The sequence below is a fragment of the Paenarthrobacter sp. TE4293 genome, assembly GCF_050435325.1.
Classification (GTDB): Bacteria; Actinomycetota; Actinomycetes; order Actinomycetales; family Micrococcaceae; genus Arthrobacter; species Arthrobacter nitroguajacolicus_C.
The window spans coordinates 115344-171608 of the sequence record NZ_JBNJRY010000009.1 but is presented as its reverse complement, the minus strand read 5'-3'; the positions used below and the strand labels follow the sequence as shown (position 1 = coordinate 171608).

General features: G+C 63.3%; 54 protein-coding genes and 3 tRNA genes (2 of these 57 running past the window's edge). 32 read left to right on the top strand and 25 right to left on the bottom strand.

Going from position 1 to position 56265, the window contains the following annotated elements:
- The 7 genes from QF015_RS18190 to QF015_RS18160 all read left to right on the top strand — a co-directional run.
- Nucleotides 1–524, top strand: the 3' portion of a protein-coding gene (locus QF015_RS18190) for a GNAT family N-acetyltransferase (protein ID WP_310201392.1). 439 nt of this gene lie to the left of the window's left edge; only the last 524 of its 963 coding nucleotides appear in the window; the start codon falls outside the window, past its left edge; its stop codon occupies nt 522–524.
- 188 nt (nt 525–712) lie between these two features.
- The gene (locus QF015_RS18185; RefSeq protein ID WP_429390353.1) at nt 713–2236 is read left to right on the top strand and encodes a YibE/F family protein; all 1524 of its coding nucleotides are present in this window, start codon (nt 713–715) and stop codon (nt 2234–2236) included.
- Nucleotides 2237–2348: 112 nt separating this feature from the next.
- Nucleotides 2349–3530: a tRNA dihydrouridine synthase DusB gene (gene dusB, locus QF015_RS18180; RefSeq protein ID WP_310201388.1), complete on the top strand. Its 1182-nt coding sequence runs from the start codon at nt 2349–2351 to the stop codon at nt 3528–3530.
- Between the two features lie 64 nt (nt 3531–3594).
- On the top strand, nt 3595–4911 hold the full coding sequence (locus QF015_RS18175) for a deoxyguanosinetriphosphate triphosphohydrolase (protein WP_310201386.1): 1317 nt from the start codon (nt 3595–3597) through the stop codon (nt 4909–4911).
- Nucleotides 4912–4961: 50 nt separating this feature from the next.
- Nucleotides 4962–6854: a DNA primase gene (gene dnaG, locus QF015_RS18170; protein WP_310201383.1), complete on the top strand. Its 1893-nt coding sequence runs from the start codon at nt 4962–4964 to the stop codon at nt 6852–6854.
- Nucleotides 6855–6907: 53 nt separating this feature from the next.
- Nucleotides 6908–6980, top strand: a tRNA-Asn gene (locus tag QF015_RS18165).
- Between the two features lie 115 nt (nt 6981–7095).
- Nucleotides 7096–7168 (top strand) — tRNA-Asn (locus QF015_RS18160).
- Between the two features lie 46 nt (nt 7169–7214).
- On the opposite strand, the gene QF015_RS18155 is transcribed toward QF015_RS18160, so the two are convergent.
- The 5 genes from QF015_RS18155 to QF015_RS18135 form a co-directional block, all read right to left on the bottom strand.
- The gene (locus QF015_RS18155; protein ID WP_310201381.1) at nt 7215–7622 is read right to left on the bottom strand and encodes a hypothetical protein; all 408 of its coding nucleotides are present in this window, start codon (nt 7620–7622) and stop codon (nt 7215–7217) included.
- A 44-nt stretch (nt 7623–7666) separates the two neighbouring features.
- Nucleotides 7667–8950 (bottom strand): alpha/beta hydrolase, encoded by a 1284-nt coding sequence (locus QF015_RS18150; RefSeq protein WP_429390352.1) that lies wholly within the window; start codon nt 8948–8950, stop codon nt 7667–7669.
- A 22-nt stretch (nt 8951–8972) separates the two neighbouring features.
- The gene (locus QF015_RS18145) at nt 8973–11471 is read right to left on the bottom strand and encodes a phosphatidylglycerol lysyltransferase domain-containing protein (RefSeq protein ID WP_429390351.1); all 2499 of its coding nucleotides are present in this window, start codon (nt 11469–11471) and stop codon (nt 8973–8975) included.
- A gap of 121 nt (nt 11472–11592) precedes the next feature.
- Entirely contained in the window at nt 11593–11772 is a 180-nt protein-coding gene (locus QF015_RS18140; protein ID WP_310201375.1) for a glycine zipper domain-containing protein, read from the bottom strand.
- A gap of 23 nt (nt 11773–11795) precedes the next feature.
- Nucleotides 11796–13025 carry a multidrug effflux MFS transporter gene (locus QF015_RS18135; RefSeq protein ID WP_310201373.1) on the bottom strand — a complete coding sequence of 410 codons (1230 nt, stop codon included), beginning with the start codon at nt 13023–13025 and terminating at the stop codon, nt 11796–11798.
- 173 nt (nt 13026–13198) lie between these two features.
- On the opposite strand from QF015_RS18135, the gene QF015_RS18130 reads away from it, so the two are divergent.
- From QF015_RS18130 to QF015_RS18105, 6 genes are all read left to right on the top strand, one after another.
- A complete protein-coding gene (locus QF015_RS18130; protein WP_429390350.1) occupies nt 13199–14047 on the top strand; it encodes a phage holin family protein in 849 nt (282 codons plus the stop codon).
- 48 nt (nt 14048–14095) lie between these two features.
- Complete coding sequence (locus QF015_RS18125; RefSeq protein WP_429390349.1) at nt 14096–14719, top strand: CDP-alcohol phosphatidyltransferase family protein; 624 nt, start codon at nt 14096–14098, stop codon at nt 14717–14719.
- Complete coding sequence (locus tag QF015_RS18120; RefSeq protein ID WP_310201367.1) at nt 14719–15624, top strand: DMT family transporter; 906 nt, start codon at nt 14719–14721, stop codon at nt 15622–15624. Before QF015_RS18125 ends, QF015_RS18120 begins: the two co-directional genes overlap by 1 nt.
- A 110-nt stretch (nt 15625–15734) precedes the next feature.
- Nucleotides 15735–16931: a glycosyltransferase gene (locus tag QF015_RS18115; protein ID WP_429390348.1), complete on the top strand. Its 1197-nt coding sequence runs from the start codon at nt 15735–15737 to the stop codon at nt 16929–16931.
- 83 nt (nt 16932–17014) lie between these two features.
- A tRNA-Ile gene (locus QF015_RS18110) sits at nt 17015–17088 on the top strand.
- 134 nt (nt 17089–17222) lie between these two features.
- The gene (locus QF015_RS18105; protein ID WP_429390347.1) at nt 17223–18413 is read left to right on the top strand and encodes an acyl-CoA dehydrogenase family protein; all 1191 of its coding nucleotides are present in this window, start codon (nt 17223–17225) and stop codon (nt 18411–18413) included.
- A gap of 27 nt (nt 18414–18440) precedes the next feature.
- On the opposite strand, the gene QF015_RS18100 is transcribed toward QF015_RS18105, so the two are convergent.
- Nucleotides 18441–18932, bottom strand: coding sequence for a M23 family metallopeptidase (locus tag QF015_RS18100; RefSeq protein WP_429390369.1), 492 nt, complete (start codon nt 18930–18932; stop codon nt 18441–18443).
- A 437-nt stretch (nt 18933–19369) separates the two neighbouring features.
- On the opposite strand from QF015_RS18100, the gene rpsB reads away from it, so the two are divergent.
- The 6 genes from rpsB to QF015_RS18070 all read left to right on the top strand — a co-directional run bounded on the left by rpsB (nt 19370) and on the right by QF015_RS18070 (nt 24270).
- Nucleotides 19370–20254, top strand: a complete 885-nt coding sequence (rpsB, locus tag QF015_RS18095; protein ID WP_231342144.1) for a 30S ribosomal protein S2 — start codon at nt 19370–19372, stop codon at nt 20252–20254.
- Nucleotides 20255–20375: 121 nt separating this feature from the next.
- Entirely contained in the window at nt 20376–21212 is an 837-nt protein-coding gene (gene tsf, locus QF015_RS18090; protein ID WP_011774217.1) for a translation elongation factor Ts, read from the top strand.
- Between the two features lie 120 nt (nt 21213–21332).
- Complete coding sequence (gene pyrH, locus QF015_RS18085; protein WP_310201355.1) at nt 21333–22070, top strand: UMP kinase; 738 nt, start codon at nt 21333–21335, stop codon at nt 22068–22070.
- Nucleotides 22071–22172: 102 nt separating this feature from the next.
- A complete protein-coding gene (gene frr, locus QF015_RS18080) occupies nt 22173–22730 on the top strand; it encodes a ribosome recycling factor (protein WP_310201353.1) in 558 nt (185 codons plus the stop codon).
- Complete coding sequence (locus QF015_RS18075) at nt 22730–23665, top strand: phosphatidate cytidylyltransferase (RefSeq protein WP_310201351.1); 936 nt, start codon at nt 22730–22732, stop codon at nt 23663–23665. The genes frr and QF015_RS18075 overlap by 1 nt, the downstream gene beginning before the upstream one ends.
- 20 nt (nt 23666–23685) lie before the next feature.
- Complete coding sequence (locus tag QF015_RS18070; protein WP_310201349.1) at nt 23686–24270, top strand: DivIVA domain-containing protein; 585 nt, start codon at nt 23686–23688, stop codon at nt 24268–24270.
- Nucleotides 24271–24282: 12 nt separating this feature from the next.
- On the opposite strand, the gene QF015_RS18065 is transcribed toward QF015_RS18070, so the two are convergent.
- From QF015_RS18065 to QF015_RS18045, 5 genes are read right to left on the bottom strand one after another with little or no spacing between them, the layout of a single operon-like run.
- The gene (locus tag QF015_RS18065) at nt 24283–24975 is read right to left on the bottom strand and encodes a hypothetical protein (RefSeq protein WP_429390346.1); all 693 of its coding nucleotides are present in this window, start codon (nt 24973–24975) and stop codon (nt 24283–24285) included.
- A 45-nt stretch (nt 24976–25020) separates the two neighbouring features.
- Nucleotides 25021–26493 carry a cation acetate symporter gene (locus tag QF015_RS18060; protein ID WP_310201345.1) on the bottom strand — a complete coding sequence of 491 codons (1473 nt, stop codon included), beginning with the start codon at nt 26491–26493 and terminating at the stop codon, nt 25021–25023.
- Nucleotides 26490–26852, bottom strand: coding sequence for a hypothetical protein (locus tag QF015_RS18055; RefSeq protein WP_310201343.1), 363 nt, complete (start codon nt 26850–26852; stop codon nt 26490–26492). Before QF015_RS18055 ends, QF015_RS18060 begins: the two co-directional genes overlap by 4 nt.
- Complete coding sequence (locus QF015_RS18050) at nt 26849–27568, bottom strand: LytR/AlgR family response regulator transcription factor (RefSeq protein ID WP_310201341.1); 720 nt, start codon at nt 27566–27568, stop codon at nt 26849–26851. Before QF015_RS18050 ends, QF015_RS18055 begins: the two co-directional genes overlap by 4 nt.
- A 21-nt stretch (nt 27569–27589) precedes the next feature.
- Nucleotides 27590–28792 (bottom strand): sensor histidine kinase, encoded by a 1203-nt coding sequence (locus QF015_RS18045; RefSeq protein ID WP_429390368.1) that lies wholly within the window; start codon nt 28790–28792, stop codon nt 27590–27592.
- Nucleotides 28793–28963: 171 nt separating this feature from the next.
- On the opposite strand from QF015_RS18045, the gene QF015_RS18040 reads away from it, so the two are divergent.
- Together QF015_RS18040 and QF015_RS18035 are read left to right on the top strand one after the other, a co-directional pair.
- Nucleotides 28964–29344: a DUF485 domain-containing protein gene (locus tag QF015_RS18040; protein ID WP_310201339.1), complete on the top strand. Its 381-nt coding sequence runs from the start codon at nt 28964–28966 to the stop codon at nt 29342–29344.
- A complete protein-coding gene (locus QF015_RS18035; RefSeq protein WP_429390345.1) occupies nt 29341–30957 on the top strand; it encodes a solute symporter family protein in 1617 nt (538 codons plus the stop codon). Before QF015_RS18040 ends, QF015_RS18035 begins: the two co-directional genes overlap by 4 nt.
- A gap of 61 nt (nt 30958–31018) precedes the next feature.
- Here the strand turns inward: QF015_RS18035 and QF015_RS18030 are convergent, their stop codons facing one another.
- From QF015_RS18030 to QF015_RS18010, 5 genes are all read right to left on the bottom strand, one after another.
- Nucleotides 31019–32038 (bottom strand): PHP domain-containing protein, encoded by a 1020-nt coding sequence (locus tag QF015_RS18030; protein WP_310201335.1) that lies wholly within the window; start codon nt 32036–32038, stop codon nt 31019–31021.
- A gap of 76 nt (nt 32039–32114) precedes the next feature.
- A complete protein-coding gene (locus QF015_RS18025) occupies nt 32115–32720 on the bottom strand; it encodes a hypothetical protein (RefSeq protein WP_310201333.1) in 606 nt (201 codons plus the stop codon).
- Between the two features lie 45 nt (nt 32721–32765).
- Nucleotides 32766–33173, bottom strand: a complete 408-nt coding sequence (locus QF015_RS18020; RefSeq protein WP_310201331.1) for a DUF4383 domain-containing protein — start codon at nt 33171–33173, stop codon at nt 32766–32768.
- Nucleotides 33174–33302: 129 nt separating this feature from the next.
- Nucleotides 33303–34031 (bottom strand): hypothetical protein, encoded by a 729-nt coding sequence (locus QF015_RS18015; RefSeq protein ID WP_429390344.1) that lies wholly within the window; start codon nt 34029–34031, stop codon nt 33303–33305.
- A 148-nt stretch (nt 34032–34179) separates the two neighbouring features.
- On the bottom strand, nt 34180–34650 hold the full coding sequence (locus QF015_RS18010) for an Lrp/AsnC family transcriptional regulator (protein ID WP_310202448.1): 471 nt from the start codon (nt 34648–34650) through the stop codon (nt 34180–34182).
- Between the two features lie 195 nt (nt 34651–34845).
- Here QF015_RS18010 and pdhA point away from each other — a divergent pair, with 195 nt between their 5' ends.
- From pdhA to QF015_RS17995, 3 genes are read left to right on the top strand one after another with little or no spacing between them, the layout of a single operon-like run.
- Nucleotides 34846–36015 (top strand): pyruvate dehydrogenase (acetyl-transferring) E1 component subunit alpha, encoded by a 1170-nt coding sequence (gene pdhA, locus QF015_RS18005; protein ID WP_429390343.1) that lies wholly within the window; start codon nt 34846–34848, stop codon nt 36013–36015.
- Nucleotides 36015–37025 carry an alpha-ketoacid dehydrogenase subunit beta gene (locus QF015_RS18000; RefSeq protein WP_429390342.1) on the top strand — a complete coding sequence of 337 codons (1011 nt, stop codon included), beginning with the start codon at nt 36015–36017 and terminating at the stop codon, nt 37023–37025. The genes pdhA and QF015_RS18000 overlap by 1 nt, the downstream gene beginning before the upstream one ends.
- Nucleotides 37022–38419 (top strand): dihydrolipoamide acetyltransferase family protein, encoded by a 1398-nt coding sequence (locus QF015_RS17995; protein ID WP_310201324.1) that lies wholly within the window; start codon nt 37022–37024, stop codon nt 38417–38419. Before QF015_RS18000 ends, QF015_RS17995 begins: the two co-directional genes overlap by 4 nt.
- 94 nt (nt 38420–38513) lie before the next feature.
- Here QF015_RS17995 and QF015_RS17990 read toward each other — a convergent pair whose 3' ends face one another.
- Nucleotides 38514–39386 (bottom strand): NAD-dependent epimerase/dehydratase family protein, encoded by an 873-nt coding sequence (locus QF015_RS17990; RefSeq protein WP_310201322.1) that lies wholly within the window; start codon nt 39384–39386, stop codon nt 38514–38516.
- Between the two features lie 194 nt (nt 39387–39580).
- On the bottom strand, nt 39581–40213 hold the full coding sequence (locus tag QF015_RS17985) for an SACE_7040 family transcriptional regulator (protein ID WP_429390341.1): 633 nt from the start codon (nt 40211–40213) through the stop codon (nt 39581–39583).
- 145 nt (nt 40214–40358) lie between these two features.
- On the opposite strand from QF015_RS17985, the gene QF015_RS17980 reads away from it, so the two are divergent.
- From QF015_RS17980 to QF015_RS17950, 7 genes are read left to right on the top strand one after another with little or no spacing between them, the layout of a single operon-like run.
- Nucleotides 40359–41969, top strand: a complete 1611-nt coding sequence (locus QF015_RS17980; protein ID WP_429390340.1) for a carboxyl transferase domain-containing protein — start codon at nt 40359–40361, stop codon at nt 41967–41969.
- A 2-nt stretch (nt 41970–41971) separates the two neighbouring features.
- The gene (locus QF015_RS17975; protein ID WP_429390339.1) at nt 41972–44179 is read left to right on the top strand and encodes an acetyl/propionyl/methylcrotonyl-CoA carboxylase subunit alpha; all 2208 of its coding nucleotides are present in this window, start codon (nt 41972–41974) and stop codon (nt 44177–44179) included.
- Nucleotides 44176–45339, top strand: coding sequence for an acyl-CoA dehydrogenase family protein (locus QF015_RS17970; protein WP_310201315.1), 1164 nt, complete (start codon nt 44176–44178; stop codon nt 45337–45339). The genes QF015_RS17975 and QF015_RS17970 overlap by 4 nt, the downstream gene beginning before the upstream one ends.
- Before the next feature lie 20 nt (nt 45340–45359).
- Complete coding sequence (locus tag QF015_RS17965; RefSeq protein WP_310201313.1) at nt 45360–46154, top strand: CoA transferase subunit A; 795 nt, start codon at nt 45360–45362, stop codon at nt 46152–46154.
- Between the two features lie 2 nt (nt 46155–46156).
- Nucleotides 46157–46909 (top strand): CoA transferase subunit B, encoded by a 753-nt coding sequence (locus tag QF015_RS17960; RefSeq protein ID WP_429390338.1) that lies wholly within the window; start codon nt 46157–46159, stop codon nt 46907–46909.
- Nucleotides 46906–47391, top strand: a complete 486-nt coding sequence (locus tag QF015_RS17955) for a MaoC family dehydratase (protein WP_429390337.1) — start codon at nt 46906–46908, stop codon at nt 47389–47391. The genes QF015_RS17960 and QF015_RS17955 overlap by 4 nt, the downstream gene beginning before the upstream one ends.
- Before the next feature lie 39 nt (nt 47392–47430).
- Nucleotides 47431–48297 carry an HpcH/HpaI aldolase/citrate lyase family protein gene (locus tag QF015_RS17950; RefSeq protein ID WP_429390336.1) on the top strand — a complete coding sequence of 289 codons (867 nt, stop codon included), beginning with the start codon at nt 47431–47433 and terminating at the stop codon, nt 48295–48297.
- A 72-nt stretch (nt 48298–48369) separates the two neighbouring features.
- On the opposite strand, the gene QF015_RS17945 is transcribed toward QF015_RS17950, so the two are convergent.
- From QF015_RS17945 to QF015_RS17915, 7 genes are read right to left on the bottom strand one after another with little or no spacing between them, the layout of a single operon-like run.
- Nucleotides 48370–49491: a Gfo/Idh/MocA family protein gene (locus QF015_RS17945; RefSeq protein ID WP_310201306.1), complete on the bottom strand. Its 1122-nt coding sequence runs from the start codon at nt 49489–49491 to the stop codon at nt 48370–48372.
- Nucleotides 49476–50177 (bottom strand): ThuA domain-containing protein, encoded by a 702-nt coding sequence (locus QF015_RS17940; RefSeq protein WP_429390335.1) that lies wholly within the window; start codon nt 50175–50177, stop codon nt 49476–49478. Before QF015_RS17940 ends, QF015_RS17945 begins: the two co-directional genes overlap by 16 nt.
- A 48-nt stretch (nt 50178–50225) precedes the next feature.
- Nucleotides 50226–51230 carry a sugar phosphate isomerase/epimerase family protein gene (locus QF015_RS17935; RefSeq protein WP_429390334.1) on the bottom strand — a complete coding sequence of 335 codons (1005 nt, stop codon included), beginning with the start codon at nt 51228–51230 and terminating at the stop codon, nt 50226–50228.
- A 10-nt stretch (nt 51231–51240) separates the two neighbouring features.
- Nucleotides 51241–52482, bottom strand: a complete 1242-nt coding sequence (locus QF015_RS17930; RefSeq protein ID WP_429390333.1) for a Gfo/Idh/MocA family protein — start codon at nt 52480–52482, stop codon at nt 51241–51243.
- A gap of 29 nt (nt 52483–52511) precedes the next feature.
- Complete coding sequence (locus QF015_RS17925) at nt 52512–53408, bottom strand: carbohydrate ABC transporter permease (RefSeq protein ID WP_429390332.1); 897 nt, start codon at nt 53406–53408, stop codon at nt 52512–52514.
- Complete coding sequence (locus tag QF015_RS17920; protein ID WP_310201298.1) at nt 53408–54346, bottom strand: carbohydrate ABC transporter permease; 939 nt, start codon at nt 54344–54346, stop codon at nt 53408–53410. Before QF015_RS17920 ends, QF015_RS17925 begins: the two co-directional genes overlap by 1 nt.
- A 4-nt stretch (nt 54347–54350) precedes the next feature.
- Nucleotides 54351–55670: an ABC transporter substrate-binding protein gene (locus tag QF015_RS17915; RefSeq protein WP_429390331.1), complete on the bottom strand. Its 1320-nt coding sequence runs from the start codon at nt 55668–55670 to the stop codon at nt 54351–54353.
- A 310-nt stretch (nt 55671–55980) separates the two neighbouring features.
- Here QF015_RS17915 and QF015_RS17910 point away from each other — a divergent pair, with 310 nt between their 5' ends.
- Nucleotides 55981–56265, top strand: the 5' portion of a protein-coding gene (locus QF015_RS17910) for a LacI family DNA-binding transcriptional regulator (RefSeq protein WP_397336502.1). Its footprint extends 735 nt past the window's final position; only the first 285 of its 1020 coding nucleotides appear in the window; it begins with the start codon at nt 55981–55983; its stop codon lies off the right edge, out of view.

Below are 56265 nucleotides of genomic sequence, written 5' to 3'. Positions count from 1 at the left end.
TGAAGCTGCCGCGGTTCGGCGATGGTTCCGAAGAAGCTGCAGCGGAGCGCGTGGAGGACTTGGCCACGGGTTCCGTTGAGTTGAGCGAGGTCGTGGGTAAGTACTACTCCCACGTCCACCACTGGGACAGCCCGGGGGAGCTCAGCATTGCCACGGTCCAACGGTTGTTCCTGCATGACCTGGCCGGTGCGCACGGCGCCATCGTCCTTCGCGCCCCCAAGGCCAGCGCATTCGGGCAAGGTGTTCCTGCCAGCCGCAAGGGCAAGATCCAGGCCTTCGCCATCAGCTACGCCCAAGGCAACTCCGACGAACCCTCTGATGTCTTCCTAGGGCACGACCCTGAGCTGTCCGATGAGGACGCAGCGGCGGCTGTGCGTGACCTTTTGGCGCTCATCGCTTACCAGCACCCTGTGATGCTCGAAGTGGACGAATCCATGACCGCCCTCGGCACGGTCCTCGGGCCGCTGTTGGAAGCCGGCAAGGCACACGTGCGCGGAGCGGATACGTTGATCGTCAGCGACTGACCGCTGTTTCCGCACGTCAGGATCCCGTGCTGCCCGTTTCCCGCGGGCGGCACGGGATCCTGCGTTAAGGCAGCGTCGCCGGCGCACGTCTCCACCGCCGGCATGAGTGTCCGTCACCGACATAACGTGCGCCGAGTCATGGGGTGTCCGGTCCCGCGTAGGGTTAAGCCCATGAGGTTTTGCTGCTGATGGGCCACGGTCACTCCCACGGTCATTCTGAAAGTTCCGAGCCAACGCCCCAGGCCCTTGCCTCGCGGAAGCGTGCCAACTGGATTCTGGCGGCCATCCTGGTTCCACTGGGTGTCCTGACCCTGGTGGCGATGATGGTCATGTGGCCCTCCGGCAGCCGGGAGGGAATCACGTTCTCCAGCCCCTATCAGGCTGCCCCGGGTGTCACGTTCGACACCGGCCGGATCCAAAGCGTGGTGGTGGAAAGCTGCACGCAGACGGGCCAGGCGGACGCCGGCCAAAATAACACCGGCCAGAACAACACCGGCCAGACGGACCCCAACCAGGGCGGCCAGGCCGGTGGATCGCAATGCACCTTCGCCTTCACTGAGCCGGATAAGGGCGGGGACGTGGTCAAGGTGGTCATCAACCCTGACGTTGCCATGTCCCACGGCGTGGACGTGGGGGATTCCATCCGGTACTTGAATCTCTCCGCAGTCCAGGGCGCCAATGCCGGCAGTGGGGCTCCTGCCTACGTGTTTGTGGATTTTGTCCGCAGCATCCCGATTGCCATGCTGGCCGTCCTGTATGCAGCGGTGGTCATCGCAGTTGCCCGGTGGCGTGGCTTCCGGGCGCTCCTCGGGTTGGTGGGTGCCTACTTTGTCCTGGTGAGCTTTATCCTGCCGGGTTTGGTGGAGGGCCAGCCGCCGCTGCTGCTGGCCTTGGTCGGGTCCACGGTGATCATGATCGGGGTCTTGTACTTCGCGCACGGTTTCTCGGCGCGAACGTCCACGGCGTTGTTGGGCACCATTTTTGGCCTGGGCATCACCGCCTTGTTGGCGGCCTGGGCCACCGACGCGGCCAACCTGGCCGGTGTGGGAAACCATGACGCTTCAACGTTGGTGAACATGTCGCCCCAGATCTCGATCTCCGGGATCATCCTGTGCGGCCTCATCATTTCCGGCTTGGGCGTGTTGAACGACGTCACCATTACACAGTCCTCCGCGGTGTGGGAACTCTACGAACTGGCGCCCAACACCAGCGCCCGGAAACTCTTCACCTCTGCCATGCGGATCGGCCGGGACCACATCGCGTCCACGGTGTACACCATCGCGTTCGCCTACGCCGGTGCTGCGCTTCCGATCCTCATCATCGTGATGCTGTACGACCGCCCCCTCGATGAAGCGCTGACCAGCGCCGAATTGTCCGAGGAAGTCATCCGGACCTTGGTGGGATCCATTGGGCTTGTCCTTGCTATTCCGGTGACCACCCTGATCGCGGTCCTGGTCGTCAAGGCGACCGGCATGAAGCGGCTCGCCGCAGCGGGTGGACCCTCGGTCAGGGCCGCCGACCTCAACGACACCGGCGCGCTGGCAGCAGCGGCCGCCGTCGTGGGTTCCGGTCCGCAGGACACGCAACGGACAGAGGACACGCACGACGGCGGAGCCCGCCTCGTTGCTCCCGGCAAGCCGGCACGCCCGGGGAGCCGCCGCGCCCAGCGGGAAGCGGAGCGCCGGGGCGGCACCACCGACGAGGGCGCCTGACCGCGGTGGCGCCGGTGGTTGCTCGACCCGCTGAACGGCGCCGGGCTGCATGGTCAAGGCCGGGTTTCGGCGCGCTGTCCGCCGATTTGCCCGGATTTGCAACAATGGATGGGTGACTGTTGTAGCAACGCCCCCCGCACCAAAGCTTGAGCTCCCGCCGTTGAAGCTCGGTGGAATCACTGTGGACACCCCGGTGATCCTCGCCCCGATGGCCGGAATCACCAACTCAGCCTTCCGCAGGCTCTGCCGTGAATACGGCGGCGGCATGTACGTGGCCGAGATGGTGACCTCGCGTGCCTTGGTGGAGCGGACTCCTGAATCCCTCCGCATCATCTCCCACGATGAGGACGAGAAAGTCCGCTCGGTGCAGCTCTATGGCGTGGACCCGGTAACGGTCGGCGCCGCAGTGCGCATGCTGGTGGACGAGGACCGGGCCGATCACATCGACCTCAACTTCGGCTGCCCCGTGCCCAAGGTCACCCGCCGCGGTGGCGGTTCAGCGCTTCCCTGGAAGATCGACCTCTTCACCTCAATCGTCAACACAGCGGTCAAGGAAGCCTCCAAGGGAGGGATCCCGCTGACCATCAAGATGCGCAAGGGCATTGACGAGGACCACCTGACGTACCTCGACGCCGGCCGCATCGCCCGTGACGCGGGCGTGGCCGCCGTCGCCCTCCACGGACGCACGGCAGCGCAGTTCTATTCGGGCCAGGCTGACTGGTCGGCCATTGCAAGGCTTCGCGAAGCGCTCCCGGACATCCCGGTGCTGGGCAACGGCGACATCTGGTCCGCTGAGGATGCGGTCCGCATGGTGCGGGAAACCGGCGTGGACGGCGTCGTCGTTGGCCGTGGCTGCCAGGGCCGTCCGTGGCTGTTCGGCGATCTGCAGGCCGCCTTCGAAGGCAGCGACCAGCGGCACCGGCCAGGACTCCGCGAGGTTGCTGAGGGTGTCTACCGGCACGCCGAGCTCATGGTCGAGACGTTCGGCAACGACGAATACAAGGCGCTCCGCGAGATCCGCAAGCATATGGCCTGGTACTTCAAGGGCTACGTGGTGGGCGGCGAGCTCCGCGCCAAGTTGGCCACCGTCCCCACCCTTGAGGTGCTGCGCGAATACCTCGATGAACTGGACATGGACTCGCCCTATCCCGGAGTGGATTCCGAGGGTCCGCGTGGTCGGGCCGGTTCGCCCAAGAAGCCGGCCTTGCCCAAGGACTGGCTGCTGAGCCGTCAGCTGAACGCTGAACAGAGCGCGGATATCTCGGCGGCGGAGCTGGACGTTTCGGGCGGCTAGCCTCACACGTGTAAGACTGACTCAAGAAGCTCCACACCCCGGCGCTTGAAGGAGGCAGATACCCATGGGAACCGAAGCGATGCTTGGCCACAACGACAGCACCCACGACTATGTACTGGCCATCCCCGGCTACGCCGAGGCAGATTCCGCGCGGTGGGTCGAGGAGCCGCGCAAGAGCAACTATCGCTCCGACTTTGAGCGGGACCGTGCCAGGGTCCTGCATTCCTCGGCGTTGCGCCGGCTCGGCGCAAAAACGCAGGTGGTCGCCCCGGACACGGATGACTTTGTCCGCACCAGGCTGACCCACAGCCTGGAGGTGGCGCAGGTGGGCCGTGAGCTGGGCCGTTCCCTCGGCTGTGACCCGGACGTGGTGGACACCGCGTGCCTGAGCCACGATCTCGGTCATCCGCCCTTCGGCCACAACGGTGAGTCCGCCCTGAACGAAGTAGCGCACACCATCGGCGGCTTCGAAGGCAATGCCCAGACCCTGCGCCTGCTGACCCGGCTGGAACCCAAAGTGCTCGCCGAGGATGGCAGGCCGGCTGGACTCAACCTGACCCGCGCCAGCCTGGACGCCGCGTCCAAGTACCCATGGTCCGCCGTCGATGCTCCTGTCATCCACGGCCACCGCACCAGCAAGTTCGGGGCCTACGAAGACGACCTTCCGGTCTTTGAATGGCTGCGCGAGGGTGCGCCCGGCAACCGCTCGTGCATCGAGGCCCAGGTAATGGATCTGGCAGATGACATTTCGTATTCGGTCCACGACGTTGAGGACGCGATCGTCGCCGGCCATTTCCAACTGAAATGGATGGAGAACCCGGACCACCGGGCGCGCGTGGTGGGCTACACCAAGCAGTGGTACCTGCCGCACAATGATCCCGCGGAAATCGATGCCGCCCTGTCCCGGCTCGAGGCCACCAAGGTGTGGGTCCGTGAGGCGGACGGCAGCCGGAAGTCCATGGCTGCCCTGAAGGACATGACCAGCCAGCTGATCGGCCGGTTCTGCCAAAGCGCCATGGAAACCACACGTGCCCACTTTGGGCCTGCCAACCTGACCCGCTACGACGCCGAGTTGATGGTGCCCGAGGACACGGTCACCGAAATCGCGGTCCTCAAGGGTTTGGCCACCACCTTCGTCATCTCCACCGACCACCGGCAGCCCGTGTACGAACGCCAGCGCGAAGTGCTGCACGCGCTCGTGGGTGTGTTGAATGCCACAGGGGACCGTCACCTGGAGCCGATGTTCGCCGCGGACTGGCGCGACGCCGTCGACGATGGTGCCCGGCTGCGCGTGGTGATCGACCAAGTTGCGTCGCTGACCGACGTCTCTGCGCTGGCGGTGTACGAGCGCCTGGTGGGCAGCCTCCCGTCCCTGTGGTAGCCCGGGTTGGCAAGGCCTGAACCTTCCGGCCAAGAGACTAGGATGGTCACGTGGCTGGCCTGATCAAACGTGAAGATATCGATGAAGTACGCCAGCGCACGGATATCAAGGAAGTCGTTGACGGCTACGTCACCCTGAAGGGTGCCGGCCTGGGCAGTTTCAAGGGCCTTTGTCCTTTTCATGACGAACGCTCGCCTTCTTTCACCGTCCGCCCGCAGGTGGGCAGGTACCACTGCTTCGGCTGCGGCGAAGACGGAGACGCCATCTCGTTCGTCCAGAAAATGGACCACAGCTCCTTCCACGAGGCCGTTGAGAAACTGGCCGCAAGGATCGGCTACGAGCTTCGCTACGAGGACGGCGGCACCGGTCCCAGCCGCGAGGAAGTGGGCAAGCGCCAGCGCCTGCTGGATGCCCACAAGATCGCCGACGAGTTCTTCCGGGCCCAACTGCTCACTCCCGGGGCTGCCGAGGGACGCAACTTCCTGGACGGGCGCGGCTTTGATCGCGCTGCCGCCGAGCACTTCGGCGTCGGCTATGCGCCGCAGGGCTGGGACGCTCTCCTGAAGCACCTGCGGGGCCGAGGCTTCACCGATGCGGAGCTGAAGCTGACAGGCATGTTCTCCGAGGGAAACCGGGGCATCTACGATCGCTTCCGGGGCAGGCTTATCTGGCCCATCCGCGACATCGCGGGAGACACCATCGGCTTCGGCGCGCGCAAGCTCTACGAGGACGATCAGGGTCCCAAATACCTCAATACCCCTGAGACCACGCTCTACAAGAAGTCCCAGGTCCTTTACGGAATTGACCTCGCCAAGCGGAACATCGCCAAGGAACGGCAACTGGTGGTGGTGGAGGGGTACACGGACGTCATGGCCTGCCATCTTGCAGGGGTCACGACGGCGGTAGCCACCTGCGGTACTGCCTTCGGTACCGAGCACATCAAGGTGGCCCGGCGGCTGCTGTCGGACGACGGCAGCGGCGGGGAGGTCATTTTCACTTTCGATGGCGACGCCGCCGGCCAGAAGGCCGCCCTCCGGGCCTTTGAGGAAGACCAGCGCTTCACGGCCCAGACGTACGTCGCTGTCGAGCCCACGGGGGCGGATCCGTGCGATCTGCGCCAGCTCAAGGGTGACGCCGCGGTGCGTGAGCTCATCGGCACACGGAAGCCGCTCTTTGAGTTCGCCATCCGGGCGACCCTGCGTCGGCACAACCTGGACACCGTGGAAGGTCGAGTGGCAGCGTTGCGGGAGGCCGCCCCCGTGGTGGCGCAGATCAGGGATTCGGCGACGAGGCCTGGCTACACCCGCAATCTGGCGGGTTGGCTGGGTATGCCCATCGAGGAAGTCAGCAGCTACGTGGGGGCGGCCGCCAAGCGGGCCGCGTCCGGTGGCACCACTTCGAGAGCAGCCGGTGCCGCGGAGCAATCCGCGACGGCGGGAGCACCGCCGTCGAGCGGTCTGGTGTTCCAACGTCCCGATCCCAGGGACCCCATCGCCGGTATGGAACGCCAGGCGCTGGAGGTTGTCCTCCAGGAGCCGGGAGTGCTGGGTGGGGGAGCGTGGGAGCGTTTCGAGGCCTCATACTTCGCCACACCCGCCTACGCGGCCGTGCATACCGCAGTGCGGGCCGCTGGCCTTGCCCATGCCGCTGATCCCGTGGCATGGGTGGAACAGGTCCGCCAGGAAGTTCCAGAGCCGCTGCGGCCCTTGGTCTCCGAGTTGGCAGTGACGCCCCTGCCTGCCAGCACGCCCGAGGCGATGCAGCGGTATTGCCGCGACATCCTGGCCCGCCTCTTCGAACTGCAGATCACCCGCATTAAGGCGGACAAGATGGGGCAGCTGCAGCGCCTGGATGCCGGAGCAAATCCGGAGGAGTTCCAGCGGCTTAACCGTGAGCTGATGCAGCTGGAAATGGAGCGCCGGTCACTGCGTTCGGACGGCTGAGAGTCCCGATTTCGTTTTCCGGCAGGCCCCTGTTAAGCTAGTAACCGCTTCATTCCTCCGTAGCTCAATTGGCAGAGCATTCGACTGTTAATCGAAGGGTTACTGGTTCAAGTCCAGTCGGAGGAGCGCACAATACCCCCGTTCCGGTCTCTCGGAACGGGGGTATTTTTATACCCCCAGGGGGTATGGGGAGCCGATTCGCATTCGGGTAGAACCTTTGCTAAAGTCATAACCGCTTCATTCCTCCGTAGCTCAATTGGCAGAGCATTCGACTGTTAATCGAAGGGTTACTGGTTCAAGTCCAGTCGGAGGAGCAACAGGACCCCGCATCGGCAGCACGCCGGTGCGGGGTCCATCTTTTTAGACGAAATCCATCTCCACCTGAAGGAAGCGGGCGGCTTCCGCCACCGCGGCGAGGAATGAGTCCTGTTCCGTGGGCGGGGTCCTGGGTTCGCGCGGATGCCACTCATGCGGGGCTGAGTAGACGCGCGTGAAGCCGCCGCCAGGCGGGGCGTAGAAGATCCCGAAACGCTGGACGGGCCACTCAGGGGATGTCTCGGGCGCAACCAGCAGGGCTGCGTCGACTTCGGGGTTGTACCACTGGGCAATGGGACGTCGCCGGTCGTCCGTGAAGAGTCCGGCTGCGTAGAGGGCAGCCGACTGGGGGCTGGTCACTGAGCACAAGCGGTCCCACCACAGCGGCAGGATGCGTTCATCCCGACGCTGCCACGGTGCCGGAAGCGGCTGCAGCTCTTGCCAATGTGGCACATGTCAACTTTATCGCCGGCCGGTGGCGCGCAAAAGGGGCGCCACTACCGGGACAGGCCCAGGCGCGGGTAGAGGACCTCGAAGCCCTTGGTCAGGCCTGCGTTCAGGGCGAGGCCCACATGTCCGCCGTTGGGGACCTCGTAGTACGTCACTGTCATGCCCGCAGCCCGGGCCGCGGCGGAGACGGCTTTCGCGGCTGCCACGTAGACCACGTCGTCGGAGCCCACCGTGAAGACGGCCGTCGTGTCCGGGAACTGCTTGCCTTTCATGATGTTGATCGGCTTCTGCGCGTCGTAGTCAGCCTGGTTGCCCCCGAAGATTTCTGCGAGGTTGCCTGCAGGATCCTCTGCTCCGGGGAACTCCTCACCGGAGATGTCCACCACGTTGCCCCACATCGTGGGGTACTTGACGGCGAAGGAGATGGCACACTGACCTCCGTTGGAGTACCCGGCTATCGTCCAGTGCTCCCGGTCCGGGAGAATGTTCAAGTTGGCTTTGGCCCAGTTCACCACGTCCTCATTGATGTACTTTTCCACGTTGCCGTACTTGGCGGTGTCCAGGCAGAGGGTGTCGTTTTCGTCCGGGCCGATCTGGTCCGCGACGATGGCAATGGGTGCCAGGCCGTTGTTCTTCGCCGCGAACCCGTCCAGCGCGGCGGAGACGTACTGGGGGTCTGGAAGGCCGGGTTGGCCCATCATCAGGACGAACAGCGGCAGCCTGGGCGGGTTGTCCGTCAGGGCTGCCGGCGGCAGATAGATGCCGGCCGGCCTGGCGTTGAATCCGGAGGCCGTTGCGGGAATCACCTGCGTGCCCACTTGGCCCTTGGCGGGCATGGCGGCCGGAGGCTTCCAGTTTTGCCAGAGCGGACCGGCCGGAATGGATGCGTCGGGGTTTGGCTTGTTGAGCTGGATGGCGCTTTCGGTGGAAATCCCCAAGGCCGAGCCCAACGTCTTGTTCAGTCCAAATTCCGTGTTGATGCCCAAGGCGGCAACCAGGACGAAGACGGGGATGGCGATTGACGCCACCACCTTCCGCCGCCGGCTGCTATGGCGGAAGCTGACCACGGCCAGTCCCAACGCGGCGAAGCAGGCTATCGCCCAGAACCACACGCGCGGTGTGAGGCCCACATGGAAGACGTCCATGACGTCCTCAACGAGCCACACGGTCAGCCACCCCAGCAGCGCTGCCGCCGCAATGGCAGTGACGGCAGTGAGGGCCCAACGGGCCGACGGCCTGAGGAACAGTACAAGGAAGAACACGACGCCGACCGCCCCGGCAACCGTCATGACCACAGGGCCGCTGATCTCAAGTTTCAGGAGGCCGTCCATGGCTGGGAACCCCCTCCGCGCCTCATGCCGCGGGCTCCCTGGCTACCATTTGCCGCAGGAGGCCGGCGCTCTGCGCGGGGGAGAGGCCCGGCAGATAGGCAGAGCCCACGGCAATGCCGATCGAGGGCAAGGCCAAGGGGTCCTGGTAGTACATGTACAGGGTCCGGTGCTCGGGCTGGAACCGTGACTTGAAGGCTGCCAGGGACTTGAATCCGTACATGGGTTCCAAAGCATTGCCGAGCAGCGCCAGAACCCGGTCCAGTGAGCTTCGGTCCCCTTCGGCGCCGTCAGCCCCGGCGTTGGCCAAGGGCGAGCCGGACAGCGAGATCTGCGGGACTTCTTCCTTGAAATGGGTCACCGCCGAGGCGATCAGGAATTCCATGACGCCCTTGAACCCGGTGGTGCGTCTTCGCATGAAGTCCAAGGTCCATCCCGAGATGACGCCATTGCGGAACACGGGCAACCAACTGGTGACACCGTGGACCAGGCCGTCGTCATCCACGGCCACGCAGCAGAGGACTTCGGGGTCCTTCAATTCATTCAGGCCGCCCAGGGTGAAGCCCATCTCGGGAAGGGCTTTGTCCGCCACCCATTCCTCGGAGATCTCTGCAAGCTGTGCCCTGACTCCCGGTGGCATCGCCTGGTAGGGATACCAGTGGTCCTTGATGGACAGTTTGTCTGCGCGGTTCAGGGCAGTGCGGACATTCTGCCATTCCTTGCCCTTGAACGTCATGGCCTGGACGTTCAAAAGGGTCTCCTCGGCCACTTCGAGCTTTCGGAATCCCCGTGGTTCGAGCGGGGCGTCGAGCTCTGCGGTGGCCGAATAGAAGCATGGGATGAGCCCCAGCCCGGCGCAGTGCTTCAGGAAGCCCGTGGCAGCGTCCGCATGGTGTTCTGCTGCTCCGAAGGGCCCCGCGACCGTCAACGCCACGCCGTTGTGCACCTGATAGGCGACGCCGGCCTTCCGGTCCGGCGTGAACCAGTACTGGTTGTTGTCCCACAATGCCATCCAGGACAGGGTGCCGCCACCATCATGGAGCAACTCGCGGGTGTGGCCGAGGTCTGCGGCCGGATCGGTGGCCAGCATCCTGAACCGCCGGAAGTTGTTCAGGACCAGTACCAGGATGCAAAGCCAGATGATGTCCCCGCCAAGCCCGTACACCACCGTGCTCAACAGGCCTTGGGGCAAGGCCACCACAAAGGGGACAGGGAAAGGAACCAGGATGTGGGTCAGCTGTCCGGCCAGGTCCCACAGGGTGGAGCGCCCCGGGTTGCCTTCGACGAACCAGAACACCACGTAAAGGGCAATCGCGGCGACGGCCAGGAGGAGTGAGGTTCTGCCAAGGACCCGGTATCCGGCGTCGCTGGACTCCACTTGGAACTTATGGCGGTTGGCCAACAGCAGAACCACGATGATGACCGGCGCAAGGACTGCCGGGACTGCATAGAGCAGGAGGTAGCCGAAATCGTCATCGCCCAGGGTGACGTCCGGATCAGTGACGTACTGGAGGATGGACAGGACCGTCACCGCGCCCAGGTAGGCCTGGATCACCAGCGTCAGACGGTACGCGAGGCGGCGGCCACGGCGGAGGCCTTCAGCGCAAACAAGCAGCAGTAGGACTGGAATCAGCGTCAGGATGGCTGCGCCGAAGCTCTGAACACCCACGATGCTTTGCAGCGTGACGCAGTTGGTGTCGTTGTTGCAGGCTTCCTTGACTTCGTCGGCGTCGGGACTGGCCTGGAGCATCACTTCGGAAACAACGGAGAGGGGCCCGATCTCCCACGTGCCGGTAAGTTGCGTCAGCAATGGTCCGACGGCGAAGACGCCCACCACCGTGCCCACCAGGAAGCGCGTCTCGCGGAGGGTTGAGGAATGCAGTGATCCTGCCCGGCGCCGGAGTACCAGCGACCGGATGACCCAGCCGGCCAGTACGCCGATCACCGCTCCACCCAGTGCCTGGAGTGTTTGGGCGACGCCAACGAACAGGGCGAACATCAGCGTGGCGGCCAGCAACCACGTCCGCAGTCTCCGTCGCCACAGTGCGTCCAGTGCCGCTGTCGCGCATCCCAAAGAGGCGGCAGCGCCGCCGTAGGCTCCCACAACGTATTCGCCGCCCAGGAAACTCAGCCACTGGTCGCTGGCGTCGGTCCCGAAAGCGACCAGGGCCACCAGAACCAGGGCGCTGAGGGCTGAGCCCGCAATGAAGGCAACGAGGGCGAGCCACGGGCCCATGACCCGCTCGGCGATTCCCACACCCACCAGGATTGCGGCCGTGCAGGCCAGGTAGTCGAGCAGGGACGAGGCGAAGAACGCCGACGTGAAGATGGACCACCAGGGCCCGGGCTCTACGGCCAACCCCAGGCCGATGTTGTCCAGCAAAGCTTCAGGGGGCCCATAGAGCAGGCTCCCGGTGGCAATGCCCAGGACCCAGAGCAGGGCCACCACGAGCAACGTCAGGGGCAGCCGCCGTACGGTTGCCACGCCACGCACAGTGCCCCGTAATCCCACAGCCGCGCTCATGTGATGTCCCCTTCACCGGTCCGGCGCCGGTTCCCCCGGCTGGCCACCATTCTGCCTTGCGGGGCGCTGGAAGGGGAGAGGTTGGAGCCTCACGACGACGGCGGGTCGTTCGGTGGGGCGCCTAGTCCCGTTTCCAGGGGCCTGGGTTCACCCGGTACAGGACAGCGGCACCAATGACGGCCCCCAGGACCGCGCCGAACAGCGCGCTCCCTGCCGCGCGGCCGAGCAGCGCTCCGGCGATGGCGCCAAGCAGGGCACCCAAAAAGAGGCCCCTGCCGTTGCGGTGCGGTTTCTTGGTCATGGTCTCAGCCTACGGGGGTGGTCCTAATGGATGGACGGCACGGTGCGGGGCCGGACCACGAGCCAGAGGGCGGCGATCGATCCGGTGATGCAGACAGCCATGACGGAGCCCATGGGAACAGCGGAACTGACCCCCAGCCAACCGACCACAGGTGGGACGATGCCGGCCATCATGAACTGGGATGCACCGAGGAGGGACGCGGCCGTGCCCGCCTGGGCGCCGTGGTTGGCCAGGGACAGGACCTGGACGCACGGGAACATGAAGCCGGTGGCGCAGATGTAGAACCACAACGGAATGAGGATGCCCCAGAGACCGGCGTGCAAAAGGTCAAGCACCACGATCAGGAGGGCAACGAACAGCATGAACAGCGTTGCGCCTGCCACAATCCACTGCGGGGCTACCCGCCTTATCAGGCGTGCACTGATCTGGACCCCGGCAACGATGCCCAGGGAGTTGATGCCGAACAGGATTCCGTACTCCTGCGGCGAGAAGCCGTAGATGTCCTGGAACAGGAAGGTCGATGCCGAAAGGTAGGCGAACAAGCCGCCGAAGTTCAGGCTTCCCACCAGCACCATGCCCACGAAGATCCGGTCCGTCAGGACAGACTTGTAGCGCTGTGCCACCGTGACAGAGGACTTGCCCCGCCGATCGGCGGGAAGTGTCTCCCGGATAAAGAAAATGGAGGCAAGAATGACCAGCAGGCCATAGGCGGCCAGGAAGTAGAAAATGCCGGGCCACGGGAAGGCCAGCAGCAGTTGCGATCCGATGACCGGGGCAAGGATCGGGGCCAAACCGTTGACCAGTGACATCCGCGAGAACATGCGGACCATTGAATAGCCGTGGAAGAGGTCCCGGACCATGGCCATGGCCACCACGCCACCGCCTGCCGCACCGATTCCCATGAGGACACGGAACAAGGACAGCATCCCGATGTCCGTGGCCAGCGCGGCACCGAGCGACGAGCCGATGTGGACGGCGGTGGCAAGGATCAGGGGGAGACGGCGGCCCACTTTGTCGCTGAACGGCCCCACTACCAGCTGGCCAAGACCGAAACCAACGGTGGTACCCGTCAGGGTCAGCTGGATGGCCGCGGCTGAGACGTCGAAGCTTTCCTCCAGCGCCGGGAAAGCCGGGAGGTACAGGTCGATGGTGAAGGGACCCAGCGCGGTCAGGGCACCCAGCAGGAGGATGTAGACAAGCTTTTCGCGTCGGCTCAGGGAGTCGCCCGGAGCAATGGGAGAGGTCACGATCATCTATCCTATGGCCCGGATCATATTTATTGGCCGTATGACGGGCGCGCCGCAGTATGGTCGCGAAAGTTCTGCAGGAACCTGAATGATAGCTTTGAGGACAGGTGTCCGCGGCTGTAGATTGCAGCCTCGTTCGCCGTACACGATGCCCAGAGGAAAGCAGTTAGGCGGAACCCATGAGTGGACGTCACACCGGCCGGACCAGTCAAGGACCAGCCATTCGAACTTTGCCGAAGACCCTCAAGCTCGTTGCACGCTTGGCCCCACGGCAACTTAACGATGAGATCGCCTTGGCCAAGGTGGAACTCAAGCGCAAAGCCACGCAGGTTGGCATAGCCGGTGCGTTCTTCGGTGTGGCGCTGGTCTTCCTCGCGCTTCTGGTGATCGCACTTGTTGTTGCCGCCATCCTGGGCCTGGCCACCATTATGCCGGGATGGCTTGCCGCCCTGATCGTGGCAGCATTCTTCCTTCTGGTCGTGGCCGTTGCGTCCCTGATAGGAATCGCGAAGTTCAAGAAGGCCATGCCTTTGGTTCCCGAAGACACCATCCGGGGCCTCAAGCACGATCTTGGCATCGCCAAGGAAGGCTCGGCCTTCGATGAGTCGATCCTGGATCCCAACTCGCCTGCTGCCAAGGCAGCCAAGGCTGAGAAGGAAGCGGCAGCGGAAAGGGCCAAGGCCGAGAAGGCTGCGAAGGAAGCTGCCAAGGAAGCGGACGCCGTCAAGGCGCCCACTGAAGCCGAGCTTCGCTCCCGCCTGAAGAAGCGCCGCGAACACCTGACCGGTGTCCGTGACGAGCTCGGCGAGCAGCTGGACGTCAAGAAGCAGGGGCAGGCCCTGCTGGGCAGCGCCAACGGCAAATTCCAGGAGGGCCGGGAATTCGCGGCCGCAAAATTGTCCGACCTCGGTGAGTCCGTGCCCGACAACCTCTCGGAACGCCTTGCAGCCCGGTGGCGGGACCTTGCGGCATTCGCTGCCGCTGCCGTGGTCTTCGTCGTCGCCCTGAGGAAGCTGCTGAAGAAGTAGGCAGGTATCCGAGGCGCCAAACACTGACAACGAGGAAGGGGGACATACGTGAGATTGATCGGTGCCGGTTCGCAACCCGACCGGCCGCAGGTTGACCACGACCTCATCTTCACGGTCCCCAACATCCTCACGGTCCTCCGCTTCATGGGGGTCCCGCTGTTCGTGTGGCTTGTTCTGTCCGAACAGGAGTACGGGTTCGCAGTCCTGGTGCTCGTCATCATGGGAAGTACCGACTGGGTGGATGGCTACATCGCCAGGCGCTTCGACCAGACGTCCAAGCTGGGACGCATCCTGGATCCCCTGGCGGACCGGGCAGCGCTCCTGGCTGTGGCCTTCACTCTGGCGATTGCCGGCGTCGTGCAGTGGTGGTATCTGGCCGCACTGCTGGTGCCGGACGCCATCCTGGCCATTGCCTCCTTGATCTACTTCCGCAGCCATCCGGACCTTCCGGTCAGCATCATTGGAAAAATCCGCACGGCGCTGCTGCTGGTCGGCACGCCGCTGTTGGTCCTGTCCAAACTGCCCATTCCGCTCACCGGGGTCTACTTCGTGGCCGCTTGGACCTTCCTGGGCCTCGGGCTCCTGGGCCACTGGATTGCTGCCTACAACTATTTCTGGGCCATCTTGCGTAAGGGTAAAGAACTGAAAAACGACGACGGCGGACACCGCTGATGGTCTGGCTGGCGGTTTTCCTTGCCGTACTTGGAGCATTCTTCCTGGCGATCGGCGCCCAGCGGCAGGGCAGCGCGGTCAAAGCCGATACCGGTGGCCTGGCGCTGAGCTCCAACGGGTTCCTGCGGCTCCTGCGCAATCCGCGCTGGATGCTGGGACTCTTGTTCCTCGCCCTCGGCATGGTGATGAACGCCGTCGCGTTGGTGTCGGCGCCGCTCACCGTGGTGCAACCAATCGGTGCCATTGCGCTGGTGATTACCACTGTGGTCAATGCCAAGGACCAGGGCCTGAGCATCAACCGCGCCACGGTAGTGGCCATCAGTGCGTGCGTCACGGGTTCTGCCTTGTTCGTGTTGCTGGCCGTGAACGTCACCCAGGAGAACCACCACGTCAATGCCGAAGACGAACTGACCATCGTCCTTCTGCTGGCCTTGGCAGTGGGCATTTTTGGCACCCTGGCCGTCATGTTCAGGCACCGCATGAGTGCCTTCGTGTACATCCTGGGAGCCGGTGTCCTGTTCGGCTTCGTGGCCGTACTGACCCGCATCATCGGCAAGCACCTGCTCGATCCCAATGGACTGTTCCTGCTCAACGTCCAGTGGTACACCCTCATTGCCATTGCTGCTGCCGGGGGACTGGGTTCCTGGTTCGTCCAGAGCGCCTATTCAGGGGGACCACCCGACCTCGTCATCGCCGGGTTGACCGTCATTGACCCGATGGTGGGCATCGCGATTGGCATCGTGATCCTTGGTGAGCTTCGTCCCGATGTCCACGCCGTGATGGCTATCGCCATGGCTGCGGCGGCTACGCTTGCTATCGTGGGGGTTATTGCCCTGAGCCGGCACCATCCGGAAGTCACCAAACGCAAGAAGGACGCGAAGGCGGCTGCCAACAAGAAGGCCTAGGGCAGGGCTACACCTTTGCGCCGCCGCTACAGGCGGTCCGGCAACCCGGCGACAACACAGCATTGGCACCATCAACGCTGTCCGCACCGTGACCATCAGGAGTTCTCCACGTGACCATTCCCGACACCACCAAACCCCTCACACTTTTGATCGCAGCGGATACCTACCCGCCGCACGTCAACGGCGCCGCTCAGTTCGGCTACCGCCTGGCCAAGGGGATGACGGCACGCGGACACAACGTTCACGTGTTGGCCTGCCGACCGGACTCGGGCAAGAGCTACACGGAATTCCGGGACGAAGCCACTGTTCACCGGCTGCGTTCCCACGGCGTTTTCACGCACGAGTACTTCCGCATTTGCTTCCCCTGGGAAATCAAGAAGGAAATCAGCCTGCTGTTCGACAAGGTCCAGCCGGACGTGGTCCACATCCAGAGCCATTACATGATTGGCGAGCACGTCCTGTACGAGGCCGTGAAGCGTGGTATCCGGATTATTGCCACCAACCACTTCATGCCGGAGAACCTGAACCCCTTCCTGCCCTTCCCGCAGTGGTTCAAGGACATCGTCGGACGCATTTCCTGGAAGGACATGGGCAAGGTCATGGGCCAGGCCGATGTGGTCACCACGCCCACGCCGCTCGCTGCCAAGGCCATGCACCAGCACGCGTTTCTGCGCAAGGTCCTGCCCCTGTCCAACGGTATTGATTCTTCTGCTTACGAGCTGCAGCCCGGCGAGACCATCGAGCCGCACAGCAACCCCACGGTGCTGTTTGCCGGCCGCCTCGCCGAAGAGAAGCACGTCAACGTCCTGATTGACGCGGTGGCCAAGACCCCGCGTGACTTGAATGTGCACCTGGAAATCGTTGGTGGAGGCGAAGTCCGTCCTGCCCTTGAAGCCCAGGTAGCCAGGCTGGGGCTGGGGGATCGCGTCAGGTTCCTTGGGCTGGCCAGCGACGAAGATCTGCGGGAGGCCTACATCAAGGCCGACATTTTCTGCATGCCGGGAACGGCCGAGCTCCAGTCACTGGTGACCCTGGAAGCCATGTCCGCTTCCACTCCCGTGCTGCTGGCGAACGCCATGGCCCTGCCGCATCTGGTCCGGGATGGCGAGAACGGCTATCTTTTCACGCCGAACAACAGCGATGAACTGGCGGCCAAGATCACCAAGCTGGTGGAGCTTCCCCCGCATGAGCTGGAAGCCATGGGCAAGCTCAGCCGCGAGATGGTAGAGCCGCACAGCATCAACGGCACGCTCCAAACGTTCGAGGACCTCTACCGTGGGGCCTCCTACGAGGACAAAGCAGTATGACCAAAGCACTCCTCCGCAGCTATTAGTATTGCTAGAGTGCTTTGCCCGGAACTTTCTCCCTCGGAGGCAGGTCCGGGCATCCCGGGGCTATAGCTCAGCTGGTTAGAGCGCGGGACTCATAATCCTAAGGTCCTCGGTTCAAGTCCGAGTAGCCCTACATTCCACACGGGAGCCGTGTCCAACAATCCAGAATTGTTGGACACGGCTCTTTTGTGTTCCCACCTTGATGCGATATGTTACTCATCAGTAACTTAGTCTTGGTCGCAGTTGACCACCCTTGAAGGAGCGAACATGTCCAGCGCTGCATTCGACGCCACCACCCTTCCGTATGCCGATGGCGACTTCTACGCCTTTGAGCAGATGCTGACAGGCAAGGAACAGGATCGCCTGGCGGAGGTCCGCGAATTTTTGGCCCGCGAGGTCAAGCCCATCGCGGTGGATTACTGGAACCGTGGCGAGTTCCCCATGGACCTCATCCCCAAGCTCGGTGAGTTGGACCTTGTCAGCCCCGTCCGGCGCCAGGGGTACTCGAATTTGTTTGCCGGCATGCTCCACGCGGAAGTGACCCGCGCGGATGCTTCGATTGCTACCTTCATGGGTGTCCACGATGGCCTCTTTACGGGTTCGATCGAGGCCCTCGCGTCGCAGGAGCAGAAGGACGCGTGGCTGCCGGACATCTACTCCCTCAAGAAAATCGGAGCCTTTGGCCTGACCGAGCCCCTCGGGGGCTCCGATGTTGCCGGCGGCACCCGGACCACTGCCAAGCGCGACGGTGACACCTGGATCCTCAATGGCGCCAAACGCTGGATCGGCAACGCCACCTTCTCCGACTGGGTAGTCGTCTATGCCAAGGACGTCGCAGACAACCAGGTAAAGGCGTTCCTGGTGGACACCACGCTGCCTGGCTTCTCGGCCAGCAAGATCGAAAACAAGATCTCCCTGCGCACAGTGCAGAACGCGGACATCACCTTGGACGACGTCGTAGTGCCGGACTTCTTCAAGCTGGCCAACGGCAACAGCTTCCGCGATACCAACAAGGTCCTCAAGGTGACCCGTTTGGCCGTCGCCTGGCAGGCGGTCGGACTCCAGATGGCCGCCTTCGACGTCGCCCGCAGCTATGCCGTGGAGCGCCAGCAGTTCGGGCGGCCCCTGGCGGCATTCCAGTTGGTGCAGAACCAGCTGGTTCAAATCCTTGGCAATACCGTGGCCTCCATGGGCATGATGGTGCGGCTGGCCCAGCTCGAAGATGCCGGCGTAGCCAAGGACGAACAGTCTGCCCTGGCCAAGGCCTTCACCACCGCACGCATGCGCGAAAGCGTCGCGCTGGGCCGGAGCATCCTGGGTGGCAACGGCATCGTCACGGACTACGGCATGGCCAAGATCTTCTCCGATGCCGAGGCTATCTACTCCTACGAGGGCACCCACGAGATCAACACCCTGGTCACCGGCCGCGCCATTACCGGCGTTTCAGCAATCGTGTAGAACCGCTGCTGGCGTCTGGAACCACCGCTAGCCGGGGGACTGGTCGAGTGGAAGCAGGATGGACGGCCGCAGGTCCTCCACGAACTCCAGGGGATTGACGTAGGCCTCACCCCTTCTGACACCCCAATGCAGGCAAGTGGTGCTGCCGCAATGCCCTGGCTCCAAGGACCCCATGACCTGCCCCTTGCGCACCGTGTCGCCGGGTCTCAGTTCGCTGGACACGGGCTCGAAGCTGCTCTTGAGGCCTTGACCGTGATCGATGGTCACCACCGGACGATCAACCACGACGCCGGCGAAGGTCACCACGCCGTCCGACGGCGCGGTGACCGTGCCGCCGTCGGGCGCCGGCCCCAAATCCACGCCGCGATGCCCGCTCAGCCACGGTTTGTCCGGCGGATCGAAGACCCGCAGCACGGCCGGTTTGGGGGAGAGCGGCCAGCTCCATCCCACAGCGGCAGGATCAGGCGCAGCCGGTGCGGGTGCGCCAAGGACGCCCACCGCGAATGCGAGGGTAACCATCAGGGCCAGGAAGGGCTTCGCAAGGGTCATGGAACAAGCTTTCCCTGAAGCCTGCGATGGATCGATCCCCGGCCTCCCGTATGTGGACAACGGACTGCGGTGGCGGTCAAACCAGCGGGCCTGCTGTAGTACACTTGGTGGAGCAGTTTGCTGTGCCCTCAAGCTAATTCAGGAGCATGTCTCATTCAGATATGCGGGGGTCCCAAGCTGACTACGCGTATCCAGCCCTCCACCAGCGAAGCCACGTGGCTTCAGGCTGCGGAGGATTGTGCCTCTTGCGGTCCGGCCGAGCCCATGGCTCCATGCCGGATGAGAAGCGCAATGGATGCCAGGAGCCGCGCCCGTCCGGGCAAAGGCTAAACAACCGTCAACTATTGGCAGGGTAAGAGCAGCCCCCTGGGCTCTCTCATGAATGACCTGCCGGAAGGAGCGTCGGCATGCCCGTCGTAACTATGCGCCAGCTGCTTGACAGCGGCGTCCACTTTGGACACCAGACCCGTCGTTGGAACCCGAAGATGAAGCGCTTCATCTTCACGGAGCGCAACGGCATCTACATCATTGACCTCCAGCAGTCGCTGTCCTACATCGACCGCGCCTACGAGTTCGTCAAGGCTACTGTCGCCCACGGCGGCACCGTCCTGTTCGTCGGCACCAAGAAGCAGGCTCAGGAAGCAATTGCCGAGCAGGCTACCCGCGTTGGCCAGCCGTACGTCAACCAGCGTTGGTTGGGCGGTATGCTCACCAACTTCCAGACCGTCGCCAAGCGTATCCAGCGCATGAAGGAACTCGAAGAGATCAACTTCGACGACGTCGCAGGCTCCGCATACACCAAGAAGGAGCTCCTGCTCCTCAAGCGCGAACTCACCAAGCTTGAGTCCAACCTCGGTGGTATCCGCAACCTGACCAAGGCTCCCTCGGTTCTGTGGGTTGTTGACACCAAGAAGGAACACCTTGCTGTTGACGAAGCCAAGAAGCTGAACATCCCGGTTGTTGCCATCCTGGACACCAACTGCGATCCCGACGAAGTTGACTTCCCGATCCCGGGTAACGACGACGCCATTCGCTCCGTCAACCTGCTGACCCGCGTTGTTGCCGACGCCGTAGCTGAGGGCCTCATCGCCCGCAACCAGCGTGCAACCGGCACCACCGAAGCTCCCGAAGAGCCGCTGGCCGAGTGGGAGCGCGAGCTCCTCGAAGGCAGCAAGGCCGAAGAAGCAGCAGCAACCGAAGCTCCGGCGGCAGAAGCTCCCGCAGCCGAGGCTCCGGCAGCTGAGGCTCCCGAAGCAACTGAAGCTGCAGCCGGCGAAGCTGAAGCCAAGTAAATCTGGACCTTCCCCGATGCCGTAAAAAGTACCGGGGGCAACTGACAGGATGGCGGCTCACACGGTGGGCTGCCGTCCTGTCAGTCCGTAAACACACAAATTTCTAGACAGAGGGGTTCACATGGCGAACTACACTGCTGCTGACATCAAGGCCCTGCGCGAGCGCACCGGCGCCGGCATGATGGACGTCAAGAAGGCTCTTGACGAAGCCAACGGTGACGCTGAGAAGGCCATCGAGATCATCCGCATCAAGGGCCTCAAGGGTGCTACCAAGCGCGAAGGCCGTTCGACTGCTGAAGGCCTGGTCGCTGCCAAGGTCAACGGCGGCGTTGGCGTAATGATCGAGGTCAACTGCGAAACCGACTTCGTTGCCAAGGCTGACAAGTTCATCCAGCTGGCTGACAAGGTCCTCAACGTTGCAGTCGAGTCCGGCGCAGCCGACCTCGAGACCCTGCTGGCCACCGAGGTCGACGGCAAGCCGTTGTCCGAGGTTGTCGTCGAAGAGGGCGCTGTCCTCGGCGAAAAGGTTGTCGTCCGCCGCATCTCCCGCGTCGAGGGCACCACGGTTGACGCTTACCTGCACAAGACGTCCAAGGACCTCCCGGCCCAGGTCGGCGTCCTGTTCGCCGTTGACGGTGAAGGCGAAGCCGCTGCCACCGCCGCGCACGACATTGCTGTCCACGTTGCAGCCATGGCTCCGAACTACCTGACCCGCGAGGACGTTCCGGCTGAGCTGGTCGAGTCCGAGCGCCGCATCGCCGAAGAGACCGCCAAGGCTGAAGGCAAGCCCGAAGCTGCTCTTTCGAAGATCGTTGAAGGCCGCGTAACCGGCTTCTACAAGGGTGAAGTTCTGGTTGACCAGGCATTCGCCAAGGATTCCAAGAAGACTGTTGCACAGGTCCTCGAAGAAGCCGGCGTCAAGGCAACCGCAGTAACCCGTTTCCGCGTAGGAAACTAGTAATTCATGAAAAGGGGTGGTCACTTCGGTGGCCGCCCCTTTTTCATGCACCCGTCCGGGTAGTATCTGCGCGGACCCACAGCACGATAATCTAGCCAGAGTCCACCAACGGGAGGCACCATGGAAACCGTCAACACTGCAATCCAGCCCGAGAAGACCCGCCGACGTGTACTTCTGAAACTTTCCGGCGAGGTCATCGGCGGCGGAAAGCTCGGCGTCGATCCTGAAACCGTCCGGGCCATCGCGAAGCAGATCGCGGCAGCTGTCGCCGATGTCGAGGTAGCCATCGTCGTCGGTGGCGGCAACTTCTTCCGCGGCGCGGAGCTTTCCCAGAGCGGAATGGACCGTTCCCGCGCTGACTACATGGGCATGCTGGGTACTGTCATGAACTGCCTGGCGTTGCAGGACTTCCTGGAGCAGGCCGGGGTTGAAACCCGCGTCCAGAGCGCCATCACCATGGGCCAGGTTGCCGAGGCCTACATTCCCCGCCGCGCCATCCGCCACATGGAGAAGGGCCGCGTCGTCATCTTCGGTGCAGGCGCCGGACTGCCCTACTTCTCCACTGATACCGTTGCTGCCCAGCGCGCCCTCGAAGTCCATGCCGACGTGGTCCTCATGGCCAAGAGCGGTGTGGACGGCGTCTACACCGCAGACCCGAAGAAGGACCCCACGGCGGAGAAGCTCGACGTCCTCAGCTACGATGACGCCCTTCGCCGGGATATCCGCGTCATGGACCAGACAGCCATGACCATGTGCAAGGACAACAAGCTGTCCATGGTGGTCTTCGGCATGGAAGGCGAAGGCAACGTTACCCGGGCCATCCTCGGCGAAACCCTGGGAACGTTGGTTACTCCCTAGCAAGGGCTAGGATATTTCTAGGACCGTCCGCCTCCCACGGCGGATCTTTACTGTGCACTGCCGCCTGCATTTGGGCAGCAACTATTTTCTGAGGAGAAACCCGTGATCGAAGAGACCTTGCTCGAAGCCGGCGACAAGATGGACAAGGCGGTTGAGGTAGCCAAGGACGATTTCGCCACGATCCGTACGGGTCGGGCCAACCCCGGCCTCTACAACAAGGTGATTGTCGAGTACTACGGCACACCCACACCGCTCCAGCAGCTGGCCTCCTTCGGTGTGCCTGATGCCCGGACCATCCTGATCACGCCTTACGACAAGACCGCCCTGCGCGACATCGAGAAGGCACTGAGCGATTCCGAGGTGGGCGCCAACCCCTCCAACGACGGCAACGTCATCCGCGTGACCATTCCGGAGCTCACCAAGGAGCGCCGCAAGGAATACGTCAAGATCGTCAAGGGCAAGGGTGAAGACGCCAAGGTTTCCATCCGCAGCATCCGCCGCAAGGCCAAGGACACGCTGGATAAGCTCGTCAAGGACGGCGAGGCAGGCGAGGACGAGGGTGCGCGCGCTGAGAAGGAGCTTGACGCCCTGACCAAGCAGCACGTTGACAGCATCGACGACCTGCTCAAGCGCAAGGAAGCCGAGCTGCTCGAGGTCTGATGAGCCAGGCTGAGCCGGCACCCGCTGAACGGGTCCCGACACGCGATACCCCTCAACGCGCCCGGCGTGTGAGGACGAACCCCACACCCAAGGCGGGCCGAAACCTTCCGGCGGCCATCGGCGTCGGGCTTTCCATGCTTTTGGCGGTTCTGGGTGGGTTGCTTTTCCTCCCGCTGGGGTTCGTCCTGCTCACCACGGCATTTGCGGTGTTGGGCGTGTGGGAAGTTTACCGGGCGCTCGAAGCCCAGGGCACCAGAATGCCGGTCATCCCCGTGATGGTCGGCAGCCTGGTGATGCCGGTATCGGCCTACTTCGGTGGGCTCGAAGGCCTGCTGTTCACCATGACCGCCAGCTCCGTGGCCGTCCTGCTGTGGCGGTCGATCGAAAGTGCCGCGGGAGCACCGCGAAGTGTTTTTGCCGGTGTGTTCACCCTGGCGTGGATTCCCTTTCTCATCAGCTTCGCGTCCCTGTCCTTGCACACGACCAGTGGGCCCACTCCCGTGGGTTTCTGGCCGGAGGGGATCCCCGACGGTGCATGGCAAATCGCCTCGATGCTGCTGCTGGTGGTTTCCAATGACACCTTCGGCTACATCGTGGGGGCCTCCTTCGGGAAGCATCCCATGGCCCCAAAAATCAGCCCCAAAAAGTCGTGGGAGGGCTTCGCCGGATCCGTGGTCGGGGCCATGCTCATTGGTGTCCTGGCCTGCATCTTCCTCCTCGACAAGCCGTGGTGGGTGGGCCTGCTTCTGGCCGTGGGCATGGTGGCAGCCGCTACCGCCGGTGACCTCGCCGAGTCCATGGTCAAGAGGGAATTGGGCGTGAAGGACATGAGCAGCATCCTGCCCGGCCACGGTGGCGTCATGGACCGCCTGGACTCCATCGTGTTCGCGGCCCCTGTAGCCTATGTTCTGTTCGCGCTGCTGAGCGGCGTCTGACAATCAACGAAGGAAAATTAGTGTCCGTGGATATTCGACGCCAGATTCCCGCAACGTTCGACCGTGTGGAGCGCAGCAAGTACGGCTATAACGCCAAGCAAGTTGACGAGTTCCTCCAGCGTGCCAGAACATCGTTCGAAAACCCCGTGGGTACCGCGGACCAAGTGGCCAGCGTGGACGTGAGGGACGTAGCATTTGATCCGGTCAAGGGCGGCTACGACGCCCATAGCGTCGATGCTGCCTTGGACCGGCTCGAGGACGCTTTTGCCCGCCGTGAGCGTGACGACCTCATCAGCCAGCAGGGCGAAGAAGCCTGGTTGCGTCAGATCGGCAAGCTCTCCGGAATCCTGCGTGGCCGGCTCCACCGGCCCGACGGCGAGCGGTTCCGTCGCCCCTCCAGGAAACGGGCACGCAGCTACAACACCGAGGACGTGGATGCCCTGTGTGCTGAACTGATTGGGTACTTGGAACATGATCAGGTCCTGAGCGTGGACACTGTCCGTCGTGCCGTTTTCCGTGCGGCCAAGGGCGATGAAGGCTACGAAGAAGCCCAAGTGGATGCTTTCCTGGCCCGCGCCGTCGAGCTCATGGCGGCCATCGACTAGCTTGGCCCCCGCTCAACGGGCGGTAGGGGAGATCGGCGGATTGTTCTTCCACACCTCAAGGTAGCGACGATGGCCGCGGGCCAACGACGTTCCAAAGAATGCCAGCGCGACCACAACAGCCACGGGGACTGCCAGCATGGTGGGAAGTCCGGCCGTCAACAGTGCTGTTCCAAGCAGCAGGGCGAGCAAGGCCGAGTTGACGAACCCCATGAACACCATGCTGCTGCCCGCCACTTGGCTGAAGTCTTTCCGTGCGCCCAGGAAGTAGTAAGTCCGTTTGGCGCCTTCCTCGTCATCGTGGAAGCCGGCCATGAGGTAGGGGCCAATGGTGGGGTCCATGTCCACGTAGGCCGCACGCAAGCGGTTCATGGCCAGGACGTACATCAGGTCCTCCATGCCAACGCTCATGACGCGGATGTGCGTGAGCAGGCCAACCACTAAGTCGATGCTGAGGACAGTCAGCGCGAAGGCCCGGAACGCTTCGGAAAACTGGGTTGCCTGGCCAACGAGCGCCACGCTCAGCAGACTCGCCGACGTGAAGGTCAGGAACATGCTGATACGCGTCAGGACCTCGCCTTGGGTGGTGCTGCGTGAGGCGAGCAGGCTCCAGTGCTCGGTGGCCAGCAATTGCGCACGGACACCAGGTGACAACTCCGTGGGGCTCGCCGGCGGCTCCGCGCCGGGGGCACCCGGTTCCTCGGACATGGCGTCATTGTCCACCTTGGCGGCAGCGCGGACAACAGGCCCGCGCTAGGGCTGGCGCTCGGTGACCACGGGCCGTTCCGGAACGTGCAGCCGCGACATCACGCGGTTCACCGAGGACGGCACACGGGTTTTCGTCGCGAGTGAAACCACCACTGTCACGGCGAAGGCTGCCGGAACGCTCCACGCCGCGGGCTGGGCGAGCCACGCGGGTGCATTGCCCGGACCCATGAGCGTTCCTGCCACCATGGCGCCACCGCAGAGCAGGGCGCCGGTCAGCATCCCGGCAATAGCGCCGGCATCAGTCAGTCCGCGCCACCAGATTCCCAGCAGCAGAACCGGGCAGATGGTCGAAGCCGTGAATGCGAAGACCAGGCCAACACTGCCGGCAAGGGCCAAAGTGTCGGTCATGTAGGCAAAACCCAAAGGCACGACGGCGGCCAGCACCGCCGCGAGGCGGAAGCCCCTGACGCTCCCGCCGAAGAGGTCCTGGCTGATGACACCGGACAGCGACACCACCAGCCCGGACGTGGTGGACAGGAACGCAGCGAAGGCTCCTGCCACGACCAGGGCGGAGAGCAGGTCTCCCGCCGTGCCACCTATCAGCTTGCCGGGAAGCAGCAGGACCAGGGCATCGGCTTGGCCGGACTGGGCGAGTTCGGGAGCGAACATCCTGCCCACGGCCCCGGACAGGGTGGGGAACAGATAAAACACAGAGAGCAGCCCGAGGACGATCAGGGTTGTCCGTCGGGCCGACTGACCGTCAGGGTTGGTGTAGAACCGCACCAGGACGTGCGGCAGGCCCAGGGTTCCAAAGAGCAGCGCCACCATCAGGGAAATGTGTTGGTAGACGCCCGCGGACGGTTGGCCGGTGGGGTTGATGGGCAGTGGCGCCTGGGGTGCCGTGCCGTTGCCGGCGAGGACCAACAGCACGAAGACCACCGGGACAGCCAAGGCCGTGAGTTTCAGCCAGTACTGGAACGCTTGGACAAAGGTGATGGAGCGCATGCCACCGGCAACCACCGTGAGGCAAACGACGACGACGACCGCCGTCGAGCCTACCCACGACGGCAAGCCGGTAGTGATCCGGATGGTCAGTGCCGCCCCGTGGAGCTGGGGGACGATGTACAGCCAGCCAACGGCAACCACTACCAGGCTGGTCACGCGGCGGACGAGCCTGGAATCCAAGCGGGCTTCGGTGAAATCGGGGATGGTGTAGGCGCCGGAACGCCGCAGGGGAGCAGCAACGAAGAGCAGCAGCATCAGGTATCCGGCGGTGTAGCCCACGGGAAACCAGAGCGCGTCCGTACCCGAGAGCAGGATCAGGCCGGCGACGCCCAGGAAGCTGGCGGCGGACAGGTACTCTCCGCCAATCGCCGATGCGTTCCACCAGGGTGGGACCGTGCGCGAGGCGACGTAGAAGTCGCCCGTTGTACGGGAAATGCGCAGGCCATGGAAGCCGATGACCGCCGTCGCCAGCGAAACGGCAAGAAACGCGAACAACGCGACCGCAGGGTTCACTTGTCCTCCACAAGGTCCCTGTAGCGGGCCTCATTGCGGGCCGCCGCGCGGTTATACATCCAGGCGCTCAAGCCAATGACCGGGTAAATGCCGATGCCCAGCGCCAGCCAGTCCAACGGAATCCCCATGATCCGTGTTTCAGCCACCCCGGGGCCGTACACAAGGAAGAGTGCGAACACCACGAGGATGATGAGGAAGCCACAAGCCACCACCAGTGCCAGGCGCAATTGGGACCGGATCAGGGAACGGATGAAGATCCTGCCGGCGTCGGAGTCTTCGGCAACCTCGCGCGGGTACGGCAACCGGCCCGGGGAAGCGGTAGCCGACGGGCGGGGTGCCGTGACACGGACGCGCGTCATCCTTGCGGCCGGATGCGGGTGGACTGCAATTTGTCCCGGACGGATGGCAAATGGCGTCGGCTGATGGGCAACTCGGCGCCGGCAACGGCCACGCTGGGCCCCGTGGCCGACAATTTCAGGTGCTGCACGTGGTTCAGCGCGATCAAATATGAGCGGTGGATCCTGATGAAGCCTGCCTCGGCCCACTTTTGTTCAAGGTCGCTGAGGGGAACCCGGATGAGATAGCTGGCCTCGGCGGTGTGCAGCCTCGCGTAGTCGCCCTGGGCCTGCACGTACGTCACGTCGTCGCGGCGGATCATGCGCGTTGTGCTGCCAAGGTCGACTGTGATCATCTCCGGCGCAGGGGTTCCCTCCTTGATCAGATCCCTGATCCGGTCCACTGAACGGGCGAGCCGTTCCGCGCGCAGCGGCTTCAGCAAGTAATCGATGGCAGCGAGGTCGAAGGCTTCCAGCGCACAGTCTTCATCAGCGGTGACAAAAACGACCGCGGGCGGATTGGTGCTGCGGGAAATGACCCGCGCTATGTCCAGGCCGGACAGGGCTGGCATGTGGATGTCGAGGAAGACTGCGTCGATGGACTCCGTTTCCAGGGTCCGCAGCGCCTCGGCCCCTGACGACGCCCGGTGGATGGCGCCAATCCGTTCATCCCGTCCCAGCAGGAAGGCGAGCTCCTCCACGGCGGGCAGTTCGTCATCGGCGACGAGCACGTTGATCATGATTAAAGACTAGCCGCCACCTCAGGCGTCATGGCCCGGCTGCGACTTCGGCACCCGCATGGTGATCAGGGTACCCTCGCCGGGAGCCGTCTCAATGACCAGTCCGTGCTCATCCCCGTAGACCTGGCGAAGACGGGCGTCCACATTGCGCAGTCCCACATGGATACCGTCCGTGTGCCCGGCGAGCACAGACCGCAGGTGCTCCGGGTCCATGCCCACGCCATCGTCCTCGATGGTCACTTCGGCGAACGCTCCGGAGTCGTTGGCACAAATGGTGATGTGCCCCGGACCCTCCTTGGCTTCCAGGCCGTGCCGGACCGCATTCTCCACCAACGGTTGCAGGCTGAGGAACGGAATGACCGTGCTGAGGACCTCGGGGGCGATCCGCAGGCTCACTTGCACGCGCTCCCCGAACCTGGCCCGCTCCAGCAGGAGATACCGGTCGATGCAGCGCAGTTCCTCCGCAACGGTCGTGAAGTCGCCATGCCGCCGGAACGAGTATCTGGTGAAATCGGCGAACTCCACCACCAGCTCGCGGGCCCGGGCGGGATCGGTGTTGATGAAGGAAGCGATCGCGTTCAGGGAGTTATAGATGAAGTGTGGGCTGATCTGCGCACGCAAAGCCCTGACTTCAGCCTCCATCAGCAGGGTCCGGGACGCTTGCAGCTCGGTGAGTTCAAGCTGGGCAGCAATCCAGTCGGCCACCTCGCTGGTAGCCCTGACCAATCCGGCTCCGGCTGCTGGTGCCAAGGCGGCCACCGAGCCGACCACCCTGGAGCCGGACCGGATAGGAGCAATCACGGCACTGAAATCGTGGTTTCCGTGCTCGGGTCTCGCGGTATTCCGTTGCCCCGCGTGCGGCACGACGACAGTCCGGCCCGTGGCGAGCACCTCAGCAGCCAGACGCATCAGCGATGGCCTGAGCTCCTCGGCTGCGCCATCCCAGGCGAGCACAGAATCGGTGTCCGTGATGGCCAGGGCATCGCACCCCAGCAGGACACGCAATTGTTTACTGGCCTTCGCTGCGCCGGCAGGTTGGAGCCCGCCGCGAAGATGCTGTCCGGCCCGGGAAGCCGCATGCAGGGTGGTGTAGGTAGCGCGCTCGGCGTCGGTGCCCAGGTCCCGGAAGGAACGCATCACCTTCAGGCCAACGCCCACGACGACGGCGATGGCCAGGACGATCACGGCGATCGCAGCGGCTGTGAACAGCGGGGAGTCGGGCATAAGGCCAGAGTAGCTCCTCCCCAGGCCGCCGTTTGGCGCAGCACCGCGACCGTTGAGCGACGGCAGGGCGCAATCCTCTGGCACCGAAGCGGGGCGGCGTTCGATAGTGATTGCAGTCACATTGGTAATGCGTGCGGAGCTGATGTGGACACATCACAACCAGGAGGAACCATGGGTAATGAGGCCCAACCCCAGGACGCAACGGCGTCCGTGGACTTCCAGGAAGTCCAGCAGACGGAACGGTTCAAGACACTGCGCAAGCGGCACCGCAGCTTTGTCTTCCCGATGGCAGTAATATTCCTGCTTTGGTATTTCGCGTACGTCCTTTTGGCTGACTACGCGGTGGGCTTCATGTCCACCAAGGTCTGGGGCAACATCAACGTTGGCCTGATACTGGGCCTGCTCCAATTCGTCACCACCTTCGGCATCACAGCGTGGTATGTGAGTTACTCCAACAGGAAACTGGACCCCATCGCGGCTGAGATCCGCAACGAGATCGAGGGCCACGAATTCGATAAGGACGGCAAAATGATCGGCGGGGCAACCAAATGAACACCATGGTCCCGGCGGTCAACGTCGAAGCGTTGAAGGACACCACGCTTCTCAACATGGGCATTTTCGCCCTCTTCGTGGCGGTCACCATGGTGATCGTCTTCCGTGCAAGCAGGAACAACAAGACCGCGGCGGACTACTACGCTGCCGGTCGCTCCTTCACGGGCTCCCAGAATGGTACGGCCATTGCGGGCGACTACCTGTCCGCTGCATCATTCCTCGGCATCACCGGTGCCATCGCCATCAACGGCTACGACGGCTTCCTGTACTCCATCGGGTTTCTCGTCGCCTGGCTCGTTGCCCTCCTGCTGGTGGCCGAGCTCCTCCGCAACACGGGCAAGTTCACCATGGCCGACGTCCTCTCCTTCCGGTTGCGCCAGCGACCGGTCCGTATCGCGGCCGCCCTGTCCACCCTTGCTGTCTGCTTTTTCTACCTCCTCGCCCAGATGGCAGGTGCCGGCAGCCTGATTTCGCTGCTGCTGGGCATCAGCGACTGGGGCGGACAAGCCCTGGTGATCATCGTCGTCGGCGCCTTGATGATCATGTACGTACTCATTGGTGGCATGAAGGGCACCACGTGGGTGCAGATCATCAAGGCCATCCTGCTGATCGCCGGAGCTGCCGTCATGACAGCGATGGTGCTCGCGATCTACGGCTTCAACCTTTCCAGTCTGCTGGGCTCGGCGGCCGAAGCAGCCAACAACCCCAACATCCTCAACCCGGGACTCCAGTACGGCAAGACGGAAACGTCCAAGCTGGACTTCATGTCGCTCGGCCTGGCGTTGGTCCTCGGCACTGCAGCCCTCCCGCACGTGCTGATGCGCTTTTACACAGTTCCTACAGCCAAGGAAGCACGCAAGTCCGTGGTCTGGGCGATCTGGCTTATCGGCCTGTTCTACCTCTTCACCTTGGTGCTGGGCTACGGTGCAGCAGCACTGGTGGGTGCCGAAACCATCAAGTCCGCACCCGGCGGCGTCAACTCCGCTGCGCCGCTGCTGGCCTTCCACCTGGGCGGCCCGTTGCTCCTAGGCTTCATTTCGGCCGTGGCGTTCGCCACCATCCTGGCGGTGGTTGCCGGGCTGACCATCACGGCGGCGGCGTCCTTCGCCCACGACATTTACGCGAATGTCATCTCGAAGGGCAAGGCCGACGCCACCACGGAGGTGAAGGTGGCGCGGCGCACGGTAGTGGTGATCGGTGTCCTCGCGATCCTCGGTGGCATCTTTGCCAACGGCCAGAACGTTGCGTTCCTGGTGGCCCTGGCCTTCGCCGTTGCAGCATCGGCGAACCTTCCCACCATCATCTACTCCCTGTTCTGGAAGAAGTTCACCACCCAGGGCGCGGTCTGGAGCATGTACGGTGGCTTGGCTGCGGCGATCCTGCTGATCACGTTCTCACCGGTAGTGTCGGGCGCCAAAACGTCCATGATCCCCGGCGCGAACTTCGCACTGTTCCCGCTGAGCAACCCGGGTATCGTGTCCATCCCGCTGGCCTTCTTCCTCGGCTGGCTCGGAACGGTCCTGGATAAGCGGCGCGAAGATCCGGCCAAGCAGGCGGAGATGGAAGTGCGCTCGCTGACCGGAGTCGGTGCCGAGAAGGCAGTAAACCACTAAGTGCATCACCCAACAAAGGGCTCCTCCTGCCAGCGGCAGGAGGAGCCCTTTAGCGTGCGGGTCACTTTTTCAGGCCCAGCCATTCCGTCAGCCGTTCCAGCGGCCAGGTGGTGACAATCCGTTCCTTCGGGACGCCCATGCTTTCGGCGCGTGCTGCACCGTACTGCAGGAAATCGAGCTGGCCGGGGGCATGGGCATCGCTGTCGATGCTGAACAGGCAACCGGCGTCCAAGGCCATCGCGATGAGGTTGTCCGGTGGGTCCTGCCGTTCCGGGCGGGAATTGATTTCGACGGCGACACCCCACTCCGCGCATTCCTTGAAGACTTTGGCAGCGTCGAACTCCGACTCCGGCCTGGTGCCGCGCGATCCCTGGACGAGCCGTCCGGTGCAATGGCCCAGGACATTGGTATGGGGGTCGCTGATGCCACCCAGCATTCTCCGGGTCATGGTCTTCTTGTCTGATCGGAGCTTGGAATGCACGCTCGCCACCACCACGTCCAGTTGGCCCAGCATATGGGGTGTCTGGTCCAAGGTTCCGTCTTCAAGGATGTCCACCTCGATGCCCTTGAGCAGTCGAAAGCCTTCCTGCAAGGAGTTGATGTCCTCCACGATGCCCAGCTGCTGCTCAAGCCGTTCGGCGCTGAGTCCATTGGCGATGGTCAGGTTGGGGGAGTGGTCCGTGAGGGCAAGGTAATCGCGGCCAAGGGTCCGGGCCGCTGCCACCATTGCTTCAATAGGGGAGCCGCCGTCGGACCAGTTGCTGTGGCTGTGGAGATCGCCCCGCAAGGCGGCACGCAGGGTGTCTCCGCCGGATGCCAGTGATTCGGTGCCGCGTTCCCTCAGATCCACAAGGTAGTCCGGAACCTTGTCCTCCAGGGCCTGCGTGATGACTTCGGCGCTGCGGTTGCCGATGCCTTTGACGCTGGTTATCCGTCCGGTGCGGATCAGCTTCGGCAACTCATCCGGCGGAAGCTGCCGTACGGCGTCGGCCGCTTTGCGGAAGGCCTGGACCTTGAAAGTGGGGGCTTGGCTGCGTTCCAGCCAGAAGGAGATTTCGTCGAGCGCCTCAATGGGATCCATGGCACCATGATCCACGAACCAGGCGCACCATCAACAGTGGGCAGTGTCAATGGTGCGCCGGTCCGGTCACCGCCAGCTAGTGGTGGTGACCCTGGTCCAGGGCGGGATTGGAGCCCTGGCCGTTTTCTTCGTGCGGAGCCTGGCCGTGCTCTCCGTGCGGGACAGCGTGCTGTCCCGCCATCGAAGCGGCCAGTCCCGGTGTCGCAACTGAAGCAACAACGACGGCGGCTCCGAACGCGGCTGCCAGAAGCCGCCCGGTCCTTGGCTGGCCGTGGGCGCCGCCGTCGTTGGTCTTGTGTTGCCGCTTCAGCCAGCCCGCCCCGGCAAGAGCCATGAGCGTTAGGCCGAGAGCGGCAAAATGGCTCACGTCGAGCGAGCGCTGGATGCTGACCCCGGTTGCGGTCACTGCGAGGTGCGCAGCAGCAGCCAGTGCGAGGACAGGAAGGGCGAGTCGGGCGAACACGAGGCTGTTGCGGTGCAACCCCCACAGGGACCAAGCCAAAAAGGCCAGGCCCGCCGCGAGGGTTGCCACTCCGGCAGCCACGATCCCGGGTGTTACTGATCCATTTCCGGTCAGGTACCCGGCGGCAAGTGAAAGCTCAACCATCCCGGCGGCCATCGCTGCGAAATACACAAACAGGAGGGTCGCTGCGTTCAGCGTGGGGTGCTTTGTGCGTTCCATGGCTTTCTTGCCGTCCTCTCGCTCTTACTGGTTGTCAGGCGGTGATCAGGCGCGGGCGGAAGCTACTGCGGCCTTGTCCTGGGACAGCGCGACGCCCAGCAGGACGACGGCGCTGGCAAGGTGCAGGACGTTGTCTGCGCCGTTGAGGGCGATGATGTTCAGCGAGGAGCCCACCAGGAAGAGGCCAAGGATGCCGACCAAGAGATAGACGCCGCCGACGGCCGTGTTGACGGACTTGGACAGCGTGACGCTGTTCATCCCCGAGTAGAGAAGAGCGGCGCCGATGGCCAAGTGGATGATGTTGTGAAGCGGGTTCACGGCGAAGATGATCAGGTTGGCACCCTCGGTGGCGAAGAAGCCGATACCCGAGGTGACAAAGAACCCGAGGACGCCTACCAGGAGGTAGACGGCTCCGAAGATGGTGGCGATCAAGCGATTGGGCGAAGTACGCATTGGTCCGAACCTTCCGATGATGGCCGGGTTGACCGGCCGTCCTGCTGAGCCCCGGGTGAGGCTCTCAAGCAGTGATTCGGACCATATGCGCAGGTGGATGGGTGTCGGGGCGGAAATTCTTTAAGGCGGCTAAGGGCGGAGGCGGATGCTGCTCATTTTGAGGTCGTTGGTGCCCTCGAAGACGTACTGGAGGTCGATGGTCTTGCCGTCGCACTGCAACTTGCCGGCAAGGTCGGCCTTGTTGTTGCCGTTGTTGGAGTTCACGTTCACGGAGTTGTAGTTCGGCTTGCATGAGCTGTCCAGTTCCAGGCTGGCAATGCCGTCCACGAACGACTGCTTGTCCAACTCGTCCTTGAGCGGCTGGCTCAGGTAGTTGTCATAGGCCTGCTCTGTTTGGCCGGAGACTACCAAAGTGGTGAATTCATCGGCCAACGACCTGGCCTTGGACGTCGCGTTGCCCACGAGGTTGACCAGCAGAAGCACTCCCACCACTGCCAGCACAATCACTCCGGCAACGATGCTGAGGACGATCCACAGGACCTTCCTGCTTTTACGGGCCGGTGGTTGGCCGTACTGGCCGGCAGGGTACTGACCGGGCTGGAACTGGCCTTGCGGGTACGGGTTCTGACCCTGGGCGTACGGATTCTGTCCCTGCGGATACGGGTTCTGGTTGTTCGGGTCCTGACCCGGCGCCGCGTACTGGGGGGTGCCCGGCTGGGGAGCAGCGGACGCCGGCGGCTGTTGCCACTGCGGTGCTCCGCCGGTCTGCGGCGGGTAGCCGGGGCCGGGCGGAACAGGCGGCGGGTTGCTGCCCGGGTAGTTGGGCTCCGGCTGGTTGGGTTCTTGCGGGTTGCTCACGGTAGTGCCCCTTTCGGTAGCCTTCGGCAGGGCCACCACATGGCCGGGGTCCTCTGGCCGGCCCCCGATGCGTCCTCTTGCATCAAATCGCATGCAGGTTCGGTGGGCAAGTACCGCGCAGTGAATAACCGCAGGTGGGGAGGGATTTTCAGTCCCCGGAGCGCCTTCCGAGCAAGGGTTGGACCCGGTAGGGGATCATCTCGCGCATTGCCAACGCTGTATCGGTCCGCTCCACTCCATCGCAACCAAGGATTTTTCCATTGATGCGGTAGAGGTCTTCCGCGTCCAAGGCAACAACGCGCAACAGCAGGTCAGCTGAGCCTGTCAAGCCAAAGCCTTCCAGGATTTCCGGAATGTCGGCCAGGTCCCGGGCCAGGGAGGTGAGCTTCTGCTGCTGTACATGGACCGTGATGAACGCCGTCAATGGGTAGCCGAGGGCGGCCGGGTTGATCCTTCGCTCGAAGGACAGGAAGGCGTGCTTCTTCTCCAGCTGGGCCATACGGGCCTGCACGGTGTTGCGGGACAGGCCAAGCTTTTGGGCGAGCGCCACTACTGTCCCGCGGGGGTCCTTCGCCATGGCGGAAAGGAGCCGGGTATCAGTGCCATCCAAGGGTTGCATAATGCGCAAGATTAGCACGGTGATGGTTGTCCAAACAGGGCATAATGCTCAACTTGGCAAAGGGTAGTTGTACCTGATGCGCGTTGTGAGTAGGGTCACAATTAACTCCGGCGAAGGTGCCGGAGGGCCGGTCTGCGGCAGGACCACAAGTTCCGCCAGCGCCGACGAAAACGAGCCGGAAGGTTGCGATCACCTGTGTTGACGGATCAGGCGGGCAAGGGAGTGCACCACGACACTCCGGGCCCGGGACATAGTGCACAAAATCCCCTGAGGACTGGCGGCGATCTGCTCCAGTTGGTATCGCCGGAGGGCGAGAGGATCAGCCATCCCGAATTCGACGTCTGGGTGAAGGACGTCGGAGATGAGCAATTGTGTTCCTTGTATGAGGACATGACAGTTATCCGCCGCATTGATGCCGAAGCAACGGCTCTCCAGCGTCAGGGCGAGCTGGCATTGTGGCCGCCACTCCTCGGCCAGGAAGCTGCCCAGATTGGCTCCAGCCGTTCGCTGCGCGATGATGACTTTGTCTTCCCCAGCTACCGGGAAAGCGGCGTAGCGTACGTGCGCGGCGCGCACCTCTCCGAGATTGCCAGGGTGTGGCGGGGGAATGCGTCCTATGGTTGGGACCCACTGCGCATCAACCTTGCAACGCCCCAGATCATCATTGGATCCCAGAGCCTGCACGCCACGGGCTATGCCATGGGTGTCCAGCTGGATGGTGCCAACACCGCGGTCCTTGCCTACTTCGGAGACGGTGCCACGAGTGAAGGCGACGTCAGCGAGGCCATGGTCTTCGCGGCCAGCTACCAGGCTCCCGTGGTGTTTTTCTGCCAGAACAACCACTGGGCGATTTCCGAGCCGGTCCGGATACAGTCGCATGTGCAGTTGGCCGACAGGCCCAACGGATTCGGGATTCCGAGCATGCGGGTCGACGGCAATGACGTCCTCGCTGTCATGGCTGCCACGCGGCTGGCCCTGGACCGTGCACGCAAGGGTGGCGGACCGACCTTCATCGAGGCCGTCACCTACCGCATGGGTCCGCACACCACTGCCGATGATCCCACCCGGTACCGCGACCCCATCGAGTTGGAAGATTGGGCCGCCAAGGATCCCATCCTGCGGTTGCGCAGGCTCCTGGAAGCCAAAGGCCTGCTTACTGAGGACGTCGAAGCGCGAGTCAACGCCGCAGCAGATGCCGTGGCCGCTGAGCTTCGTTCCAGCTGCATCGAGATGCCGGACCCACAGCCGTTGGACGTCTTCAACCACGTTTACAGCACGTCCAATCCATGGATCGAACGCCAAAAGGACCATTACTCGCGCTACCTGAACAGTTTCAACCAGCCAGTCGAGGAAGGTGCACTCTGATGTCCAAGCTCACGTTTGCCCGGGCCATCAACGCCGGCCTCCGGAAGTCGCTCGAGAACGATCCCAAAGTGGTCCTGATGGGTGAGGATATTGGTTCGCTCGGCGGCGTCTTCCGTGTCACCGATGGCCTCCAGAAGGACTTTGGAAAGCATCGGGTGATTGACTCCCCGCTGGCCGAATCGGGCATTATTGGCACGGCGGTTGGTCTTGCCTACCGCGGCTACCGTCCAGTGTGCGAGATCCAGTTCGATGGCTTCATCTACCCGGCCTTCGACCAGATCGTCAGCCAGGTGGCCAAGATGCACTACCGCACCCAGGGTCGGGTCACGATGCCCATCACCATCCGCGTACCCTTCGGCGGCGGCATCGGCTCGCCGGAGCACCACTCCGAATCACCTGAGGCTTACTTCACGCACACCTCCGGTCTCCGGGTGGTGGCAGTGTCCAACCCGCAGGATGCCTACACGATGATCCAGCAGGCCATCGCCTCCGATGATCCGGTTCTCTACTTCGAACCCAAACGCCGCTACCACGACAAGGGCGACGTGGACGAAGCAATCGACCTCTCCGCGGCGCTTCCGTTGGACAAGGCCGCCGTGGTGAATCCGGGGTCGGACGTCACCCTGGTTGCCTATGGCCCCTTGGTGAAAACAGCCAAGGACGCCGCCCTGGCAGCGGCCGACGACGGTATCTCCGTGGAAGTCATCGATCTCCGATCCCTGGCACCTGTGGACTACCCAGTGGTGGAAGCGTCGGTCCGCAAGACCGGACGACTGGTGATCACCCATGAGGCCGGACAATCCGGTGGACTTGGAGCCGAGATCGCCGCCAGTATCACTGAGCGTTGCTTCCACTACCTGGAGTCTGCTCCCGTCCGCATCACTGGCTTCGATGTTCCGTACCCTTACTCGAAGCTTGAGATGCACCATTTGCCGGATCTGGACAGGATTCTTGACGGCGTCGATCGCGCCCTGGGCCGCCCCAACTCGTTGAGTGGACTGGAAGGATGACCGCCACCATGATCAAGGAATTCAAGCTGCCGGACCTTGGCGAAGGCCTGACCGAATCCGAAATCCTGAGCTGGAAGGTGGCAGTGGGGGACACCGTGACCCTGAACCAGGTCATCGCCGAGGTGGAAACCGCCAAGGCTGTGGTCGAGCTGCCGTCACCGTTCGCGGGAACCGTCGCAGCCCTTCACGAGCAGCCCGGCACCGTCGTGGAGGTTGGAAAGCGCATCGTCTCGTTCGAGGTGGACGACGCCGGATCCTCCAAGGGGGGCAACGCACCGGCTGCCGGGAACGGGGCAGTTGGCGACCGGTCCGGCGTCGACGGTTCTCCAGAGGCGGGTCCCGCAAAACGCGAGCCGAACCTGGTGGGGTACGGCGCCGTCGTCGAACATACCGGCCGCCCAACCCGGCGGGCTCGCGGGAACGTGCAGAGGACCAATGTCCCATCGGCTGCCCCGCAGGAGAACCAGGCGGTTCCCGAACCCGCGACGGCTGCCGGGCCGGAGACTGAGGTGACTGCGGTGGCTGAGCGCCCGCGCTCGACGCCGCCTGTTCGCAAGCTGGCCCGCGATCTCGGGGTTGACCTGGAACTGGTCAGCGGTACCGGCCCCGGCGGACTCATCACCCGCGAGGATGTCCAGAACTTCTCCGAAGCAGACGTTGCGGCCGAAGCTCCTGTTGTTGCCGGGCAGGCCGGCCGTGAAACGCGGACACCGATCAAGGGCGTCCGGAAGTTCACTGCCGCGGCCATGGTGCAGAGTGCCTTCACAGCGCCGCACGTGACCGAGTTCCTGACCGTCGACGTCACGCCAACCATGGAGCTGCTGGCCCGGCTCAAGGGCAACCGGGCGTTCGAAGGCCTCAAGCTGACGCCCCTGACCATCGCTGCGAAAGCGGTGCTCGTGGCGCTGCGGAACAATCCCACGCTGAACTCCCGCTGGGATGAGGCGAACCAGGAGATCGTCCAGTTCAACTACGTGAACCTGGGCATCGCCGCCGCCACTCCACGGGGCCTGACCGTACCCAACATCAAGGATGCGGACCGGCTGACGCTGCGGGAACTGGCTGCTTCCTTGGCCGGGCTGACCGATACTGCCCGGGCCGGCAAGACATCTCCGTCGGACCTGTCCGGTGGAACTGTCTCCATCACCAACATCGGCGTTTTTGGCATCGATGCCGGGACGCCTATTCTCAACCCGGGTGAGGCCGCGATCGTGGCACTTGGGGCCGTGCGGAAAGCTCCGTGGGTCGTCAACGATGAACTCGCTGTCCGCCAGGTCATGTCGCTGAGCCTGTCCTTCGACCACCGCCTGGTGGACGGCGAACAGGGATCACGGTTCCTCGCAGACCTCGGCGCAATCCTTGCCGATCCCGCCATGGTCATGACCATGATCTGACGCGTCCAAAGCTGCGCCGGCCCATCCCTTTACGAGTGCTTGCAGGAAACTGCGGTTAAGGGGTGGGCCGTCGCGCGTTGAACGGGCAGCGGCGTCAGTCTTCGGTGGGGGTGGTCCGGTTGGAATGAACAGTGCGCCAACTGTGCTCCGGCTCGAAGCCCAACAGCCTGCGCGCCTTGTCGATGGACAGCATCGTTTCGTGCTGCCCCAGTTCCTTGAGGACCTCGACGCCGGGAAAGACTTCCGCTGCCAGTTCGGCGCTGCTTCGACCCATGACCGTGTCGGCAGCGGCAATGATGAAGGCCTCGAAACCGGGCCCGCCGTGTTCCAGCGCCCGGACCACTGCCAGGGCCCCGTCGCGTGCGTCGATGTAGCCCCAGAGGTTCCATTTGCGCAGTGTGGCGTCAGCGTCGAACGACGGGAAGGCGTCGTAGTCTTCCGGATCCATGACATTGGAGAAACGCAGCGCCGTAATGCTCAACTCAGGGTCCCAACGGGTGAGTTGGATGGCCATCTGCTCTTCGAGGTGCTTCACCAGGGAGTAGGTGCTCTCCGGCCGGGCTGTGTACTCCTCATCCACGGGAATGTAGGGAGGGTCAATGTCGAAGGGGAGGCCCAGGACAGTCTCGCTGGAAGCGTAGACCACCTTCTTGATGCCTGCCCTCCGGGCTGCTTGGAACACGTTGTACGTGGAGAGGATGTTGTTCTCGAAGATCGCCGCGTCCGGAGCCAGCCCCGGTGCGGGGATAGCGGCGAGGTGCACGATCGCATCCAGGCCGTCGTGCTGGTCGTCCAAGCCCAGGATGACGTCCAGGACCTGCCCGTAATTGCGGAGGTCCACGCTGACATAGCCCCGGCCCCGGGTGCCGGCTCGATCCATGTTAAGAACCTGGTGGCCGTCCTGGGTCAGACGCCGCACCACGCTCTTGCCCAGTTTTCCGCTTCCGCCCGTGACGGCAATCCTCATGGTGTGCTCCTCGATAGTGGCTCGGTCCCGCCCGCCGTACGTTGCCGCTTCCAGCAGGGGTTCAATTTCCACCCTAGGTGGCCGGACTGCTGATGACAGCCCCTAAGGCAGGCCCTGTGAGTCCTAGGAAAATCGGAACGACCCAAGGCAGCCATGAGTGTCGACGCTAAACAATGTGGCGTCAGCAATCACGATCACTCTGACGTCAGCGCCGCCAAAGCCATGTGCTCCAGAATGGGCCTGGCGGATTTAGCCGCGATCTTCCTGCCATGGTGGCGCACGGAGTGTGGAGTGGAGTTGATCAGGCCGAAGGCTGCATGCGCCCGCACCCGGAGACCGGGAACATCTGCCTCCGTATGAATTCGGGACAGAACGTCAACCCACGTTTCAACGTAACTGCGCTGGAGGGATCTGACCTCTGCCTGGTCGGCGTCGCTGAGACTTCCGAAGTCCCGGTCCTGGACCCGGATGACGTCGGGGTTGCTCAGGGCGAAATCGACCTGGAACTGGATCAGCCCCTTGAGCGCTGACGGGGCATCCGCCGATTCCGATACCACCCGCAATCCGCCGTCCAGCAGATCCCGGCTGACGCTGAGCAGAAGCTCGCCCAACACTGCTTGCTTCCCGGGAAAGTGACGGTAGACGGCTGGCCCGCTGACCCCTGCGGCAGCGCCGAGATCTTCGAGTGACACCCTGGTGAAGCCATTCTCTGCAAAGAGAGCTGCAGCAGCCGACAACAAAGCGAGACGTCGGAGTTCCTTGGCCTGCCCACGCTGTGTGGCGGCAGCGCGGTTGCCGTCGATGCTTGTTTCCGGGCCTCCGGTCACGTTCTCCTCCTTGGTGCCAGTCCCGGCACGCCTGACCTGTTTGGGTCATGCTGTGCTGGACATCACAGTTAATAAAGACTAACCTAAATTTCAGTTACGTGGCACTAACCGAAATGGCCTGTGGCCGGGAATGGAACAGGGGTCAATGGAGACAATCGCCAGCCTGACGGGAGCCGCCGGCCTCGCCTTTGAAGCCAACCAAGCGGAGCAGCTGTCCCTGGTTGAGGAGTTGAAGGAGCGCTTGGCAACGGCGGCCCTCGGTGGTCCGCAAAAATCCAGGGAGCGGCACCTCGCCCGCGGGAAGCTCCTGCCGAGGGAACGCATCGACTACCTTCTGGATGACGGCAGCCCGTTCCTTGAGATTGCGCCCTTGGCGGCCAACGGCATGTACAACGATGATTCGCCCGGCGCCGGAGTCATCGCTGGCATCGGCCTGGTCCATGGCCGCCACATCCTGGTGATTTCCAACGACGCCACGGTCAAGGGCGGCACCTACTATCCCATGACTGTGAAGAAACACCTCCGGGCCCAGGAAATCGCGCTGGAGAACAAGCTTCCCTGCATCTACCTCGTCGATTCCGGGGGAGCCTTCCTGCCCAGGCAGGACGAGGTCTTCCCCGACAAGGAGCACTTCGGCCGGATCTTCTACAACCAGGCCAAAATGTCTGCGGCCAAGATCCCACAGATCGCCTCCGTCATGGGCTCCTGCACGGCGGGCGGCGCCTATGTCCCGGCGATGAGTGATGAGACCGTCATTGTCCGGAACCAAGGCACCATCTTCCTGGGCGGCCCTCCCTTGGTTAAAGCAGCCATCGGCGAGATCGTCACGGCCGAAGAACTTGGCGGCGGCGACGTTCACTCGAGGATTTCCGGAGTCACGGACCACCTGGCCGAGAACGACCAGCACGCGCTGGAGATCGTCCGGGACATCGTGGCGACGTTGCCGAGGCCGGCGCAGCCGGCCTGGGACGTGCTCGACGTCGTCCTGCCGCCGGTCGTCGACCCTTCAGAGATCTACGGCGTAGTTCCCACGGACGTGAACGCCCAGTACGACGTCCGCGAAGTCATTGCGAGACTGGTGGACGGTTCAGAATTCCACGAGTTCAAGAAGAATTACGGCACCACCCTGGTGACCGGGTTCGCGCACCTGCACGGCCACCCAGTGGGCATCGTGGCCAATAACGGGGTCCTCTTCAGCGAGTCCTCCCTCAAGGGAGCCCACTTCATCGAGCTCTGTGACCAGCGCGGGATCCCACTGATCTTCCTCCAGAACCTGTCCGGATTCATGGTGGGCAAGGACTACGAACAGGGCGGCATCGCCAAGAACGGCGCCAAGATGGTCACCGCGGTCGCTACAGCCAGGGTGCCCAAGCTGACGGTGGTGATCGGCGGCTCCTTCGGTGCCGGCAATTACTCCATGTGCGGCCGGGCCTATTCGCCGCGGTTCCTGTGGATGTGGCCGGCGGCCCGCATTTCCGTGATGGGTGGCAACCAGGCCTCGAGTGTCCTCGCGACGGTCAAGAGGGACCAGTATGAGGCCGCGGGCCAGGAGTGGTCTGCCGAGGACGAGGAAGCCTTCAAAGCTCCCATCAAACAACAGTACGAGGACCAAGGAAGCCCCTACTACTCCACGGCCCGGCTCTGGGACGACGGCATCATCGATCCCGGTGATACCCGACGCGTCCTCGGCATGGCCCTGGACGTCGTCTCCCGCCAACAATTGCCCGAGACCTCCTTCGGCCTCTTCAGGATGTGACCATGACCCTGCCAACGACCCACACTGCGCCGCGCCCCGCGGCCCACTCATTCAGCGCCGTCCTCGTGGCCAACCGTGGTGAGATTGCCTGCCGGGTCATCAAGACCCTCCGGGAGATGGGCATCCGTTCCGTTGCTGTGTACTCGGACGCCGACAAGCATGCCAAGCACGTGGCACTCGCCGACACCGCCGTCGCCATCGGTGGCACTGCTCCGTCGGAGAGCTACCTGAAAATCGACAGCATCATCGACGCGTGCCGCCGCAGTGGTGCCGACGCGGTCCATCCGGGCTATGGCTTCCTGTCCGAGAACGTGGACTTTGCCAAGGCGCTTGATGCCGCCGGCATCACGTTCATTGGCCCCGGCATCGGCGCCATCGAAGTGATGGGCGACAAGATCCGTTCCAAGAACCACGTGATGGCCTACGACGTCCCATGCGTTCCCGGCATCGCCAAGCCCGGCCTCACCGACCAGGAACTGATCGCGGCGGCGCCGGACGTCGGATTCCCCTTGCTGATCAAGCCGTCCGCGGGAGGTGGTGGCAAGGGCATGCACGTCGTGGAGCGGCTTGAGGACATGGCCTCCACGCTGCTCACCGCGAGACGGGTGGCGGCGTCCGCGTTTGGCGACGATACCCTTTTCCTGGAACGCCTCGTCCGTACACCCCGGCACATCGAAGTCCAGGTCCTCGCGGACAACCACGGCAACGTCATCCACCTCGGCGAGCGCGAGTGCTCCCTGCAGCGCCGCCACCAGAAAGTCATCGAAGAGGCCCCTTCGGCGTTGTTCGAGGCGATGCAGGACGGTGCCAACCAGCGGGCACGTATTGGCGAGGCGGCCTGCAATGCGGCGCGTTCGGTCAACTACAGCGGTGCCGGCACGGTCGAATTCCTGGTTTCGGATGAACACCCCGACGAGTTCTTTTTCATGGAGATGAATACCCGCCTACAGGTGGAACATCCCGTCACGGAACTGGTCACCGGGATCGACCTCGTGGAATGGCAGGTGCGGATCGCCGCCGGTGAGGTCCTCACCGTAGCGCAGTCCGACGTCGTGCTTAACGGGCACGCCGTGGAGGCGCGGGTTTACGCCGAGGTGCCGGAGCGGAACTTCATGCCGTCCATGGGCCGCATTGTCGCGCTCGCCGAGCACGGTCCGGCTGACGCGGCAGTGTCAGGCCAGCAGAAGGCTCACTCGCAGGTGCGCATCGACTCGGCGATGCTGGACGGGCTGGAAATCACCGGCGATTACGATCCCATGCTGGCGAAGGTCATTGCCTGGGGTGCGGACCGGGCTGCTTCGCTGGACACGCTGGATGCCGCGCTGGGCCGGTACACCCTGCTCGGCGTCGACACGAACGTGGAGTATCTGCGGTTGCTGATCAACGACGCCGAGGTCCGCGCCGGACAGTTGGATACAGGACTGATAGAACGCAAACTTCCATCGATGGCGTTCAGGCATGCAGGTCCCCACGAGCTGATCGCCGCAGCCCTGACGCTGTGGCTTGAGCGTCAGGGCTCGGCCCTTGCCGGAGATGCCTGGGCAACAGCGGATTCGTGGCGCGTGGGTGCACGGGGTGCCTGGAACGCCACATTAGGTCTCCCGGGAGGCGGCTTGGCCACAGTGTCCGTCACCGATCAGGACGGTACTGTCACTGCCAGCATCGACGGCGGCCTCCCCGTAAACGTCCGGGTGCTGGAACGCAGTGACAGCGGTATCGTCCTGGAGCTCGACGGCGGTCTCGTCACCTATGCGGTTGGCGTGGCGGCCGGTGACGCCCATGCGGTGTTCCTCGGCAGCGACGGCTGGTCCTGCCGGTTCGACGTCCTGAACCGCGCCGAACGCCTGCGGCGGATACTCGCCGGCATCCAGCGGGACGAAGGGGCAGCTGACCCGGAGGTGCGCTCGCCAATGCCCGGGACTGTGGTTTCGGTGTCGGTAGCCGACGGCGACACCGTTGACGAGGGCCAGGTGCTCCTGGCTGTGGAGGCCATGAAGATGGAACACCACTTGGTGGCGTCCGTTGCGGGGACCGTCCATCTCACCAGTAAACCCGGCGACCTGGTCAAGGCTGATCAGGTACTTGCCACCATTCATGTGGCCGACGCGGCTGGGGGCGACTCCATCCCGGATGACACCAGCGCAGACCAGACCAGCGCACATCAGACCAGCACGCACAAGATCAGCACAGACGAGGAAGTCCACCCATGAGCACCTTTGAATTGAACGAGGAATACCAGGACCTCAGCGACTCCGTCCGCGAATTCGCCGACGAAGTCGTTGCGCCCGTCTCCGCCAAACACGACGAGGAACACAGCTTTCCGTACGACGTCGTGAAGCAGATGGGGGAGATGGGCTTGTTCGGGCTGCCATTCCCGGAGGAGTTCGGCGGGATGGGCGGAGACTATTTCGCCCTTGCGTTGGCCTTGGAGCAACTTGGCCGCGTTGACCAGTCGGTAGCCATCACGCTCGAAGCCGGGGTGTCCCTGGGTGCCATGCCGGTCTACCGTTTCGGGACGGATGCGCAGAAGGAGGAGTGGCTCCCGCAGTTGGCCTCCGGTCGGTCCCTGGCTGGTTTCGGTTTGACGGAACGCGAAGCAGGCTCCGATGCCGGCGGAACCAAGACCAACGCGCACCTGGAAGACGGCCAGTGGATCATCAACGGCAACAAGGAGTTCATCACCAACTCCGGCACGGACATCACCACCCTGGTGACCGTCACGGCTGTCACGGGGCACAAAGAAACCGCAGACGGCGGAACCAAGAAGGAAATCTCCACCATCCTGGTCCCCACGGACACACCCGGTTTCAGGGCCGAAAAGCCCTACAACAAGGTGGGCTGGAACGCCTCGGACACGCACCCGCTCACCTTGGAAAACGTCCGTGTTCCCGAATCGAACCTCTTGGGTGAGCGCGGCCGTGGCTATGCGAACTTCCTGTCCATCCTGGATGAGGGGCGTATCGCGATAGCCGCACTGGCAACCGGCGCAGCCCAGGGATGCGTGGACCTGTCCGTGAAATATGCCAAGGAGCGCAGCGCTTTCGGTCAGAACATCGGCAAGTACCAGGCCATCCAATTCAAGATCGCCCGCATGCAGGCCAGGGCCCACACAGCACGCCTGGCTTACTACGACGCCGCGTCCAGGATGCTGGCGGGCAAGCCGTTCAAGACCGAAGCAGCCATCGCTAAGATGGTCGCAGGCGAGGCAGCCATGGACAACGCGCGGGACGCCACCCAGGTGTTCGGCGGCTACGGTTTCATCAACGAGTTCACGGTGGCACGCCACTACCGCGACTCCAAGATCCTTGAAATCGGGGAAGGCACCACCGAGGTCCAGTTGATGCTCATCGCCCGAGAGCTGGGTCTGTAACCGTACGGGAAGGATCAAGGATGATTGACAAAGTTGTTGCCAGCGCCGCCGAAGCGGTGAGGGACATTCCGGACGGGGCCTCGCTGGCTGTCGGAGGTTTCGGTTTATGCGGTATCCCGGTCTCCTTGATAGATGCCCTCCACAGCCAGGGCACCACGGACCTTGAGACCGTCAGCAACAACTGCGGCGTGGACGACTGGGGCCTGGGGATCCTCCTGAAGGACGGTCGCATCCGCCGGACCATCAGCTCCTACGTGGGCGAGAACAAGGAATTCGCGCGCCAGTACCTCTCCGGGGAGCTGGAAGTTGTCCTGACACCGCAGGGCACCCTGGCCGAAAAGCTTCGCGCCGGTGGCGCCGGGATCCCGGCTTTCTATACCAAGGCCGGGGTGGGAACCCAGGTGTCCGAAGGCGGCCTTCCACAGAAGTACGACGCCGAGGGGAACGTTGCGCTGGCCTCCTCCCCGAAGGAGGTGCGCACCTTCAACGACGCCGACTACGTCCTGGAAGAGTCACTGACTCCGGACTTTGGCCTGGTCCACGCCTGGAAGGGGGATCGCCACGGCAACCTCGTTTTCCATGCGACCGCCATGAATTTCAATCCGCTCTGCGCCATGGCTGCCAAAACCACCATCGCCGAGGTGGAGGAACTCGTGGAAACCGGAGAGCTGGACCCCGAACACATCCACACCCCAGGTATTTTCGTCCAGCGCGTCGTGGTGGCACCGGCCACGGAGAAACGCATTGAAAAGCGGACCGTTGCCTTGTCGAACAGCGGCAGCGCCACGCGAGGGACCGGACAGGCAGGAGCCTAACCATGGACACGAACAGCCTCCAGGACGTCCCGCCGCGCCCCGAAGCCGTGCGGCACGAGTACCGGCGAGCCGACGTCGAACATCACGAAGCAAAAGGCTGGACCCGCAACGAACTTGCCGCCCGCGTGGCGAGGGAGCTCACCAACGGCCAATACGTGAACCTGGGCATCGGGATGCCAACCCTGATCCCCAACTACATCCCTGAGGGTGTGGAAGTCATTCTCCACTCCGAGAACGGCATCCTGGGCGTAGGGCCCTACCCGGCCGAAGACAAGGTGGATCCGGACCTCATCAACGCGGGCAAGGAGACCGTGACCACCAATGCGGGGGCTGCCTTCTTCGATTCGGCGTCGTCCTTTGGCATGATCCGCGGTGGACACGTTGACGTCGCTGTCCTGGGTGCCATGGAGGTGGCCGCCAACGGCGACCTCGCCAACTGGATGATCCCCGGCAAAATGGTCAAGGGCATGGGCGGAGCCATGGATCTGGTGTTCGGTGCCAAGAAGGTCATCGTCATGATGGAGCACGTGGACCGCAGTGGCAGGCCAAAAATCGTCCAGGACTGCACGTTGCCGCTGACCGGCAAGGGATGCGTGGACCGGATCATCACCGACTTGGCCGTGATCGACGTCGTCAAGGACCAAGGGGACCCGCGCTTGGTCCTGCGCGAACTGGCTCCCAACGTCACGCTTGAGGACGTTGTGGCCGCAACCGGCGCCGATCTGTTCGAGGAAGACCAGGAGCTCACCGTATGACCCGGGTAGTGGAACAGCGTGGGCTGTACTTTGACGAGCTCGAAGAGGGCGTGGTGTATGCCCATAAGCCCGGGCGTACCGTGACCGAGACGGACAATGTCCTCTTCACCACCTTGACCATGAACACGCAGGCGCTGCACCTTGATGCGGCCTGGAGCTCCACGCAGCCGTTCGGGCAGCGGCTCATGAACTCCATGTTCACCTTGTCCACCATGGTGGGTCAGTCAGTGTCCCAGCTGACCCAGGGCACCATCATCGCGCAGTTGGGCCTGACCGACGTCACCTTTCCCCACCCGCTGTATCACGGCGATACGCTGTACACGGAAACAGAGATCACAGGGAAGCGGTTGTCATCATCCCGCCCCGGGCAGGGCGTGGTAACCATGCAACACACCGGTCGCAACCAGGATGGGACAGTGGTGGCATTGGCCACCCGGACGTGCCTGATGTGGACCGAGGACGCCCACTCCGCCCAGTCCTAGTTTCCGTACGTGCCAGCACTTCACCAGCAAGGAATCCGCATGCCTTCTTCCGACTCGCCAGCCCCCGGAACCTTTCCGCCGTTCACCATGGGTCCGGCCCTGTTGTTCTGCCCTGCCGACCGGCCGGAACGTTTCGGCAAGGCCGCTGACCGTTCCGACGCCGTCATCCTGGACCTTGAGGACGCCGTGTCTCCTGCGGACAAAGCGGAGGCCCGCGAAGCGATCATCGCGCAGAGCGGCGACGGCGGGTTGGAACCCGTCAGGACCATTGTGCGCGTAAATCCCGTGGGGACGCCCGGGTTCGAGCTCGATCTTGAGGCCTTGGCCAAGACGCCGTACCGCACCATCATGCTGGCCAAAGCGGAGAGTGCGGAGCAGCTCAAGGCTCTGGAGGGTTACCAGGTCATCGCGCTGTGCGAAACGGCGGCCGGCATCGTCAATGCTGCTTCGATCGCCTCCGAACCGAACGTCGTGGGGCTTATGTGGGGTGCCGAGGACCTGTTGGCTTCCTTGGGTGGCCTGTCCAGCAGGAACGACGACGGCGGGTACCGGGCTGTTGCGCTGCACTCGCGTTCCGCTGTGCTGCTTGCCGCGAAAGCCGCGGGCAAGGAAGCCATCGATTCCGTCTACGTGAATATTCCGGACCTTGAAGGCCTGGCTGCCGAATCCCGGGATGCCGTGGCCAGCGGCTTCGGTGCGAAGGCCTGCATCCACCCGAACCAGGTGGCCGTGGTTCGGGAGGCATATGCTCCCGCGCCGGAAGCCGTGGCCGACGCTGCCGAGCTCCTGGACGCTGCGGCGGCTGCGGACTCGGGTGTTTTCCAGTTCAAGGGCAAGATGATCGACGGCCCCATCCTCAAGCACGCGCAAGCGACGCTGCGCCGGGCCGGCCTCCCCGCGAAATGACAGTTAATGCCAAGGATGCAGTGGCTACCTGAAACCGCCCCGCAAACATTGGCATTAACTGCCATCCCGACGCTAGGCGCGGACCGCCGTCGCGAGTTCCGTCAGTTGTACCGTGGCGGGACGTTCGGCCGTGCTCTTGATGGCAACCGCCTGGCCGCTCCTGGCCGACTCAAGTACCGACTCCATGACATCCAACGCGTGGAAGGCCAGCTGCCCGCCGGCGCGTGGTTCCTGTCCGGCGGGGGTTGCCGCAAGATCCGCGATGCCGTAGCCACGGCCCGAGTCCACGTAGCCGGCCGAAACGGGGAGCGTCTCCCAGTCCTCGGCCCCGAGGGCGAAAAGTTGCACGTCGCCGTCGAAATGATTGGGATCCGGGACGATCAGTGACCCCCTTTCGCCATGGATTTCGATGTTGGGGCTCTTGGTCTTCACCGCATCGAAGCTCATGAAGAGGGTAGACAACGCCCCGGAGGCGTGCACCAGGACACCGGTGACATGGGAGTCGATGTCCACCGGTACCTTTTGGCCCTCACGTGGGCCGGAACCGATGGTTCGCTCGCTGCGCGTATGGCTGGCCGCGCCCACGACCGAAACCACAGGACCCAGCAGGGTGACCAGCGCCGAGACGTAGTACGGGCCCATGTCCAGCAGTGGACCGCCACCGGGCTGGTAATAGAAGTCCGGGTTCGGATGCCAGCGCTCGTGCCCGGGAGTTGCCATGGTGGCGGTCGCGGAAACAGGTGCGCCGATGAGTCCGTCGTCGATCGCTTTGCGGGCGGTCTGGATGCCCGTACCCAGAACGGTGTCCGGTGCGCAGCCCACTACTACTCCGGCCGCGGCGGCAGCGTCAAGCACATTCCGGGCTTCCGCAGTGGTGGCAGCCAGAGGTTTCTCACCATAAACCGACTTGCCGGCCGCAATCGCCTTCAGCGCTATGTCCGCGTGGGCCGCAGGGATGGTCAGGTTCAGGACCAGATCCACATCATCGGCGGCGAGGAGTTCGTCCACGGTCAGTGCCCGCACGCCGTCGTACGAGTCGGCCACGGCCTGTGCCCTCGCCGGATCAAGGTCGGCAACGGCTACCAGGTTGAGGGAATCGAGCCGACGGAAGTTGCCCAGGTACTGGGCGATGATGGCGCCACAGCCGATGACTCCTATGTTGAGTTGGTTCTCGGTGCTCAGCGGGATGCCCACAGCATGCCCCTTTCGATGATGGTGCGGACATTGCGGTCGTGGAGGATTTCCACGCGGTGGCCGGGGGTGCACACGAAGATCCTGCCCTTTCCCCACTGGCGGGTCCAGATAGCCGGGGAGGTAACCTCGCGGTTCCAGGGATCCCATTCCCGGACCTTCTGGGTGGTGGTCGCCAGGACGTCTATGTAGTCGTCGGACAGGACCCAGTACTGCTCTGTGACGAGGTCGAAGTCGCCGATTCCCTCAGTGATGGGGTGGCTGGAGGCTGCGGGCAGCATGTTCACGGTGTAGGGAACATAATTGTCCGACTGCTCGCCGATCCGCTCGTCTTTGTGCTTGCCGGGGTGGCAGGCAAACTGGCCGCCGATCAGGTGCAGGTAGTCCGAGTTGTTCCGGTAGGAATCGGCGATGCCTCCGTGCCAGCCCGCCAAACCCGTGCCGTTTTCAACCGCGGCGCGGAGCCCCTCAAACTCGTCCTTTTCGATGGTGGTCATCGTCATGCACTGCACGATGAGGTCCACTCCGGCCATGTAGTCGGGATCGGCATAGATCTTGGGGGACTCCTCTACCCGGACGTCGTAGCCGTTGTCCTTAAGGTAGGGGATGAACAGCTCGGTGGCTTCCACCGGCTGGTGTCCGTCCCAGCCGCCGCGAACCACCAGCGCTGTCTTGTTGTTGCTTGTCATGGTTTCCTTCGTTTCGGGGCGTATTCGTTGGAGTCAGGGTGAGGGCGATCAGCGCGTTGCAAAGGCGGCGTCGAAAGCGGCAGCCGGAGGACGTATGGCCGCGAGTTCACGAACCATGCCCAACGCCTGGGGAGCGCCGACCAGCCGGTCCATGCCGGCGTCCTCCCATTCGATGCTGGCAGGACCTTCATAGCCAATGGCATTCAGTGTGCGGAAGATGGGCTCCCAGTTCACATCGCCGTGGCCGGCAGTGACGAAGTCCCACCCGCGGCGGGGATCAGCCCACGGCAGGTGGGAACCGAGCCGGCCGTTGCGCCCGTTGAGTTGCCGGACGGATTCCTTCACATGGACATGGAAGATCTTGTCCGCAAAGTCCTGGAGGAACATCACCGGGTCCAGGTCTTGCCAGATGAAATGGGAGGGATCGAAGTTCAGCCCGAAGCTTTCCCTGTGCCCGATCATCTCCAGGGTGCGCTTGGCAGTCCAGTAGTCGTAGGCAATTTCTGAAGGGTGGACTTCGAGAGCGAAACGGACCCCCACTTCCTCGAACACATCCATGATGGGATTCCAGCGATCCGCGAAGTCCTGGTACCCGCGCTCGATCATGGCGTCCGGGGCCGGGGGGAACATCGCCACGCATTTCCAAATGGAGGAGCCCGTGAAGCCTGTGACCGTCTTGACTCCCAGCCTGGCAGCAGCGCGGGCCGTGGTCTTCATGGCCTCGGCGGCCCGCTGGCGTACGCCCTCCGGGTCACCGTCGCCCCAGACGACCGGAGCCAGGATGTCCCTGTGCCGCTCATCAATCGGGTCATCGCACACCGCTTGCCCGGTGAGGTGGTTGGCAATGGCGTGGATGCCAAGGTGATGCTTGTCCAGGACATCCAGCTTGGCCTGCAAATAGGCGTCGTCCTCGACGACGCGCTGCGGGTCCAGATGGTCGCCCCAACAGGCGATCTCCAAACCGTCAAAACCCCACTCTCCAGCCAGTCGTGCCACTTCCTCGAACGGCAAGTCGGCCCATTGTCCGGTGAAGAGGGTGATGGGTCGGGTCATGATGTTCCTTTCAGACGTTCTGCCAGCGGCTTGAGTTGTCCGCGCTTGCCTCGACGGCGGCCAGGACCTTTTGTACCTGCAAAGCGTCAGCGAACGACGGCGAGGGCTGCTCGCCGGCGCCGATGGCAGTGACGAGGTCCACCACCTGATGCGTGAAGCCGTGCTCGTAGCCCAGGCCGTGGCCGGTGGGCCACCAGTTGCCGGTGTACGGGTGGGACGGTTCGGTGACCATGATCTTCCGGAACCCGGCGTCAGGTTCAAGGGCGGCGTCGTAGAACTGGAGGGAGTTCATGTCTTCAAAATCGAAAGCGATGGACCCCTTGGTGCCATTGAGTTCCAGGCGCATGGCGTTCTTGCGGCCCAGGGCGAACCGGGTGGCTTCGAAAATGCCGATCGGCCCGGAAGCGCCGGTTCCATCGACCCTGGCCGTCGATGCGCGTGAGGCGGCGTCAGCGCCGTCGTCGTGCTTGGCGGCAAAACGTGCGGTGAACAGCGCTGCGTCGTCCACGGTCACTGGACCGCGGGGTCCGTCCGTGCCGCCATGGCCGCCCAAACCCACAAAGTCACCGCCCACCGGACGCTCTTTCACGAACGTCTCAAGGAGCGCCGAGACGCCGGTGATGTTGAGCCCGGTAATCCACTGGGCGGCATCGATGCTGTGCGCGCCGATGTCACCGAGGGACCCGGAGCCGGACTTCGACTTATCCAACCGCCACGTCAAGGGCGCATCCGCATCACTGAGCCAGTCCTGCAGGTACTGGGCGCGAACGTGGCGAATGTCGCCGAGGCGACCGTTGTCCACCATCCGCTTGGCAAGGGCCAGTGCAGGTGTGCGGCGGTAGCTGAAGCCGCACATGGACAGCACCCCTCGCTCGGCGGCAGTCTGGGCCACGGCCGTCATCTTCTCTGCTTCTTCCACGGTATTGGCCAGGGGCTTTTCGCACAGGACATGCTTGCCGGCTTCAAGGGCGGCCATGGCGATCTCGGCGTGGGTGTTGCCGGGAGTGCAGATGTCAATGAGGTCGATGTCGTCGCGCTCGATCAAGCGGCGCCAATCAGTCTCCACCGAGTCCCAGCCATATTTGCCGGCGGCCGCCCGAACGCCGTCCTGGTTCCTGCCCGCAACTGCCGTGAGTTCCGGGATGAGCGGCAGGTCGAAGAAACGCGGCGCGGTACGCCAGGCGTGGGAGTGGGCGGCACCCATGAAGGCGTAGCCCACCATGCCTACCCGGAGGGATTGAGGTTCCGTCATGGGGAAGTCCTTTCTACTGGCGGTCACAGTTACTTGCTGAATCCGGCGGTCAGACCACTGAGCAGTTGACGTCGTGCCACGACGTAGATCACCAACAGCGGAAGCGTGGCCAGGACAACGGAAGCGAGCACGGCGGGGATATTGACGCTGAATTCACCCTGGAAGGTCCACAGCGACAGCGGCAGGACCCGGGTGTCAGGGCTTTGGGTGAGGATCAGCGGGAACAGGAATCCGTTCCACACGTGGAGTGCGTTGTAGATGCCAACCGTGATGACGGCAGGCTTGGTCATGGGTAGTGCGAGGCGCCACATCATGGCCCAGTCCGAGCATCCGTCCAGGCGCATCGACTCGAACAATTCGTTGGGCACGTCCCGCATGAAGTTGGACAGGATGAGCACAGAGACGGGGATCGCGAACGCAATGGACGGCAGGATCAAGGCCAACAAGGTGTCGTACATGTGGGCTTTGGTGATCATCCAGTAGATGGGGATGATCGTGGCGTGCAAGGGGATGGCCAGGCCCAGGAGGAACACGTTGTTGGTCCAGCTGAGGAACCGCCCTTTGCCCCGCACAATGGCATAGGCCGCCATGAAGGCGACAAAAAGCGCTGGAACCACACTGCCCACGGTGACGATGAGGCTGTTGGTGAAGTACTTGGCGAAGTCGTTCTCCAGGACAAGCTTGTAGTTGTCCAGGGTCGGCTCAGACGGTGGCAGCATCGGGTTGGACGTGAAGAACCCCGCCTGGTTTTTGAGGCTGGTAATCACCACGTAGTAGACGGGCACGATGATGACCGCCAGCCAAAGCCAGCCGCCCAGGCCGCCCAGGAAGTTTGGCCGGGAGCGGCCACGCTTGTGGGGCCGACGGCGGCTGGTCACCGGTTGGACCGGCGCTGGTGCTGTGGGGAGCTGGGTGGTGGAAGCCATTACGCACCTTCCAATTGGCTGGCGTTGCGGTTCTTGCCGCCGAGTCGTTGAAGGAACAGTGCCAAGGCCAGGCCGATGACCACCAGGATCACACCCAAGGCGCTCGCAGCTCCCATGTCATTGGCTTTGAAGCCGGTCAGATACATGTGCAGCGGCAGGAGCCTGGTGGAGTAGCCCGGCCCGCCGGCCGTCAGCACGAACACCAGGTCGAAGTACGCCAGGGAACCCACCACCATGAGGGTGGAAGAAGTGATCATGGTGTACTTCAGCTGCGGCAAGGTGATGTTGAAGAACTGCTGGACACGGCCGGCACCGTCGATCTGTGCGGCCTCATAGAGCGAGGCAGGGATCTGCCGTACGCCGCCTTGGTAGATCAGGGTGTGGAATGGCACAAACTGCCAGGCGATGACAAAGACCACCACAAAGAGCACCAGATCCGAGTTGCCCAGCCAATCCTGTGCGAGCAACGGCAGTCCCAGGCCCGGGCCAAGCCCGAAGTTCGGATCGAGCAGCGCCTTGAAGGCGATGGCCACGGCAGCGGAGGAGAGCAGAAGCGGTACGAAGTAAAGGACGGCCAACGCTGCACGATACTTCTGGCTGGCTGCGGTGAAGACGCCGAGCAGCAGACTGATGGGGGCCTGGACGATGAAGGAGAAGAACATGATCTTGGCAGTGACCAACAGGGCGTTGCCGGTCACGGGATCGGCCAGGACGGTGTTCCAACTGGACAAGCCATCGAGTTTGATCTCGCCGAGTCCGTCCCAACGGGTGAAGCTGAGGAACAGAACCCCCAAGAGCGGGAGGATGGCGAAGAGCATGAAGAATACGAGCGCCGGGACGGCCAGCCACCCGGACGGACCCTTTTCCAGGGTCCGCCGGATGACTGGGGCATGGTCAACGCCCACTGCCCGTTGCGGGGACGTAGTGGTGGAAGACACTGGATTACTTCCCGATCGTGGCGTTCATGGTGGACGCGAACTGCTCGGGGGTGATCTTCTTCAGGAAGATCTGGTCCAGGTTTGCCAACATTGCATCACCCTGTGCCGGGCTTAGCGCCTGGTCCCACGAAAGCGTGAAGTCGGGAGCATCTTTGGCCATCCCATACACGTAGGTCAGGAAGTCCTTGTCGGGAGATGCTGCCAGCTTGTCTTCGATGCCGGTGACCACAGGTACGGCTCCTGAGTTGATCAAGCCTTGGACGTTCTCATCATTGAACATTCCGTCCTTGACGTACTCCAGGGCCGTCTTCTTTTGCTCCTCGGTGGCCTTGGAAGAAACAGACCAGAAGTTCGACGGGTTGCCTACAACGTTCGCTGGATCGCCCTTGCCGCCCTCGACGGTGGGGAACGGTGTGTATCCGAGTTTGCCGCCCGAGACGAAGTCGGCCGCATCCTTCTTCATGCCCTGGTAGATCCAGCTGCCCTGCAGGATCATGGCAGCCTTGCCGGTGTACAGCAGGGCCTGATCGGCGTTGCTGTCGGCGGCAATGGAGGAGAAGCCGTTGATGAAGCCGCCGGCGTCCACCAGTTCCTGGATCTTGGTCAACGCCTCAATGACCGCGGGGTCGGACCAAGCGTTCGGCGTGTTGGACGCGATCTTGGCGAAGACTTCCGGGCCGCCTATGCGGTCTACGAGGTACTCGAGCCACATCAGGTCCGGCCATTTCGACTGCCCGCCCAAGGAGAAGGGTGCAACGCCGGCGGCCTTGAACTTGGGGACCAATGCCATGAGGTCGTCCCAGGTCTTGGGCGGCTCCGCACCGATCTTGTCGAACACCTCCTTGTTGTAGTAGAGCACCACAGGCTGCACTTTGTTGTTGGGCAGTGCATAGGTCTTGCCGTCGATGACGCCGCTTTCCAGGATTGACGGAAGGTAGCGGCTCTGGACATCGGGGTTCTCTTTGAGGAAACCGGTCAAGTCATCCACCTGTCCGGCGTCAACGTAGGACTTCAGGACACCGCCTCCCCAGCCATAGACCAACGTGGGACCCTGTCCGGCGCCGACGGCCGTGCGCACCTTGGTCTTGTAGGCATCGTTTGCGAAGAAGTCGAGCTTGATGGAGGAATCGGGGTGTGCTTTGTTCCAGGAGTCCACGGAGGCCTGGAACACCGGCTGGTCACCGCCGGTGAGCCCCCACATGGTGGCCGAATCCGCGGAGGCTCCGGTTCCGGCAGGGCCCGAGGAGCCGCAGGCTGCGAGCGAGATCGACAAGACGGCTGCCGAGACCGCCATTCCGGCGGTGCGCAACTTCAGATTATTCATGTGCTGTTTCCATTCGTCCTACGGGCTCGACGCTGATGGCCCGGCTGCTCGTATAAAAGCCGCACTCTGCGGGGGAGGGATCACCTGTGATCACCAGTACCCTGAAAGCTTTTTCGAAATGTTTCGGAAGTCCTTTCGAAAGTGCCCACCAAATTTAGCCGTGAGGCAGGTCACCGTCAAGGGTGTTTGCGAGCAATTTTCCTGATACTCCTCGTGGATTGACGCAAGCCGTACTGCTGCTGCACACTAAAACGCAACCGAAACTTTTCGAAAGCAGGCTGCCGTGGTCCTCGACGACCGACCCTCCAAAATGACGCTGTCCGCCGTGGCCCAGGAAGTTGGAGTGTCGGTTCCCACGGTCTCCAAAGTGGTCAACGGGCGGGCCGACGTGGCACAGGGGACCCGCACCCGGGTCCTGGAAGCGCTCCAGCGGACGGGATACAAGACGCCGCTCCAACGCAAGGGCAAGCCCGTCCAACGGACAGTGGAAGCGGTGTTCGATTCATTGAATTCCGCCTACAACATGGAGATCCTCAACGGTGTCATGGAGCAGGCGAACGTCTCCGGCATGGAAGTGGTCCTCTCGGTCACAGGC

What these genes read in the sequence shown, in the direction of transcription:
- QF015_RS18185 (WP_429390353.1), top strand. Translation starts at nt 713, where the DNA reads ATGGGCCACGGTCACTCCCACGGTCATTCTGAAAGTTCCGAGCCAACG.
- QF015_RS18175 (WP_310201386.1), top strand. Translation starts at nt 3,595, where the DNA reads ATGGGAACCGAAGCGATGCTTGGCCACAACGACAGCACCCACGACTAT.
- QF015_RS18150 (WP_429390352.1), bottom strand. Translation starts at nt 8,950, where the DNA reads ATGGACGGCCTCCTGAAACTTGAGATCAGCGGCCCTGTGGTCATGACG.
- QF015_RS18145 (WP_429390351.1), bottom strand. Translation starts at nt 11,471, where the DNA reads ATGAGCGCGGCTGTGGGATTACGGGGCACTGTGCGTGGCGTGGCAACC.
- QF015_RS18140 (WP_310201375.1), bottom strand. Translation starts at nt 11,772, where the DNA reads ATGACCAAGAAACCGCACCGCAACGGCAGGGGCCTCTTTTTGGGTGCC.
- QF015_RS18135 (WP_310201373.1), bottom strand. Translation starts at nt 13,025, where the DNA reads ATGATCGTGACCTCTCCCATTGCTCCGGGCGACTCCCTGAGCCGACGC.
- QF015_RS18130 (WP_429390350.1), top strand. Translation starts at nt 13,199, where the DNA reads ATGAGTGGACGTCACACCGGCCGGACCAGTCAAGGACCAGCCATTCGA.
- QF015_RS18120 (WP_310201367.1), top strand. Translation starts at nt 14,719, where the DNA reads ATGGTCTGGCTGGCGGTTTTCCTTGCCGTACTTGGAGCATTCTTCCTG.
- QF015_RS18105 (WP_429390347.1), top strand. Translation starts at nt 17,223, where the DNA reads ATGTCCAGCGCTGCATTCGACGCCACCACCCTTCCGTATGCCGATGGC.
- QF015_RS18100 (WP_429390369.1), bottom strand. Translation starts at nt 18,932, where the DNA reads ATGGTTACCCTCGCATTCGCGGTGGGCGTCCTTGGCGCACCCGCACCG.
- rpsB (WP_231342144.1), top strand. Translation starts at nt 19,370, where the DNA reads ATGCCCGTCGTAACTATGCGCCAGCTGCTTGACAGCGGCGTCCACTTT.
- tsf (WP_011774217.1), top strand. Translation starts at nt 20,376, where the DNA reads ATGGCGAACTACACTGCTGCTGACATCAAGGCCCTGCGCGAGCGCACC.
- pyrH (WP_310201355.1), top strand. Translation starts at nt 21,333, where the DNA reads ATGGAAACCGTCAACACTGCAATCCAGCCCGAGAAGACCCGCCGACGT.
- QF015_RS18075 (WP_310201351.1), top strand. Translation starts at nt 22,730, where the DNA reads ATGAGCCAGGCTGAGCCGGCACCCGCTGAACGGGTCCCGACACGCGAT.
- QF015_RS18065 (WP_429390346.1), bottom strand. Translation starts at nt 24,975, where the DNA reads ATGTCCGAGGAACCGGGTGCCCCCGGCGCGGAGCCGCCGGCGAGCCCC.
- QF015_RS18055 (WP_310201343.1), bottom strand. Translation starts at nt 26,852, where the DNA reads ATGACGCGCGTCCGTGTCACGGCACCCCGCCCGTCGGCTACCGCTTCC.
- QF015_RS18050 (WP_310201341.1), bottom strand. Translation starts at nt 27,568, where the DNA reads ATGATCAACGTGCTCGTCGCCGATGACGAACTGCCCGCCGTGGAGGAG.
- QF015_RS18045 (WP_429390368.1), bottom strand. Translation starts at nt 28,792, where the DNA reads ATGCCCGACTCCCCGCTGTTCACAGCCGCTGCGATCGCCGTGATCGTC.
- QF015_RS18040 (WP_310201339.1), top strand. Translation starts at nt 28,964, where the DNA reads ATGGGTAATGAGGCCCAACCCCAGGACGCAACGGCGTCCGTGGACTTC.
- QF015_RS18035 (WP_429390345.1), top strand. Translation starts at nt 29,341, where the DNA reads ATGAACACCATGGTCCCGGCGGTCAACGTCGAAGCGTTGAAGGACACC.
- QF015_RS18030 (WP_310201335.1), bottom strand. Translation starts at nt 32,038, where the DNA reads ATGGATCCCATTGAGGCGCTCGACGAAATCTCCTTCTGGCTGGAACGC.
- QF015_RS18025 (WP_310201333.1), bottom strand. Translation starts at nt 32,720, where the DNA reads ATGGAACGCACAAAGCACCCCACGCTGAACGCAGCGACCCTCCTGTTT.
- QF015_RS18020 (WP_310201331.1), bottom strand. Translation starts at nt 33,173, where the DNA reads ATGCGTACTTCGCCCAATCGCTTGATCGCCACCATCTTCGGAGCCGTC.
- QF015_RS18010 (WP_310202448.1), bottom strand. Translation starts at nt 34,650, where the DNA reads ATGCAACCCTTGGATGGCACTGATACCCGGCTCCTTTCCGCCATGGCG.
- QF015_RS18000 (WP_429390342.1), top strand. Translation starts at nt 36,015, where the DNA reads ATGTCCAAGCTCACGTTTGCCCGGGCCATCAACGCCGGCCTCCGGAAG.
- QF015_RS17995 (WP_310201324.1), top strand. Translation starts at nt 37,022, where the DNA reads ATGACCGCCACCATGATCAAGGAATTCAAGCTGCCGGACCTTGGCGAA.
- QF015_RS17990 (WP_310201322.1), bottom strand. Translation starts at nt 39,386, where the DNA reads ATGAGGATTGCCGTCACGGGCGGAAGCGGAAAACTGGGCAAGAGCGTG.
- QF015_RS17980 (WP_429390340.1), top strand. Translation starts at nt 40,359, where the DNA reads ATGGAGACAATCGCCAGCCTGACGGGAGCCGCCGGCCTCGCCTTTGAA.
- QF015_RS17975 (WP_429390339.1), top strand. Translation starts at nt 41,972, where the DNA reads ATGACCCTGCCAACGACCCACACTGCGCCGCGCCCCGCGGCCCACTCA.
- QF015_RS17970 (WP_310201315.1), top strand. Translation starts at nt 44,176, where the DNA reads ATGAGCACCTTTGAATTGAACGAGGAATACCAGGACCTCAGCGACTCC.
- QF015_RS17965 (WP_310201313.1), top strand. Translation starts at nt 45,360, where the DNA reads ATGATTGACAAAGTTGTTGCCAGCGCCGCCGAAGCGGTGAGGGACATT.
- QF015_RS17960 (WP_429390338.1), top strand. Translation starts at nt 46,157, where the DNA reads ATGGACACGAACAGCCTCCAGGACGTCCCGCCGCGCCCCGAAGCCGTG.
- QF015_RS17955 (WP_429390337.1), top strand. Translation starts at nt 46,906, where the DNA reads ATGACCCGGGTAGTGGAACAGCGTGGGCTGTACTTTGACGAGCTCGAA.
- QF015_RS17950 (WP_429390336.1), top strand. Translation starts at nt 47,431, where the DNA reads ATGCCTTCTTCCGACTCGCCAGCCCCCGGAACCTTTCCGCCGTTCACC.
- QF015_RS17940 (WP_429390335.1), bottom strand. Translation starts at nt 50,177, where the DNA reads ATGACAAGCAACAACAAGACAGCGCTGGTGGTTCGCGGCGGCTGGGAC.
- QF015_RS17935 (WP_429390334.1), bottom strand. Translation starts at nt 51,230, where the DNA reads ATGACCCGACCCATCACCCTCTTCACCGGACAATGGGCCGACTTGCCG.
- QF015_RS17930 (WP_429390333.1), bottom strand. Translation starts at nt 52,482, where the DNA reads ATGACGGAACCTCAATCCCTCCGGGTAGGCATGGTGGGCTACGCCTTC.
- QF015_RS17925 (WP_429390332.1), bottom strand. Translation starts at nt 53,408, where the DNA reads ATGGCTTCCACCACCCAGCTCCCCACAGCACCAGCGCCGGTCCAACCG.
- QF015_RS17915 (WP_429390331.1), bottom strand. Translation starts at nt 55,670, where the DNA reads ATGAATAATCTGAAGTTGCGCACCGCCGGAATGGCGGTCTCGGCAGCC.